Raw genomic sequence first — 56,573 nt, forward strand, 5'->3', positions numbered from 1 at the left:
TTAAAATCTCATTTTTTCCAAATGCTTTATGTACATTTCTAATCTCTAACACCTTATTTGCCTCCTACTTCATTCTCAGGCATTGGCTGTTTTATACGTTATTAAACGTTTTTCATACCACTTAAATCCGTATTCCACAAGACTACATATAATTAAATATACTAGAAAGATATCGATATAAGCCTCAACATAGTTGTACCCTACATTGGCCGCCACTTTGGCTTTTAACGTAATTTCTTGCAATGACATTGCATAACCCAACGATGTGGCTTTAATTAGATTGGTCGTTGCTGTACAAATATTCGGTAATGCTACAACTAACGCCTGTGGAATAATAATTCTTCTAAACGCCTGCACATTTGTTAATCCAACAGACAGCGCAGCTTCCAGTTGTCCCTTACTTACTGTGCTTAATGCGGATCGAAACACTTCTATCAGAGTTGCTGTCGTATATAAGGAAAAGACAATGAACGCGTACCAAATCGGGTTTACTTTGTAAATATCAGCTTCGATATTAAACTTGGCAAATAGCGTAGACATCAATAAAGGGACACTGCTGTATACAATAAAAATTTGAACAATAACCGGCGTTCCTCTTACAAAAGAAACATAGATCTGTGCAACATGATTTAAAACCGGAATTTGATTTATTCTTGTTAATGCACCCAAAAAACCTAACGGTACCGCAATTAGTAAAGCTACAAATGTAATAACCAACGCTATAGGAGCCCCTGACAATGCTACAAAAAATGCATCCACTAAAAACTCATAATTTAGACCTTCCGACACTCTGTAGCCTCCTTATGCGGTTTTTAAAACTTGTTTTCCTTTACTAAATACTTTTTCTAATAGTAGAAAGAGCCGTTCAATAGCAATCGATATGACCCAGTAAATCATAGATAATGCAAGATAAGTTTCTAATGCATGGGCATTATAGTTACTTGCGATAATTAGACTCGCTTTTCCTATGACATCTATCAACCCGATTGTATATGCTAAAGATCCTTCTTTAATCAACGCAAGCAAGCTGTTACCGAAGTTGGGTAATGCCACTACAAAAGCCTGTGGTAAAATGATTCTCCTGTAAGCTTGTATAGGACTTAATCCTACACTTACCGCAGCCTCATATTGTCCTCTGTCTATAGATTCATACGCTGTTCGGATCACCTCAGACATAGCCGCTGCGAATTGAAGCGAAAAGGTAATCACAACAAATACAATTTTATCAACGTCGTTCAGATCTATGCCGAAACTATTCGAAATTGCCGGAATACCATAATAAGTTAAGAATAGCAGAACAATAGAGGGCGTACATCTTAATGTTGTTGTATAGCCATAGGCGATTTTCTTGGCCATCTCGTTTTTTCCCATTTTCGCCACTGCTATGATGAACCCCAGGAGCGTTCCGAACAGTACAGATAAACCGGCTACCATAAATGTCACTTTTAAAAATGGAAGTAGCATGGGGATGGATTCCAGTATGTATTTCGCTTCGAAATATTGGCTCATATTTCGCCTCCATTCTCGTTCACTGCTTTAAAAAAAGCTAATAACCCTATAATTTCAGGGTCTTTAATCGCAAAAAACTTGCCACTCTTTACATATTAAGGTTTATTGAGGTTACCCCATTCCCTTAATAAAGTGACAAGCTGCGACCTCAAACATTTAGTTCGATTAACCATTGCTGTTATCTCTTAACGCCATCTAATACCTCGAACAAATCTTTGCCATAGAATTTTACGCTAAGTTCATTTGTTTTCTTTTCTTTTTGCAGCTTTTTAATGGCTTCATCATAAGCATCTGCAAATTCCTGTTCTTTTTTGTTGAACAACGGCCAGGTTTTGATGACTGCGAACTCATTGTAAACCACATCATTTGCTAATTTATGATAGGGACCATCGGGTTCAACTACCTGCTTATTAAAAGGACCCTCAATCATGACTCCTCCGTCTACACGACCTTCGTTTACCCATTGAACGACGTCTACTGTGAATGAATCTCCAGCTTGCAGTTTTACTTTATTGTTTGGATTAGCCTTGTTGTATTCATCAATAATTGTATATTGCGCATTGTTAGCAGCAATAGGTGCTAAAGTCAAACCAGCTGAAGCAAATGCTGACAAAGTTTTAATATTTTCATTTGTTTTCTTTAACACAAGTCCTGTACTGCTCAATCCTAAGAATTCTTTAGGAAAGATAAATTTCTTGGTTCTTTCCTCTGTCCAGAAAGCATTTTTTACACCTACCTGGTATTTCCCTTGTTCAACGCCTAACAATAAGTCATCACTTGACGTTCCAATGTAATCGAATTCGTATTCCGGAAGTAATTCATCCACCAATTTCATAACCTCTACATCGTATCCTGTTGGATTTCCCTTTTCATCTAACCAGGAGATCGGTTTTGAAGCCTGATCATAGGCTACTTTTACTTTTCTGACTTTTGAATCTTTATCTGCATGAGCTGAACCGGTTGCTGCGTCTGTTGCTTTACCGGAAGTTGCGCTTGATCCGCATCCTGATAATAGAACTACGAACGCTAAACCTAATGCTGCGACATTTAAAAACTTTTTATTTCTCATCATACAAATCTCCTTTTTATGGTTTATTTCATGATTGTTTTTTCTAAAATCGCCCAAGCCGCTGGACGTCCAGTAGGCGTATCATCCAACGCATCCAAATATTAACATAACAATTCCAATCAGTAAAGACGGAATTAGATAAAAATGGATGTTGCCACCAACGAAGTCACCCGTCTCCAGCAAAAGAATACAATAATTCTTGACAATTTTAATCGCCGGAAATATGATTTAAAACATTAAACATATGGGTATTGTTGGTTATTTCCGGTTTCAATTTTACCCATAAGCGGGGGAATGAACGTGATGAACTTATTTATACGAAATGAAACCCAAAAAGAATGGTTACGAAGACTAAACGAGAAGCAAACCGTATTTAAGAATAAGGCTGATCGAATCGATGAATTGGCCATTTTCCCAACAGAAAACGTTCTCGAGTTAATTGATATGGGGTATACCAGATCCACGCTTTCAAAGACGTACGGTGGTGAAGGTTTAAAAATATATGATATGGTACTCCTCCAAGAAACACTCGCTAGCTTTGATGCTTCGACAGCCCTTTCAATTGGCTGGCACCTATCTGTTGTAGGGGAGATATTCGAGAAAAAGCATTGGACTACTAGCGACCTGGATTTTATAGCTGAGGAAGTTGTTAAGGGAGCTTTAATCAACCGTGCGGCTAGTGAGGCTCAAACAGGCAGCCCGACTAGAGGTGGACGCCCCGAAACAAAGGCTGTAAAAAAAGGGGAGCATTGGATTATTTCAGGACGTAAGATTTTTACAACATTGTCCCCCGTTTTAACTTATTTTCTTGTTTCTGCATGGATTGAAGAACAACAAACGATCGGATATTTTTTATTGCATAAAGACTTGGAAGGACTCCAAATCGAGGAAACATGGGATACCATTTCATTACGAGGAACAGGGAGTCATGATCTTGTCCTGGAACAGGTAGTCGTTAATCATAATAAGCTTGTCGAACTCAATAATCTTCCTTCAGGCAAGGAATTGAATGGCTGGCTACTTCACATTCCGGCTTGTTATCTTGGCATTGCACAAGCTGCACGAGACTATGCCTTACAATTTGCCAATCAATATTCACCTAATAGTATAAGTGGACCGATTAGTCAACTATCTAATGTCCAACATTTAATAGGTGAAATGGATCTTGAATTAATGAAAGCAAGACATTTTTTATATAGCGTTGCAGAGGCCTACGATGATGTAACACGGAGGGATTATCTTTCAACCGAGCTTGGCGCCGCAAAACATGCCGTTACAAACTCCGCTATCACTATTGTCGATAAAGCAATGAGACTCGTTGGAATCAAAAGTCTTCACCGTAATAATCCTCTGCAAAGATACTATCGAGATGTAAGAGCTGGTTTGCATAATCCACCCATGGATAATGTAACTCTACAAAAAATAGCTTTAGCCGCAATCGAACAAGAGAAAGCAAAAGTTGCAACCTAAAAGCCGCGAGGTACATCTCAATTTGCAGCCAAAGGCTGTGCACTCATGGCCCTTCGACTGGAACCCGCACCATCTTCCGCTATAGGCATATATCTATAAGATCAGGTGATGATCATGATTAACCAACAGTGGGAGGCTATATATGATGCAGCACCCTAATGGGCAGAATCCCCGTCAGCAGTCCCCTTATCGACAAGCGTTTTACCAGCTGCAAAATCCCGTTTCAAAAGAAATCCAGCCAATAGGCCAATATCAAATGATCTTCCATTGGAATCGATTGGATTGGAACTTTCCTGACTTAAAGATGAAACAGGATTTTGAAACCAATCAATATTGGAAAAAGGCGATGCCTGCCGGAGTAAAGGTCGACCAGCAAGGCCATTATTACGTTTCGGTGCCCCGCTGGGCTGATGGCATTCCTTCCACCATGAATCGAATCATAATCAAAGACGGGAAACCACTCTTGGAGGCTTTCCCGAGTTGGGAATGGAATCAAGCGGGCAATGTCCATGTTCTCCAATCCGTTCTAGGTTATGAAATTGATGAATATAACCGGATGTGGCTGCTGGATCAAGGAAAGATCGCCTACGCCCCTTCTCCGGAAGGGTCGCAGAAGCTGATCGTCTGGGATTTGAATACCAACCGGATGATCGACTCCATTATCATCCCGAATGAGATTGCGCCGTACCGGACTTCTTTTTTAAATGATGTGATCGTGGACAATAAGAATGGTTTTGTCTATATTACCGATTCCGGTTGCGGTTGGCCGGATCACCCGCTTGACGGCGGAATTATTGTGTATAACATGAGAACGAGAACGCTCAGACGGGTGCTCGATCGGCATTACAGTACACAGGATTTTCCCGATTTTCATTTTCAAATTGACTATAAGCCGGTATTCAAGGATAAACCTCTTCGAATCGGAGCTGACGGCATCGCCTTATCCGCGGATCGTTCCACGTTGTATTACTGCCAGGTCACAGGGCGCAATCTATATGCACTTGATACTTCGCTGTTAAGAAACTTTACTACGCCGTTAGAAGAAATCCGCAAGGCCGTGCGGGCCATTGGCAGCAAGCGCACGACCACCGATGGGATGCACGCGGATAATAAGGGAAATGTGTTCTACACCATGCTGGAAGGAAAGGGAGTAGGCATCTATACACCTTCCAGCCATACATTCCATGATTTTGTGTCTGACGACCGAATGCTATGGGTGGACGGGGTCGCTTTTGATCAAAAGGGCTCCATTATCTTCAACAGCAACCGCCTGCACGAGATGTTTGGGGGCTATGAGATGGATTGGACCTATCCCTATAACCTTATCATTTGGAAAGCATTTGTCGGCCATGGCGTCAAGTCGTACTTGTATGCCGATTGATAACCGATGAGCCTGGCTTCTACCGTGCAATGACATCCGTGGAGGGAAAACATGCCGTTATTTATGATAACGGTTCGCCTTAACCCCTCTAACGGCGAAACAAAAAAGGCACCTGGCAGGTGCCTTTTTTTGTGACAGAAGTTCAATACGCTGAACCATGGTTGTGCAAAATACAATTCGCCGCCGCGTGTTTATTGCCAATAGACGAGTACCTGTTCCCCCTCAACAACGACGATTAGACTGGCGGCGTTCAAGGGAAGGTTACATATATTCAATCATACCTTTCTCTTTCAGCATATCGACGATTTCTTTGACAGACTGCGCTTTATCTCTGGGACAAATTAATAGGGCATCTTCGGTGTCGGCAATGATTAAACCGTCTATGCCTATTGTCGTAATCAGTCTGCCGTTCCCATATATGATCGAATTCCGGGTATCAATGCCCATGTAGTTCGCTTTCACAATGTTCCCAAATTCATCCGGCGGGAATATGGCGCCGAGCGCATCCCAACTGCCGATATCATTCCAACCAAAATTGCCGGATAGAACCACTACTTCATCACAGCGTTCGAGGATGCCGTAATCAATTGATATATTTTGAAGCGTCGGATAAATCCTGTTAATTATTTCATCTTCTTGTTCCGTACCCAAATACTCGCAAGCATTGTCTTATAAAGTCTGGGCAAATAACGTTTAAAATTTTCGATAATAACGGATGTTTTCCAAATGAAGATACCGCTGTTCCATAAATAATGTCCGGAGGAGAGGTAATCCTGCGCCCTTTGGAAATTCGGTTTTTCCACAAATTCGGCTACCTCATATACCGCAACGGGATTCATAGCGATAGGTACGTTATCGTAAGAAATATAGCCATACCCTGTAGAAGGAAATGTTGGCTTGATGCCAATGGTCACGATTTTATCCGTTTCAATGGCTACCGTACAAGCTTCGTCTAACGTCGATCGAAATTGATTTTCATCAGTAATGTAATGATCGGAAGGCAATACGACCATTAGTGACTCACCGTGAAATTTTTCTATGGACAGCGCCGCAAAAAGAATGCTGGCCGCTGTGTTTCGGGCGACGGGTTCGATCAAAATATTGCCCCTCAATACACTGCTGTGCATAATGCTCTCCAGCAATACTGCCTGGGAACGATTCGTGACGATTACCGTATTTTCCTGGGGGATGATTCCTTTAAACCGTTCAATCGTATCGTTCAACATAATATCATTACCGCTTATATTAAGCAGCTGCTTCGGTGTTTCCTGTCGGGAAAGCGGCCAGAAGCGGGTACCGCCTCCGCCTGCAAGTATCGTGGCGAATTTATTCATGATGCATCACCAGATGGGCAATCGAGTAGGAAATAATACTTTCCGATCCTTGATTAAGGTTCAGTCCGGTTGAATGTATGCCGTCGTAGCAGCCGCCGGTTTGTGGATCAATGAGCGGCACGTTCAATGAATTGCGGCCTTTGTACCAATCGTAGCATAAGGTTGCCCGTTTTAAGTAAGCAGAATCATCAAATGCGATCGCCGCTTCTTTACAAGCCAGCAGCATCTCGGAGGCTTCTATGGGCTGCTCATCATAGGGGGCGGCAGCTTCGCCGCGAAGCTGCCAGCCGTGGCTGCCGACGGGCTTGAAATAGCCTTCGGGCGAGAAGGTTTTGGACACCAAGAAATCCAGGCTCTCCCTGGCAGTTTCCTTAAGGTCGGTTCTGCCTGTGATACGGGCAGCGTTTAGCAATGCCCAGGGCAGCGTCGAATTGCCATAGGTCAAACTATCCTCAAACCAATGCCAGCCATTGCCCTTGTTCCGAATATATTGATGGTGTAGTCTGACCGCCATATTCTCGATCAGGTCGGTGATGAAAACTCTTGGCAAAAATTCCTCCGTTTTCTTACTGACTTCCGTATGCGGAAACGGAAACGAATAACTCAATGCATGAGGTGTCTCAAGCAGGCAACTTAGTCCGATTATGGCATAAGCTTGGGCGCGGGGAGATTCCAAAGCTTGTAGATGCGGTAATGCCTGATTGATCATGAAACGGCAGGTGTTCTTTATATTTTCCGGTACGGAAGAGGATTGGGAGAGTGTAAATCCCAGCGCCCACAGGGTCCGTCCTTGGCAGTCCTCGGAGCCTCTGTCCTCAAGGAATGTACGGTTATAATCCATAAAGTTTCTAAAGTTTCCATCCTCATTCTGGGCGTAATGAATGAAAGAGGCGTAAGTATGGATTAGGTCCAGCGCGCTCGCTTCTCTTCTGCTGTCATATAATAAAACGGCGGCGATTAACGCCCGCGCATTATCATCTGTCGTATACCCTTTGGAGCGGTCGGGAACCCCGAATTTAGTATGCTGAAAGATCCCGGTATCGTCCGTGAGCCTTCGAATATAATCAGTCTTCAATGGCGAGACGGTTTGTAAATTCATTAAATCACACTCCTTTTGAATAAATCGGGGGCCGCTATACTTTCTTGAATGATGGCTGCGTAGGACTTGGCTATTTCGCCCCAAATCATTGTCCGGCCGAGTGCCAGCGTATGAGCTTCCATTTCTTTCACCAAAGCCGGGTCGCCCAGGAGCTTTAGGATGCAGGCTTCCAACGAGGAGGAGTCGCGAAAATCCGCCAGCAAGCCTCTTCCTTCCGCTAGCATTTCCTCGGCATAGCGGTAAGGTGTAGAAACGATGACCCGTCCATACCCGACGCCGTAAGCCAGTGTGCCACTGACCGCTTGATCCTTGCCTAAGTAAGGGGTCATATAAACGTCTGACATGACTAGAGATTGAATCACTTCCTCTTGCGTCAACAGCTTGTCGACGAAAAGCACGTTATATGTCAATTCAAACTTTTTTACAAGATCCATGAGCTTCTGTCTATACGCCTCGCCTTTTTCTTGCTTGACTACTGGATGCGTCTTGCCCCATATGATATAGAGGGAATCAGGGTGCTGGGTAACGACTCCCCGCATAGCCTCTATGCCGTATTCGATCCCTTTGCCAGGGCTCAAGAAGCCGAAGGTAGAAATGATTTTACGATCTGCAAAACCATATTGTTCTTTCAGTTTTGATCTTGATTCGGTTTCTACATCAGGCACGCCATGGTGTATGAAAGCTATTTTGTCGGCATCGATATCATAAATCGTGATCAGATCCCTCACAGTAGATTGAGCCATCGTCACGACTTTCACGCTTAATTCCGCCAAACGGTTCATAATAAGCCGCTGTTTGGTAGTGGGCTTTGTCAGTACGGTATGGAATATCACCATGTATGGAATGCGCAGTCTTTCAACGAAAGGGATCAGATATTCCCCGCTCTCTCCGCCATAAATGCCGAATTCATGCTGAATGACAAGAAGATCAACATCCGTGAGATTAAGATGATCGACCGCTTCGTTATAATCCGACAATTCGTGTTGATCGATTTGCATCATGACTTGTTCTTTATAGCTGTAAGACTCGTTATTGTTGACTGCTATAATACGAGGTTTATCAAAACCTTTAATCTGTGTAAATTCGTCCAATAAATCCTGCGTAAATGTAGCAATGCCGCATTCTCTCGGCAGGCTGGTACCTAGAAAAACGATATTCCGATTGCTGTTGGTATCGACCATAAATGTGAGAGCCTCCTTTAAAATGCAAAGTTTTTGGGAAAAAAAACTACAGCGGAATAACCAACACACTGTGTTTATTTTCTTGTAGGTAAGCCAGTGGATTTTTTCTGAACCTTCGGCGAAGGACGCTTTCTTTTAGTCGGTTATTCCAATGCTGTTTTTGTTGTTTGTAATTCTCATAAGAAACAAGACTTAGTCTGTCAGACAAGTCTTTCTGTCGCAGTGCATCGTCGACAAGCACAACATATTCGCCATTTCGAAGTATGTATTCATTCCAGCTACGACGACCTGTCATCCGACGATGACGCGTCTTCGTCTGCCGGAAAAAACGTTCATGGTCATTGTTTGTTCGTGGTAAATGCGAATGATCGTAGCAAGAGAATAAGCCTTTCCAAAAGCCTTTTGTGTAGCTCTCTACGTTCTTCAACATGGGCAAGTCGGTATCCCGATCATAAATGCTTCGCATCCAGATAAGGATTTGAGTCATTTCCTCACGGACGGTGTGACTAGTTTTGTGTTCAGACGGTTCTAGTGCTTTAACGATGCGGCGAATAGGTTCCATCCACCGGCATGTATCGTAGTAATGAGATTCAAATGAATCTAATTTGCTAAATATTCTGACGATGGATTGAAGAATCGAAGGCCCCTTTTTTACTCAGGCATTGTTCAAGTGACGCCTGAATCGCTTTCGCATTTTGGTAAATTCGCATGCCGGGCAGATCCAGTGGCGGATTGCCGTCTTCTAATAGCAGGGATCTCGCAGCTGCGATGTAACCCCGAGCTACTTCGCTCTCTTCTGAAGATTGGGCTTCTACCCTACGCTCGATCTCCCGAATGCCGCGGAGACTTTTCTTGATCTCAGTTTTGAGTTTTCGATCCAGGTCCACAACCGGCTTGGCGATGTCTTTCAAATAGTGATACTGGCAGTATTGGTAAGGTACATTCGGCAATAACTTTTCAAAGGCTAGACGAATCGACTGTTGGCCATCGCTGACGATTCCAATGATAGGATAGCCAAGCTGAGTGATGGGGCGAATGAGATTTTGAAGCTCTTCTGATGATCCGCTGTTCAAGTTTTTCGCGACAAGTACCGTGCCGCTGAACACTTCACGAATGACATACAGTGTTTCGTTTCCTTTCTCTGGTTGAACGCCGTCCATGGAAAGCATCAGACCGCCGTTTTGCTCAGCTACGACTTTCAGAACTTCGCTGACATGCTGATCAATACTTGCGCCAAGAAGAGCGAGGTACCGCTCGTAAAGCATTTGAGCGTTGCGGTCGGTTGTCTTTACGCCGCGGCCATTCAGTTCATCAGCAATCTCTTGACGAGTCATGTGATGCTTAAAGCGCAGCTCACCTACAAGACAGAGCACGTCGAATCCGTAGGTCGTAAATTTCATACAGAGTTTTTCTGCTTCAGCAGACCTGTAAAGCGCACCGGGATGAGGGCACTTCTGCTAGGACAGCGGTACGCCATACTCCATGCGAAAATAACTCCTTGTAACGTCGAAATTTTCTTTTTCCATACAGCATGTGCTCGCACAAGTTTTGATTCACAGTGCGGGCAGTTCGACATTTCGGGACGAAAGTATATGGTTTTTTCAGGAACGATTCAATTTTTAGGACGCATAAAGAGCCTCCTGTTCATTGAGAAATGATACCCCATTACTTCGACAAACAGAGGTCGAAAAACTCTGTTGTATGGTTATTCCACTGTAGAAAAAAAAAGAAAATAAAGATATCTTTATTTCCAAATATAACGGCGGATATTCAAATTTATTGACTTTTTCCATTTACTGTTTTTATTGCCAAAGCATAACATGACCATTTTTTCTTGTCAAATTTATTGATTTTCCTTTATGGTCGATATATATTGGTGTAGGAGGTGCGTGTATGCCGGTCATACGCAGTAATTTAAAGGAAGTTATGAAACAATATGATCCCAAACTATCGATTCGCAAGCTCGCCAAAGATGTTGATTATCACTTTGATTCCATTCGCAGAATGTACAAGGATGAGATGGTTCAATATCCTCGAGACTTACTGCTGAAGCTTTGCATATACTTTAATATCCAGCCAGCTCAGCTCATTGTAATGGAAGATGACGGATATAGGGATTGCGCGATAGATGAATCGGATGGCTACCAGGGGGAAAGTAATGAGAGAAAAACAACCCGTAATTGAAACATGCAAGCAACTGCTGGATAAATTTCACGCAGCTCCCCGGGAAACGAAGGTGGAGAAGTTAGTATTCTCGGGAGTCGGGAACCGGGATGTATACAATATAACGGCCCCGTTTCGCTATGACGGGGAGGAAGTTATCGTAGGAAGAGTTGAGGAACGAAACAGCGAGTTCTCTCAAGTCTTCTTTTTTACTTGCACAAACCAGGTTTGGAAGCCAAGGGTGCATACGCACACCTATAATTTACAGGATCCCTGCATTACCTTCATCAAGGGGGAATTGATTTTCGGCGGCGTAGAAATCATTACCAGTGCCGATAATCCGGATAAAATCGTTTCTTGGGTTACCCAGTTTTACCGTGGATTGCATATCGATTCGTTATGCCATTTTTCGTCCGGACCTGGTACGATGAAGGATATTCGTTTGATAGAGCTTCAAAGTGGTCAGATCGGTATATTCACAAGGCCGCAAGGGGACAGGGGCGGAAGAGGACAGATCGGTTTTACGATTATTCCTTCACTTGAGGAGCTTAATGAACAAACCTTCCTTGATGCGGAAATTCTTCAAGATCAATTCGTTCCTGAAGAATGGGGAGGCGCGAGCGAGGCGCATTTGCTCAAGAATGGCCATGTTGGCGTTCTGGGTCATATCGCTTGTTTCGATAGTGAGCGAAACAAGCATTACTATTCCATGGTTTTTTCAATAAATCCCGAAACCTGCGAGAAAACGCCGATGAAAATTATAGCGGTAAGAGACGATTTTCCAAGGGGGCCCGGGAAACGTCCTGATCTTGAGGACGTTATATTCAGCGGCGGGCTCATACGATTAGGCAATGGCCGGGCGATACTTTCCGTCGGCGTCAGCGACGCTGAAGCCTATCGAATTGAAATTCCAGATCCTTTTATTGAATATGAATAAGAAATGATGAATGTTTGACAAGATTGTCCGGTCATGATATGCTTTTTTTGACAAGAATTTATGGTCAAAAGAGAGCGGGAACAAAACTATGAGCAAATCCATTCAGTTAAGCGAACGTACGAGTGTATTCAAGTCCCAAATGAAGCAAAGCAGAAAGCAGGGACTCATTCCGGCTGTACTATATGGGATGGGCAAAGATACTATATCGGTAGAAGTGAATGAAAAAGAAGTGTTGGATGTGCTCAGGAAAAATCCGCGCGCTATTCTGCAAGCTGTAACATCCGAAGCGGGTGTCGTGCCGGTCCTTATCCAAAGCATTCAACGGGATACGTTGACGGGCAAGCTGATTCATATCGACTTTCATCATGTGAACATGAGTGAAAGCATGGACAGCAAGGTGACGATTCACTTTGCCGGAGAGGCCGTCGGCGTGAAAGCCGGAGGGGTTCTGCAGGTCGAAATGTACGAAGTTGAGGTGCGCTGTATGCCCGATCAATTGCCGAGTGCCATGGAAGTCGATATAAGCGGCCTTGCAATCGGCGACCAGCTTCTCGTATCCGATCTTATTTTCCGGGACGGAGTCAAGGTGTTATCCGATCCGCATGCCGTTATGATCCAGATCAAAACCTTACAAGAAGAAGAGGCTTAAGAAGCGGTAGAAACGCCTTTATCCAAGCCTATAACAAGCAGTTCCCTTAGCTAGAACATCCCCTTATGGCAGACAGTGCAAAGAAGCGTTCATGATTGCATGGACTTCCGACACTTGTTGACCTTAGGGGGTTTTTTTGTCGTCGCATAAGGACAAACGTTTACGATTACTCGGCTGAATGAAGGAGAATGATATTAATCGTGATCAACGTGAATGGTGAATCCAATTCGCACGAAGAGAAGAAAGTGATCCGCAAAACTGCCATAGTTACCGGGGCGAGCAGCGGCATCGGCCATGGGATCGCTTTGGTTCTGGCTAAAAACGGATATGACATCTCTACCGTGTATTGTTCCAATACGGAGGGGATCCGAAATTTGGCCGACGAAATCGAAGGCGTGTATGGTCGGAAGCTTCATAGCATTCGGGGCGATCTCTCCGAACCAAACTTCGTCAAAGATTACGCGAAGGAAGCGATCAGCGTTTTGGGAGAGGTTGATTTGCTCGTAAACAACGCGGGAGCCGGTTTTGGCGGCAGGCTAACGGAAATAAAAACCGACGAAATGATTAAGTTTATTCATATAGATTTTATAGCCCCTGTGCTTTTGATGAAAGCCATCGGCCTTCATATGCTCGATAAGGGTATTCGAGGAAGCATGATTAATATTACATCTACCCGTGCGGAACGGGCTTATCCACATGATTCCATTTACGGCGGCATGAAAGCCGCACTTACGAGAGCCAGCGAATCTGCAGCGCTAGAGATGGCCATCCACGGCATTCGGATAAATAACATTGCGCCAGGAGCAACCGAAATCGAGAAAGAGAACCGTGAATTTTACGATAAACTGGGGAAAAAGATTCCACTTCGCCGTACGGGTAAACCTGAGGATATCGGGGAAGCAGTGCTGTGGCTTGCATCCGACGCGGCTTCTTACATAACAGGGGTAAGCTTGCGTGTTGATGGAGGACTTATCCTCCCCGGCATGCCCGAAAGAGATGATGAAACGACGAGATACTATGGATGGGAACCGATGAATGAGTAAGAGCTGAGATATAATCATAATTGGAATTAGAGGGAATTATCGACAAGATTGGAACGTATGCAAGGGGTTAATTAAGCATTGGGCTTCCTTTCCCCAACATTCCCGATAGCAACTTATTAAATTTGAGAAGCCATAAATAAATGAGTAAACTATAGGTAATAAAGGAGGCGAATCAACATGGCCGATTCGGCGATCAACATGGAAATAGGAATCAGTACATTTTTGGAGACTACACCTGACCCGGTGACAGGAGAGGTCATCAGCCATGCCGAGCGGCTACGCAATGCGGTTGAGGAGATCGTACTGGCCGATCAGGTCGGACTGGATGTCTATGGAATTGGGGAGCATCATCGACCCGATTACGCAGGTGCCGCGCCCGCTGTTGTATTGGCGGCAGCGGCTGCCATGACCAAGCGGATAAAGCTTACGAGCGCTGTTACCGTGCTGTCCTCGGACGACCCGGTACGCGTGTATCAAGCTTTCTCCACCCTTGACGGCATTTCCAACGGCCGGGCCGAAATTATGGCGGGCCGGGGTTCGTTCATTGAATCCTTTCCGCTGTTCGGATACAGCCTGGATGATTATGACGAATTGTTCGAAGAAAAGCTGGAGCTGCTGCTAGCGATCCGCTCCTCGGAGAAGGTGTCTTGGCGCGGCGGTCATCGTCCCGCTATCCATAACTTTGGTGTCTATCCCCGGTCCGTGCAGAACCCGCTGCCCGTTTGGATCGCAAGCGGCGGGAATCCACAGTCTGCTGTTCGGGCAGGAATGCTGGGTCTTCCGATCGCATTCGCCATCATCGGGGGAATGCCCGAGAGTTTCGCGCCGTTAGTCGACCTCTATAAGAAGGCTGCCGCGAAGTCCGGGCACGATCCTGCCAAACTGCCGATTGCGACTCATTCCCACGGATTTGTCGGGGAAACAACCGAGCAGGCTGCCGATTTATTCTTCCCTCCCACACAAGCCCAAATGAACGTTATCGGGCGTGAGCGGGGTTGGGGCCAGCATTACAGCCGGGCAACTTATGATGCCGCACGCAGCCTTCGGGGCGCCCTCTACGTGGGTGATCCCGAATATGTGGCGGAAAAGATTATTCTACTGCGCAAAAACCTGGGGGTTACCCGTTTCTTTCTACATGTGAATGTCGGTACGATGCCGCACCGTGAAGTCCTGCGTGCCATCGAACTGCTCGGCACCAGGGTCGCACCAATCGTACGTAAGGAGCTTGCCCGAAGCGAGGCAAAGGAATAAGCAAATGGCGGGAATCCCCTCGCCTCCTAAACGAAAGGACGCTGACCGCGTGAGGTCAGCGTCTTTTTGCGTTTGCAGGCGGTATCAGGAGAAGAACCCCTTTTTGGGGGACGGCCGACACCAAAGGAAGTTAAACGTAAACGTGGTATTTTCATTGATCACGCTTTTGGCGTAAATTTTGCCATTGTGTTGATCAATGATGGCTTTGGCAATAGCTAACTCCATACTTACGTACCCTGGATTGATCCATACGATAGAACCGATCAAAGATCTTTTCCAGATGCTCTGATGAGATGCCTTCACCGGTATTGGCAACCGAAAAAAGAATATCGATAAGCTGCTTCTTGAGAGTAATGTTTATTGAACCCTTAGGATTCGTGTATTTAATAGCATTCTCCAAGAGGATCATGACCACTTGTTTGATTTGCTCGCTGTTGCCGCGTGCAGTCAAATCAGGTTCAATTTCATAGCCAAGTGAAATATGTTTCTCAAAGATAACGGCTTCCATCGTTAAAATGACATTTTCAACAGCTTCGCTTACATTAATTTCTGTATAGATCATGCTTGCTCTAGAATCATCCATTTCGGTCAAGTACATGAGGTCAAAAAACTATCTTACATCAGTTAATTTCCAAGATAATAATTAACCAATCAGACAAAATTCAACAAAGAAGACTTTGTGCTTACTTATGATACGGTTCACCATATCATCTATAGAACGAAATCAAAAAGCACCCAAATGGGTGCCTTTTACGTCGTTGCTAAGCAGGCAACAGCATATGCAAATGGGGAGCTACCCCTTCTAGAGAACACACCTACTGCTGAGAATCTGTACTATCTATCACTTTGGTATATTTTATTTGAAGGCAACGAACGTTAAGTTCTTTCCTTTTAAGTATTTTATAATATCTGGAAGTGCCTCCACCGTGTTCTTGTCTTCATGCAGCACATATACGCCCCCAGCAGCTTCGACCTGATGGAAGTATCGAATGATGTCCTCTGGCTTCTTCGCATTCCAGTCCTCCGGATCTCGATTCCACAGGAGGATCTTCATATTCTGCTTCTTGGCCGCGGAGACAAGTTCATCGTTAACCGCACCGTATGGGGGGCGGAACAAAGTAACGGCAGTATGCGTTAGGGATTCGACAACGCTGCTTGTCTTCGACAAATTTTCACTCTGATCCTGAGGGGCGGCTTTCGTAAGTACACTGTGATCCCAGGAATGATTCCCGATCGACATTCCATGCTCGCTCGTATAGGTAACGGCATCCGGATTGCGTTCCGCATTCTTCCCTACGAATAGAAATGTCGCCGCCACCTTGTGCTCCGTCAGAATGTCCACGATATTCTTCGTGAACGGGGAGGGCCCATCATCGAAGGTTAAGGCGACGTATTTCTCCGGCAACCCGAAGAACTTCTTCTCTTCATCGATGTCGATGACTTCAAAGTCTATCTGCGCCTGATTGACGTTGGGCTGAATCGAGGCTTGTGTTAGGGCTGTTTGGTCTGCCACGACAGCCGCATGTGAGATATCGCCCTTGTGCATATCACTAATGGATGCGGGAACAATCGGTGCATTCGAATCATCCGTTGTTACCACTGCCTTCGCTACGCCGATTTGCTCGCTAAGTATACGTACGGAATCGTCCTTGCCCCCGGAAGCGATAGATAGAAAAGCCAGCAAGCCGAGCATAACCGGGAGTAGATTCGCTATCCTCGGCACGCGTGCAGAGAATCGGCGTAGGAATTGGGATCGGCGCTGAGCGAATTTCTCTACCCCGCCATCCTGCCCTCCCTCGTCCATCGGAACGGGCGGAAGGTCTGTTTGCCTGATCCGCTTTATCTGACTTATGTATTCTTCGCTGCATGGAAAATACAGCGTATCCCGGGAGACGCCTGTGGTTCTGATTATGGCACTATAAAAGGTATTTCGGTAAGGATCCCACTTGGAGTAGGGAGAGAGTCGAATCCTGTCTCCATTCAATGGCCTCAACGCTTCAAGCCCAAGAAACGTAAACTCGTCTATATCGATCACGTATGTAGCTTGCCTGTCCTCTTGGGTAACGACGACCTTGATTTGGTTTACACCATCGGAGGTCTTCCCAAGCGACAGCAGCTCCATCACCTGTGTACTGTATGTCTCCATACCCATCTTCGTCCTTCTCTTTCAATCCCGACATGACCTTAATCGGTTGAAGCTCCATCAATCGGGCCTGCATTCGGTGCAAATGGAGACGTTAGCCGGTTAGTAAAGTCATTTACAATATTAAGGAGATGCGTCTTCTCCTGACGAAGGGCATCGAATTTCTGTTTCATTTGGGAGAGCTCGGCTTCAAGCCTCCCGTTCTTCTCTTCAAGCTCGCTGATTCTCTTGTTCTTATCGGCAGTCGTCTCGTTGTGCTTCTGAAGCAAGCCCGCATAGTTCTGGCGTTCGAGCTCAATCACGCTTTTAAGCTCCTCGATCTCACCAGACAAGGTGGAATGGAGCTCTCGGTAGTCTTCCATCATCTGGTCGACCTTCAGATTCTTATCGGTCAGTCTCTGCTCCAGCTCCTGGATGCTCTTCTCACGCTCCTCGATGACCTTGCCCAGGTTCTTCAAGTCCCTGTTCAATCGATCAATTTGTCCGTTCGAATGGCTTAGCCGATCCTGCAAATCGTTGTGGCTCATTTCGACATGCTGCTTGGCCTTAATCATCTGCTCTACGGCGAATACCAGATCGAGCGACCTTTTGTCCATATGGGCCTTATTTATCATAATAGAGCCTGAAGGCTCTTCACTCGCCTCGGATTTAGCTGAATTTACCGACACTTCCTCCTGTGGTTCTTCCAAGTCCCTCCTTATGCCGCGATCCCCTCGCGATTGTTGCTCCTCAAGGCCATTCTTCTTCTTTTGGAAAGGAGAAAACATAGACAACTCACCTTTTCTGAGAAAATATCGATTAATATCGAAAAAAGTTTCCTTAATTATAGATGAGTTTTCCAAATTTATATGCGGGTCTAAAGTACCGATTTATGCCTATTTCTAGGCTAAAAGGAGCGGTAGTATAGGAGGATATCAACGCTATCTCGCTAGATCCATAAAAATTAGGGAGTTGGAAATAAGAATGGAGACGGAAGGCTTACTCCGCCCGTCTCCATTTTGCTTTAGAGTATCTAAAGTGGGCTAATCGCACTAGCCAAAGAAATCCAAAGTTTCGCCTCATTTATGGTACGGTTCACCGCGCTGTCTTTAACGGCAAGTTTTAGGGCCATCCTACAATGGATGGTTCACCTGAACGCCTTAAACGTCGTTAATTACTCCTTAGTAGCAGCAGCTAAAATCAAAATGCAAAATGGGGCTGTCCTTAGGGGATGGCCACTTGTCAGCTATGAAGGACTGTCTGGATGTTGAACCTAGAGCTGATCAGCCTGTGAATGTTTTTTCGCAGGCGCAAACCAACCGAGAAGGGCGATCGCAACCAACACACCATAGAAGATAAGGGTCCAGCCTGTGCTATGCGGGAAATGATGACCTAACACACCAATATCTTCATGGGCCAGGGTAATCACAGCGAGCTTCACACCGACCCATGCCACGATCGCGTAAGCCGTGGTCTCCAGTGCTGGCCGCTGAGCAAGCAGCTTTACAAACCAATTAGCCGCGAATTTGATTAGGACGAGCCCAGCGATTCCACCAAGCACAACAACGATGAATTGTCCTCCGTCCATACCGCCGAAGTCACGAAGCGGTGAGTCCGGGAGACCGAGTGCTAGAGCTACTGCAGCAAGAATGGAATCAATCGCAAAGGCGAGATCCGCAAGAGCAATTTTTCCTACGGTTGGCCAGAAGCCTTTTCCTGTAGCATCTTTTTTTATGTCCTCGCGGATGTTCTCGTTTTCCTTGCCGAAACGCGCTTTGATTATGTGCTTTAACCCAAGGTATAGAAGATAAGCTGCTCCAATCGCCTGTATTTGCCAGACGTTCGCAATAAACGATATCGCAAACAGAGCGGCGAAGCGAAAAACAAAAGCCATAATGATCCCATAATTGATGGCTTTCTTCTTCTGGTCCTCCGGTAAATGCTTCGCGATAACCGCCAGAACAAGGGCATTATCCGCCGATAGCAAACCTTCCAATCCAATAAGAATCAGTAATGCCCATGCATATTCCAACCAAAGTGAATCCAACAGCACTTCTCCTCTCTATGTAAGAATGGTGATGACAAAGTTGTCGCTTACAACCTAAGTTCAATAGAGCCTAGGATTTCCCCGTGTTCACGGCTTTGATTGTACCGTTACTCCTTTTCAATCTCCTCAAGACCTTGAAGTATATGCCATTTTATTATTAGCTTGTCCGACTATAATATACCACTTTGAAGCTGTCAAGTAATGTCTCATTTCATTTTATTAATCGTATAAAGAACATTCTAATCAGATCGATGATTCCTACCGTCATTCAATTGAGAGATATCCTGACCTGAAGCTAAAGAAAAGCAGGAAAAAACTTGCCGTTACTTATGATACGGTTCACCGCTCTATCTTTAACGGCAAGTTTTTGGGTACTGTTTCTAAAATCTTTATAGTCAATAAAAGGGCACCCATTGAAGGCCATTGAAGGTGCCCTTTTATTATTGTCTTTGCAAGAAACCAGCAAATTGCGCATGTCTTCTCAATGTAACTTTTATTGCGTCCTTTATTGAAGACGGCATGGTTGCTTCTGTTGAAAAAGCCTTTATTTCAATTATTACCTTCGGCTTTTGAGAACCTGGGCGCTTTATGAAAATATCAGCCCGTACTGAACTATACCCAGAAGTTAAGGTTTCTTCATAAGTAGCCTCAAGTCCGCTTGTTCTAAACACTCTTGCTATCCTTCTCCCAAGCTGGGTTGGCTTAGTTGTAACACTTTCATACCAAACCCTTGCTTCTTCAGCCCGTTTGGACTCTCTCTCCTTTAGAGGAGTATACTCATATTCATCCCACTTATCAGCTACAACTTGGTAAAAATGAGTTCTCATAAACCTTCCAACATAAGAGTCACCATAAGTACCCTCTGGATTATCTAAGTCATTACAGAGCCTACGAAGGTCTGCAGCCCGGATAGGTATTATCCTTACGTCAAAATAAAGACGCGTGCGATTCAATTCCTTCAATGGTAGTTGGGCCCGATCTCTAAAGCCCCATATTTACCTTTGAGTCTTTTCTCCTTATCCACTACAATATGAATTAACAAAAGTGGAGGGATCAAAGATGCAGCGCAAGAGTTACAGCATTGAATTTAAACAACAGCTCATCCAAGAAGCCTTAGAAGCAGGCAATGCAAGTCAAGTTGCAAGACGACATGGAATAGACGGGAAAATGCTCGCTCGTTGGATTCGTCAATCGAAGCAGACAGGCTGGAAAAACGCATCACCAGAATCCAAAAAAGTTGCAGCCTACACTCCATCATCCAAAGAGTTTCAAGCGTTAGAGCAGGAAAACGACAAATTGAAAAAGCTGTTGGGCGAGAAGGATTTGGAGATTGCGATTCTTCGTGATCTCGTAAAAAAGGTGAACCCCGCCTATCGGACAAAATAGAGATCGCCGACAAATGGATTGCGCGGGGTTATAAAGCTGCAGTGGTGCTGCGAATCGTCGGCGTCAGTGAAGCGACGTACTATTACCGGAAGAAACACTTCAAGCAAGAGCGAGTGTATAACGGCGGACGGCCGATTCCCGGCTTTTCCTTGGATCATAAGCGGCGTCCCGTCAGCGATGAGCAGATCAAGGAATGGCTGATGGAGCTTATTGCCGGGGAAGAAGCGACTTACGGTTACCGTAAATTAACCGTATGCCTGAAACGACAGTATGGGCTGATCATTAACAAGAAAAAAGTATACCGGCTGTGTCAGGAACTGGGCATCCTGCAGCCACAACGCCGGAAGCGAATCCAATATCCCCGAAAGCTGGCGAACAACCGTGAGATTTGCGCTTCGAATCAGCTTTGGGAGATGGACGTGAAATACGGCTATATTGCAGCAGAGCAGCGTTTCTTTTTCTTGCTCAGCCTGATTGACGTCTACGACCGATCGATTATCGACTACCACATGGGCCTCTCTTGTGAAGGGAAGCATGCTGCGCAAATCCTGCAGAGAGCGTTATGGAAACGGCGGCTCTTTGAGAAAGATCAGCTGCCCGTGGTTCGTACCGATAACGGCCCGCAATTTATCAGCCATGCTTTTGAAGAAGCATGCCTGGAGTATTGTGTAGAACATGAACGTATTCCTCCGAAAACGCCGAATAAAAATGCGCATATCGAAGCATTTCATGCCATTTTAGAACAAGAGTGTCTCTCCAGGCATGAATTTGAGAGTTATCAGGATGCATACCGTATCGTATCTGACTATCTCTTGTTTTATAATCAGCGGCGGATCCATGGAAGTTTGTATGATCTATCCCCGCAGGAATTTCATCAAGCTATGCATCAGCAAGCCGTAAAACCGCTTGTGATTAAGGTATGATGGATAAAGCCCTTTACATGGAGGGGCGGGCATGATAGGCTTGTTAGCCTCGCGATGCATGTGTTATCCGCATCGCCCTATCGCGAAAAATCATGCCCGCTGGAGGCTCCATGTCAAGGGCGACAACGAGCGACAACGACGTAAATCAATGAGAAATTACGCAATCGTGTGAATAAGGGTGTAAGACTCTAAAGTTACGGGTTTAAACCGCGATCCTCGGCATTTAGCTCTCTATGCCAGGCTTCCCAATTAAGTTTGTAACCTTCACGGGCTTTAGAGAATTGCAAAACGCGCTGGGTTCGTAGAGCATCCGAAACTGGCCACATTAGTATTACTTGGTATTCCGATAGATTGTGAATATCAATTAGATTATCAGCGAGACGCACCCCCACTGCCTCCATAGCACTCCCAATGGTATGGTAATCTATGCTAATTCCCTTTACATCTTCTTCAATAATCTCAAAATCAGCCAGCGACTTGTCACTATTATGGAAACTAAATGTTTCATCTATAATTTTTGGCCATTCATGCTTATCAGGACCAGTAATAATAAAGCTATCATGTAGTAAAATTCTTCTATTACGCGAAGTTGCATCAACCAGCATTTTCTGAAAATCTAAGCTGGTTGTTAACCAGATGAAGATAATTGGTATTTGACTTAATTCACCTCGGTCAAAAAGGCTCAAATATTCAACAAACTGCGTTGGGATCTTTCCTTGCCTACGACGTTTTCTTCGTATTGATCAATAATAGCAATCAACAATTTCCCGACGTTATGATCTCTTTCTACTGCTGGGTTAAACCTTTACCTTGTATAAAATCAATATAGCAACTTAGTAAATCTATTGCCGCTAAATGGTCGTTCTCATCGTACATTAATGCTTCTTCTGTTATTTCTCTCATAGTCTAATCCCCTTATTTTTCGATTTTGTAGTGTGGGTGGGGGTTTTCCCTATATATTTAATCAAATAGGCGTCTGCCACATCCTCGTAAGTCTCTGGCTACTTTAACGATAGCCGCTCCCAGCGCTTACGCTCGTACTCCTTCTGCTTATCTTTATTGCCAGGACGCTGCCGCCACTTCCTTGCGTATTCACGGTTGTATTGTCTACGGGCTTCGAGAGCCGCTTGGTTTAGTTCATTGTTCAACCTTATTCCCCTCCTTCGAGAATTAGCAACTCTTTCTCCTGTATATCAATCATGCACTGTGTATCTAGTACAGTCTGTTCTGCATCTTCAACCATTTTAGCCGCCCGTAACTTAGCAACCTGAACCTCTTGGCGTTTCGTTACTAAAATGGTTTTATTGTGCTGTAAAAGGTACCGTAATCTGACAGCATTTTCTTTCAATATGCCAAGTTTATAAAGTTGGTTATGTCGTTCAGTTACTGATACTTGTTCAGCTAAAGATTCGTAATACTGTACCTGCCTTTGAAGATCGGCGATTTTAACAGGATTATCAGGGTGCGGTTCCCCCTGTTGTAAGGTATAAATCATATTGCGTAGTTCTCTAACCTTATCCCAATACGATTCTATTAGTTGTTCAATCTCTTGCAGTTTCCTTTCTTCTTGTTTAATCCGTCCTTCAATTTGTTGCGCTACACTTTTAGCCATTTTGCTTTGCTTCGCTTCCTCTCATTTTGAAAATAAAAAAAGCCCATTCCGCAAGGGAAAAAGGCTTGGAAGTTTGAAAGGTTTGGAAGTTTATACTTATAGTTTACAGTCCAATGATGATGATGTAAACCGAAGATTTTAATTACTACGAATAGAAGGATGCTCCCAATATGAGTTCGCTACGCTTTCGAAATTTTTCTTATCAAAGCTATCCCAGTTTATTTTAGTTGCTGTTGCCCTGTTCAATTTTATTTTCATTACGGGACTGGATGAAGTATTTCCGTATTTATCTGTCATAGGAAACTCCCACGTAATCGCCACTTCTTCAACATCAGCTACTTTGAAAAGTTCTTTGAATACCTTTATTGATTCTAATTGCATTCCGCCCTTAATCATATTATTGCTAAGATTGTCGTTTGCTTGTAGCCTTGTAATTACAATCTTATCCCCATCTTTTTGCGTACCGGCATGATCGTTAACCTGTAAATCAATTATCCTTGCAACCCCTGTATTAGTCTTTGCACCTATTGCCGTTGTAATGGCAGACCGTACCTGCCCGTCTACTCCTGTTGTTTGAGTGGCTTTGTTTGTTTGGGAAGGTGCGTTTACCGTTTGATTGCTTAGCCCCGACTCGTCATCACCTATCAATGCAAATACAAAGAAAGCGACAATCGCTAATACAACCAGAATCCCAAAACAACCTAAGCAGCCTTGCAAGAATTTGTTCCCCTGTGGCTTGGTTGTATTTGAACGACTACTTTTTGTTCCCGATGTGCTTGCTTCTTTACCTGCTGTTGGTTTAGCTGCCGCTTGTACTGGTGGCTTCTGCTGCGGAACACTACTCCTAACGGGTGATGTAGTTCTTTGTCCCTGACTTGTACGATTTCCTTGCATATGTGGCTCTCCTTTTTCGACAAATTGTGGCTATCCAAAATTATACACGATTGTGATACTAATAGTATTAAAGATTTTGATACTATACTACTTCTTACTGCAATGCCTGCTGTTGTCTACACTCAATCATAGAGGTGTATGCCAATGCAGGATATTCTGAAACTTGTAGGTTCAAGGATTAGAGATTACCGCAAGTCGAAAGGATTGTCGCAAGACCAACTTGGGGAAATGTGTGGCTTTCATTTTTCATATATAGGTGGTGTCGAGCGAGGGGAACGTAATCTATCATTAGAGAACATCGGCAAAATTGCTGTTGCATTAGATGTTGAGCCCAAATTGCTTTTTGAGTTTGATGAACCTTTTATACTACCTGTTGCCGAGGAAAAGGAAGCCGCTTTACATGAAGTGCTGGCTATTTTGAAAGGCAAGGAAGTAAGGGGTCTGTCAATAATTTTGTGTAAACTCATGTATAAAGGAATCTCCCCTAGGGGAGATTGGCCCCTTACGGCAAGTGCTGCCCGATTCGATCCGAAAAGAAAACGGATAGCTGCAGCAGCATCTGTCCCCAATTTTGGACGCGCCCCGTCCATTTACGGGTGACATCCATGGTTACAAGATAAAGCATCTTCAGAAGAGCCTCGTCGCTGGGGAAAATGCTCTTTCCCTTCGTTACCTTGCGAAGCTGACGATGATAGCTCTCAATCATATTGGTGGTGTAGATGAGCTTGCGCAGTTCGGGAGGGTACTTGAAGAAGGTAGCGAGCTCGTCCCAGTTGCTGCGCCACGAACGGATGATGAGCGGATATTTAGCGCCCCATGTTTCCTCGAAACGATCCAGCTCCACAAGCGCCATCTCCTCCGTCGCCGCTTTGTAGATCGGCTTCAGATCAGCTGTTACCTTCTTCAGATCCTTATAGGACACATAGCGAGTCGAGTTGCGGATTTGGTGAATGATACACTTTTGAATCTCCGTCTTCGGATAGCAGGCGGCAATGGCCTGAGAGAAACCGGTAAGATTATCGACACAGGTGATGAGAATATCCTGTACGCCGCGATTCTTTAGGTCGTTTAGGACGCTGAGCCAGAACTTGGCCGATTCGTTCTCGCCGATCCACATGCCCAGCACATCCTTGTTACCATCCAGATCGATGCCGATGACCATGTAGGCGGCCTTGTTCACAATAGCGCCGTCTTGCTTGACCTTAAAGTGAATGGCGTCAAGGAAGACGACGGCATACACGCTTTGCAGCGGACGGTTCTGCCATTCCTTGATGAGCGGAACGATTTTGTTCGTGACGTTCGAGATCATCGTCGGCGAAACGTCGATACCGTACAGATTCTGCAGGTGATCTTGGATTTCCCGCGTGCTCACGCCTTTGGCGTATAAGGCGATAATCTGATCTTCGATGCCGGTGACGTTGGATTGATGCTTCTTTACCACGAGCGGCTCGAACTCGCCCAGACGATCCCTGGGCACGGCAATCTCCTGATCGCCGTATTCGCTGGTGATCTTCTTCTTGCTCTTTCCGTTGCGGCTGTTGGTCGTCTGTTTGTTCTTCACGTCATGCTTCTCATAGCCCAGATGCGTTTCCATCTCGGCCTCCAGCATCTCTTGCAGCGTCTCGGCAAATAAGTCTTTCAAAGCATTCTGCGCGTCCTGTGCGGTCACCAGCTTGTTCTCCTTAATGAAGGCCCTAAGCTGCTCTTTTGTCCATAATCCCATGTGTGCTCCCCAACCTTTCTATTACTTTCATTTTATCAGGTTTGAGAGTTTACACATTTTATTTTACAGACTCGAAGTAAGCCAAATACGCATGAGCAGAAATATACTTGCTGAAATTTTCAATACACTTCCGTATAAATAAGAAACAGGCTCAATGAGTGAGCCTGTTTCTTATTTATGCCTATTATTTCAAATTTACAACCATCCAAATAGCTTAGCTATTGCAAGTCCAGAAGATGAGGTTCTTACCACATCTCCAAACATTCCCCATGTCTTCTTAGCTCTGTCAAAATTTTTATTTTTAATTGCTTCTTGCAATTGAGTAACATCATTCTGTGCATCCTTTTTCTCTTGAGCCTCAGGAAGACCATCAATAAACTTAACTAAATCAGCCATCAAAGCTTGTGATTTCACGAGCGTTTCTTCAGTTACGCCGCTTGTTACATTAGATGTTTGAACTACATCTCGACCACCTTGTCCAATATTTCCATTAATATCTCCATTAAAAGTATTACCACTCATATTGTTTGAACTGTTATACACGGTGGCACAACTTCCTTCCTTCAAAATAAATATTTGCTGTTGTATACCTAAGCCAACCTTGTTCAAGTCATATAATGATGTTGAACCAGAATAACTGCTATTATCAATGGGTCTCACGTGCTCGGGAGTACTGTTAACTTCTTTTTTTTACGAATTGTAAGTACTCAGATGTAAAATTAAAACCTACCCATATTCTTTCAGGATTCGGAATATAGTCAATTCCACATATATGACATCTCCGTTCTATAATCGGCAATTTTTCTGGAGTGTCTACTGAAAAATCACTATCGCCCTCGGGACATTCGACCTCATAATAAACATAAATTTTTTTTCTCTTTGTCTTTGCGGCCTCTGTAAATAAATACTCAGAGACAGCCTTTAAATCAGCTATTCCCGTGTATGTGCAAACAAAGTGAGGAGAGAAAAACTTTTTGTCTTGAACAGCCATTTCCTCTAAAGATTTTTCAAGGATGCCCTCCAATTCAAATTCGTCCATGCTCTCCACCACCTTTCCCTTATTTACTTATAATCATTCTATGCTCCTTCAACGAATTCTTGATCTTCTTCGGATTCGTCCTTAGGAAATTTTATCTGCAAAATGTGTTCAAAAACATGTCTTATAGCTTCCTCGCCCACATTTGAGCGAAACCATAGTCCTTCACCTGTGATGACGTATGATATGCTTTCTTCTTCATAACCAAAAGAGTATGGAAACTTGAACACGAATGTTTTCTTTTTCATCGGTTGATTAGAAAACTCTAACTGATACTGTTCCTGACTTTCCAAATCCTCAACCTGAGTGTTCGCTGTAACTTCTTTTGTGGCATAAACCCCTTCGGTCATTTTATGCTTGGCAGCACGTAACCGAGCGCCTAATGCCAGTGCTAATTGCCTTGCTTGTTCGTCGTTCAATTTTGTAAGCTTGTCCCATACTACTTCTTCTTTAATATCCATGATCTCTAGGACAGCTGTTTTAAAAAGATCATTTTGTGATTGATTTGCACGTACTTCTAAAGCAAAGGGCGAGAAATGTATGACCACGTAGTCCAACACTTGAGGACTTCTAAATACAATTTCATAGTTTTCCAAATATCGTCGTGGAGTGCCTAAGTATGAGAAAGCAAGCACCATTCGATCTGCAAGTTCATGTGCTCTAATCAACTTTGGTTCATGAGTTAATTCAGGCCGTAATCCACCAGCAAAAATGGCACCAGTATATTTTTTTACAAGATGGTCTTTAAAATACTCCTTGTTGTGCCAGTCGGCCGAAATTCCGTTAATCATCATGTGAACGTTTACGGCGGTCGCGCCTGCAAACTTAAACTCAGAAGCTAACCTTCTACCAACCTCTGGAATTTTACTGGCAATAATCTCAGCCATTTCCTCATTGGAGCTTAATTTTACTTCGCTTTCAAGCCCCTCATTTTTTACTATCTGCTTTAACGCTCCGCTCGGCACTTGCATTACTAGTTCATCTTGCAGCCGCATTAACAATGTCCCCCTAATCAATACATTTTATACCAATGTATCATGAGGCTCGTTCCCATGCAACGAAATGATTAGTGCTATACACTTTTAATTGTAACATATGGATGAACTATCGTCTTTATCATTTTAAAATCACTCACACTTAACGATTTAAGTCCCTTATGTGTACATCTGTTTCTTTGCCGACAGTCATTTTATACGGTATCGTCAATTCAAACCGTTCCTTTACCATCACTTGTGGTACGGTTCACCGCGCGCGATCTTAAACGCGCGATACACTTGCTCCACCAGCACGAGCCGCATCAGCTGGTGGGGCAAGGTCATGCGCCCGAACGACAGCTTCAGGTCGGCGCGCGCCAACACCTCGGGGGCTAAGCCCAGCGAGCCCCCGATCACGAACGCCACGTGGCTGCGCCCGTACGTGGCCAGATCCTGCAGCTGCCGCGAGAGCTCCTCGCTCGACAGCGCACGTCCGTCGATGGCTAGCGCCACGACGAACGCATCGCTGCGCAATTGCGCGAGCAATCGCTCGCCTTCGCGATGCTTGACCTGCGCCTCTTCGGCGGCGCTCATCGATTCCGGTGCCTTCTCGTCGGGCACCTCCACCAGGTGCATCTTCGCGTAAGGCCCGAGCCGCTTCACATATTCCGCAATGCCCTGCACCAAGTACGCTTCCTTTAACTTGCCTACGGCCACAATCTGGATGTTCATCCGCCTAATCCACCGCTTTCACGTTTACTATACTTCTAGCTTCCTCGGGTTTTCTAATCTTGTTATCACTGATTTCCTAGGTTGCCCAGTTTACCTGGTATACCTGGTTAGCCTGGTTTTTCCTGGCCCCCTAGTCCCCTGGTCCCCTGGTCCCCCGGTCTCCTACTTTCCCTCGTTTTCCCGCTTTTCTCCCTTTCCCGCTCCCGCCTCACCAACTTCCAGTTCCCTCACTATAACTGCTGCCCCAGCTTCCCTACTCATCCTAATCTCCTCTGCTCTTCCCGGACCCTCCTGCTCTTCCCACGCTCTTCTTCCTACCCATCACCGCATGCACCTTCATTCCCGCTTCCCGTCTTCCCATGCACCCTGCATCCCAACAGCCCCCAAAAAGTTCCACGTGCAACAAAAAAGAAGGTCGACCTTCCGACCCTCTCCCCGTAACTTCCCTATACGACTAAGAACCGCCCCGGACCGGAGCATCGTTCGCAGTGCTCCGGCGCCTGCCATTCGCTGAACTTCACTTGTTCCAAGTCCACGATATCCGGCGCATCCTCATACTCATCCACGAACATATCGATCGCAAGCTCTAAGTGTTCCTTACAAACCACATGCATCCACGAAACCCCTTTTTCTCTTCCCTAATCATACGAGCGCCGCCACAATCATCCCCGCACCCGTATTGAAACTGTATTACTAGTTTACCCCAATCGGGCCCAACTCACAACAGACGAACGCCGGACTCCGGCGAAAATGTCACCCCGCTCCCTGCTTCCCTCTACGTCCCGCACGAAGGAGGAACCCTCCCAAGGCAGAGGGATCAGCTGCCCAAGTCGTCCTTAGCGCTCCTTCAGCTCCTCCAACGTCACCGATACCGTGTACTTCTTGCCGCTGCGGTAATACGTGATCGACAGCTTCTCGCCGACCTTCTTCGCGCTATAAATGTATTTGCGCAGCGACAGCGTGCTGTCAACCGGCTTGCCGTCGAGCTCGACGATAACATCGCTGCTCTTCAGCCCCGCACTCTTCGCCGGTCCGGTCACATCGATGACGAGTACGCCCTGCTTCACGTCCTTGGGCAGCTTCAGCTCTTCCGTCCCCTTGAATGCCTGCAAATCCTGCGTCACGACGCCAATATATGGCCGCTTGATCCGATGCTCCTTAATGAGCGTTTCGATAATCGACTTGGCTTCATTAATCGGGATGGCGAAGCCGAGCCCTTCCACGCCCATGTCCGCTACCTTCAACGTGTTGATGCCGACCACCTTGCCGTCGAGATTGACGAGCGCGCCCCCGCTGTTTCCGTGGTTAATGGCCGCATCCGTTTGAATCACGTCCATCTCCCAGTCGAACTCGCCTTCCCGACCTAGCGAAACCGGGATCGTACGCTTCGGCCAGCTGATAATGCCCTTTGTCACGGTCGGCGCGTAGCCAAGCCCAAGCGGGTTACCGACGGCAATCGCCGTCTCCCCCGGCTGCAGGGCGTCCGAATCGCCGAACTCCGCGATTTCCTTAATCCCGTTGCCTTCCATTTCGAGCACAGCGAGATCGGTAATTTGGTCGCGGCCGACCAAGGTCGCCTTGCGCTTCTCACCCGTCAACGTAATGACATCGAGCTGCGTAAACCCGTCGACAACATGATTGTTCGTAACAACCCGCACCTTATCGCCCGCCCGAGCGAAAATGACGCCCGAACCGAGCCCCATCGGCCCCCGGCCCGGAACTGCAGCGTCCGCTCCCTGCTCGCCTTCCGCAGCGGAGCCCAGAATGCTTACGACGGCCGGCCACACTTTCGCCGCAGCGCCGACCACCATATCGCTCGCCTGACGCTCGCCGGCCATATCCGGCCTCACCGCCCCGCCGGGTGGCGTCACGGCCATAGCGGCGACTGCTTCAGCCTGCGGCTGCGCTTCTCCGGCGTAGAACGCCAGGACGATAGCCAGCGTCACAAAGGCGCCGCCGGCAGCCGGGAGCATCCACACCGGAAGTCCGAACGGACCGCTTCTTGGCAAACGCCACGCTTCCCTGCGGGACATTTTCGTGGAATAAAAATCGTCATCAAATAAACTCACCGTCGCTGCCCCCTTGGTCCGCCAGTGACCTGCTGTGCGGCCCTTCCTGATGGTTACTTCTAAAGTGTACCCGATAATCTAGCACTCTGAAAAACGGAAATACTAGGAATAGTTTCGCCCGAACGAGACTAGAATAGAATCATAACCATTCCTGCTCAGGAAGGATGATTCCAATGACAACGAACCGTATTCATTCCCATCTCGACGAAATCGCGTGGATCGGCAAGCTGGCCGACCTTCAAGACCATCAATACCGCAGCACGCTGCTGCTAAGCGCCCTAATGGAGCTGCTTCAAGAGAAGGGACTCTTAACCTTGCAGGAACTGACCGACAAGGCCCATGCCCTCGAGAAGCAGGATGCGGCCGGCCTTCCCGGCGCCGAATAGCCTCCCCCCCCCTCACCTGACCGCAAGGTCCGCCATAACCGCTGGCGTCCAGAAGCATCTATTCCTCGCCCAGCCGATCCCACGCCGTCGCACGGTCGTGGTACGTATCCATCAGCTTGGGACGGTGGTCATCCGGCGCCAGTCGGTCCTCTACTATGTTATTCACAGTCAGCCTGGCCAAATCCATCAGATTGTGATCACGGCTTAAATGGGCCAAGTAGACCCGTTTCGTCCGCTCTGTCATCACATCCAGCAGCGCATGGCCAGCCGCTTCGTTCGACAAGTGCCCGACGTCGCTGAGGATGCGCCGCTTAATATTCCACGGATATCGGCCCATCCGCAGCATCTCGATGTCGTGATTCGATTCCAGCACGAGCACGTCGCTGTCTTGAATTTTCTCCTTCACCTTCGAGCTCATGTAGCCAAGGTCGGTGGCCACGCTCAATTTCTCTTCCTCGTGATAAAAGCAATACCCGACCGGCTCGGCCGCATCATGCGAGATGCCGTACGATTCCACCTGCAGCGAGCCGAATTCGCGCACCTCGCCGGTTTGCATCACGCACCGGTTCGCCTCCGCGATTTCGCCGATATGGCGGTCAAGCTCAGACCACGTCTTCTCATTTGCATATACAGGCAAATTATATTTCCGCGCCACAGCGCCCAAACCCTTAATATGATCCGCATGCTCATGCGTGACCAGAATAGCGTCGATCTCCGACAGCGACATGTCCCGCTCCTTCATGAGCTGATCGATCTTCTTGGCGCTCAAGCCGGCATCGATCAGCACCTTGCCTTCTTCCGTCGCGACAACCGTCGCATTGCCCGTCGAACCGCTCCCCAGAACCGTAAACCGTATTCCCATTTCCCTGCTCCTAACCCATGTTTGCCAACGTTTCAAGCTTATGATTTTTTATTCTGCGGCGGCTCCACCGCACCGTTAATCGCATGAATGAAATACAAATCGCCATTGCTCAGCGACACCCGCCACGTCGGCACCATATACAAGGTCTGCGAGTTATACACTTGGCCGTGGTACCCGAGCCGTACGCCCGTAATGACCGCCCCCGGCTGCAGATGATTCTCAATGAGGCTCCGCAGCGCAATATACGGCGAGATGACATTCTGCTCCTTCTGACTTCCCTCCGCCTGCACTTCCACGAACCCTTGGCGGTACGCGTTGACAATGCCGTTCTTCTCATACAGCTCGAGCTGCACCTCGAACATCGGCAGCGTACCGTACAGCTGATGGAAGACGTATGTACCGCCTCGGCTCATAGCCGGGTCGAACTGGTACGACTCCGTGTACGCGATGCCGGTTTTGGCCAGCATATCCTTGAACGTGCCCTTGTTGATCAGCGGGTCGAACTTGAACGGCGACGCCAGCGGAATCGGCTGATCCGGCGTATAATGCTCGTCGAACCGCGCCACAATCTCCCGCAGCTTCGGCACTTCCTTCGGAATGTCTGCGGGCACTTGAATATTGTTCAGCTTCAACAGCCGCTGCAGCTCCTCTGCCGCCTGCGCTTCCGGATTTCCCCCAAGTTCCAGCAGATCGGATCGGCTCGTGCCAAGCTGAACCGCCAGAATCACATTCAGCAGCAAAAAGGATAAAATCAGTATCGTCTTGGCCCGGCCCCAATCCATCCGCCTTCCCTCCTCTTCTTAGCGTCAACGTCCGCTACTCCAGAAACTCATACGTGCCGTCGTACAGCTCCATCGCCCACACCGGCATCAATTCGAGCGACTTGTCCGTAATTACAGGCCGATAAGCCGGGAACAAGGCGACGATCTGCGACTTCTTCGTATATTGATCCAGCTTGGCATCGAGCGCCTCGCCGCCAACCAGCTCCAGCTCCCGCCGGGTCACGCTGCGCGTCTCCGGCGTAAGGGTCGAACGCTCGTAGCCGGAGACAATATCCTTTTGCAGCGTAATCTTGATAAACCCGAAATTTTCGTTCCGCGGATTAATCAACGGGTACGCCCCGTAATATTGACGGAACAGGTACGATTGACTGCCCGGCAGCAAACGCTCCGGCACCTTCTGTACGCCATACGTACCATTCCATCCGCCGTGCTGGTTAATGAACTGGACGGCGGCCAGCAGGTTGCCGAGGAAGTCGATTTTGTTGTCCGTAGACGGCGCCACCGGGTCGGAGTAGGTCATCCAGTGCTGTTCGCTCTTTAACTGCAGCCCCCGCTTGGAATCGGTATAAATTTCCGAGCCGTCCCGCTCCATCAAGTTTCGCGTTACCGCCGGGTCGACGAAGAACGTCCGTTTTAACTGATCGACCGTAAGCTGCGTGTAGGGCATCGTATAAGCCGTCATCGGGATCGGCTTTTGCGGCAAATAAAGGCTGCCGTTGAACGGCTTGTACGGAATGGCGGTACCGACCGCACCCAGGAAACGCTCCTCAATATCTTTCGTCGTAAAATCGGCCTTGGTCGCCTCGTATATCAAATTCGTCGTATCCGTAAACAGTATCGTACGTACTTCGTTCTCATTCTGGGCGAAAATCCAAATCCGCGTGATCACATCGTTATCCGGCGGCAAATCGCCCTTGATTTGCATGATGCGCTGCAGCACATTCAGCGGCAGTCCGTCGCGAAACCGGATCTCCACACCGGGCCGCTTGGCCGCAACATCGTCCCAATTCATGCCGAGCGCGCTGAGGTTGTTTTTGCGGAAGCCCTCTAAATTGCGCTGCTTGACCGTATCGAAAATTTCGGTATACGGCTCGGTTTGCGGATAAAATACCGTATGCTGCTGGTTGCCGAGATGAACGACGATATGATCGGGGAACAGCATCTCATCGAGCGACACCTGCGTGCCAAGCATCTCTGTCTTCACATATTCTTCCTGAATGACCGGCTGTTCCGGCTGCGGGTAACTGTAGGCGAGCAGATAGCTTTGCAGCAAGCTTAGCATGACGAGCAGCGTCAGAGCCGCTGTCTTCAATTTCTCCATCATCCGGCTGCCTCCTCTTGCAGGTAAGGGAGTGTGAAGGTCACTTTGGTCCCTTGACCGAGCTCAGAATCAAGCTGAATCGCGCCGCCGTGCGCTTTTACTATTTCCCGGGCAATCGATAGACCGAGTCCCGTCCCGCCCATCGCACGCGAACGGGCCTTGTCCACCCGATAAAACCGTTCGAAAATCCGGTTCAAATCCTTACGCGGAATGCCGATGCCGTCGTCCGACACCGACACCTCGAGACGCTCCCGCTCCGGACAGCCGGCATGAATATGAATGTGTCCGCCCTCCGGGGTATACTTGATCGAATTGGAGATGAGATTGTCGAGCACTTGTTCGATTCTGTCCCGATCGAGCATAATGCTGCGAACGTCCGGCTCCACCTGAATCGTAATCGCAATATTGCGCTGCTCCAGCTGAAACGAGAAGCGATCGGCCACTTCTTCCAGCATGTCCGTCACGTCGGTCAGCTCCTTCGTAATCATGACCTGCCTGGAATCAAGTCTGGACAGCTGCAGCAGATCGTTAACAAGCCGGATCATGCGCTCGGTCTCGTTGTGCGCCACATTGACGAACTTGCCCGCCAGCTGCGGCTCATCAAGCGCCCCGTCCTCGAGCGCTTCCAGGTAGCTTTTAATCGTCGTCAGCGGCGTCCGCAGCTCATGCGAGACGTTGGCTACGAATTCGCGGCGGATTTGCTCCAGCTTCTCCTGCCCCGTCACGTCCTGCAGCACGGCGATCGTACCGGCTGCACCGCGTCCCTTGCTGTGGAGCGTTGTGTAGGTCACGCGTACGAAGAGCGGATCCTCCTCCTCGTGAACGAACTGCAGCGTCGTTGAATGATCCTCGCTCGCCTCCAACTGGCGCACGATGTCCGGCGTAATGCCGAGCAGCTCGGCCAGCGGCATCCCTAGCGTCGTGTCTTCATTGACCTTCAAGATCTGCTTCGCGCGCCGATTAATGACGATCACACGGCCTTGGTCGTCGGAAGCGACCAAACCGTCGTTCATGTTGGATAAGATCGACGCCAGCTTCTCCTTCTCTTCCTCGTTCATCGTAAGAGCTTCCTGCAGCCGCTCCATCATGAAGTTAAACGTCTGTCCGAGCTGTCCGAGCTCGTCCTGCCCCATAATGCGCACCTTCTCGTCGAATCGCCCGTCCGCCACCGCGGTTGCTTGCTTCGTCAGCGCCTTGATCGGATTCGTGATCGTGGCCGACAGGATGACGCCGAGCACCGCCGTCAACCCGAGCGCGATTAACGTCCCGGAGATGAAAAACCGGGTAATCCGGTTCATCGTGTTATAAACCTCTTCCATCGAGGCGATAATGTAAACCGCGCCATAGATTTTGGCGCCCGAACCGATCGGCTTTGCAATGACCAGCTTACGCGCGCCGTCAAGATCCGTAAACATGCGCTGGTTGTCCTTAATGCCCTGCAGCGCCCGCGTCACTTCCGTTTGCGTGTTTTTACTCCCCACGACGGATTGGTTGTCTTCGTGCGACGTCGTCAGCACCACGCCATTCGCATCGATCACTTGAATCTCCGCTTGTCCGCTCGCGAACAAGCTGTTCACCACCTGATTCAAGTCCGCATACGTTCGCTTCGGTTCCCTGTCGCTTGCCTTGCCGGCCTCCTGATTCTGACTCTCCAACAAATACCCTTCGGCATATTGAGCCAGCAGCAGCGCCTGCGCGTTACGGTTATCGATAAAATCCTTCTTCAGCGACCCTTCCAGCGTCTGGATAAAATAAACCCCGATCAGCTGCATCGCAATCAGGATCAACAGCACGTAGATAATAATCAGCTTCGCCTGAATGGATTGAAAAAAACGGATGCTCTTCATCGGCCGCAGCACCGTCCGTCCACGTTTAATACCCGCCTGCGCCGGACTTCGAGTTCCGCATCATATAACCGAGCCCCCGGCGGGTGATGATATATTCCGGCCGGCTCGGGTCATCCTCCAGCTTCTCCCGCAGCCGACGAATCGTAACATCGACCGTTCGTACGTCGCCGAAGTATTCGAACCCCCAGACCGCTTGCAGCAAATGCTCGCGCGTCATCACTTTGCCGCTGTTGCGGGCCAAGTACTGCACGAGCTCGAATTCCCGGTGGGTCAGGTCGAGCGGCACTTCATCTTTATAAACGACATACATGTCGGTATCGATAAACAAGCTTTGGATACGCAGCCCTTGACGGACCGCCTCCTCAGGGGCATTGGCGCTAACCATCGCCGCCTTCTGCTGTCTACGTAGATGCGCCTTCACCCGGGCCAACAGCTCGCGCGTGCCGAACGGCTTCGTCACATAGTCGTCGGCTCCGAGCTCCAGACCGAGCACTTTATCGATTTCGTTGTCTTTGGCTGTCAGCATAATGATCGGCGTGTTCAGCTTCGCCCGCACATCGCGGCATACGTCCATGCCATCCTTCACCGGCAGCATCAAGTCAAGCAGAATCAAGTCCGGTTCCTCCGAATAGGCCAATTCCACCGCGGTGCCTCCGTCATAAGCGAGAATTACCTCATGACCTTCCTTTTCCAGGTTAAACTTCAAAATATCGGCAATCGGCTGCTCGTCGTCAACCACCAGTATTTTCGCCATCGAATCCTTCACCGCCTGTCTCATGCGATCTTGTTGAGCTAGGTATCTATTCTACCTATTTTAGCATAACTCTAAGCAAAAAGAGACATGGAGGCGCAGTATTTCCTGCACCTTCCATGCCCCCGATTTCTGTCTAGTCGCAACTTTCCCCCACTAACGGTTCAAAAACTTCAGCGGATTTTGCGGCGATTCATTCTTCTGAATTTCAAAATGCAAATGGACCCCGGTCGAATCTCCCGTACTGCCCATAATGCCGATTTTTTCGCCCTTCTCGACAATCGCGCCCTTGGTGACTAACAATTTGCTCATATGGCCATACAAGGTACGGTATCCGTTCAAATGATCGATAATAATATAATTGCCGTAATCGCTCTTCGTGCCGGCCGCCACGACTTTGCCGTTATCCGCCGCCAGAATGTTCTTATTTCCCGTAATATCGATTCCTTTGTGGAAAGCGCCCCACCGGGTACCGAATGTGCTCGTGATTGAAGCGGAAACGACCGGCCAGGCAAACTTGCCCGTACCCTCGCCTTTAATGACTTTCGTTCCCCGTCTAACGACCGCTTTGACCGGATTTTGTACAATATCCTCGCTAAGAACCTCTTCCTCTTCCAGCATGCCGTTCACCTTGGTGAGCTGCACGGTTACTTTCTTCATCCCGTTCCTGCCGGCAGCTATCGTCTCGGTTATACCGAGCTTCATACTATCGTCCTGCACATATTCCGTTTCGTACTGAATCTCTTGATTTTCAACGACTTTCTCCACCGTACGCACGGCCAGCGTCGGCTGCAGCACCGTCAGGTCGAGCTGCTGGCCTACCTTGATCATATCGTTCGAAATCGTAGGGTTATTCTGATAAATAACCTGCTTCGGAATATTCAGCTTCTTCGCAATGCAGGAGACGCAGTCGCCTTCCTCCACCGTATATTTCGTCGGCTGCACGTCGCCGGTTTCCAGCTTCTTTCGAAGCTCGTCGGGAGGGGTTAGCTCATCCGGATCGATCTTGATCTCCTTCAGGTCCACCTGCTGCACGAAATCGGCCTTCAGCAGCTCCGTTTGCACCGGAGCCTGTTTCGCATCAGCCGATAGTATGCCGACTTTGCCGGACTCTTTCTTCTGGCTAAGCGCGCTGACGGCGTTCGCTTTCAACTGTTCCAGCAGCTGCTTGGCCGCCGCTTCGTCCTTCAACACCCCCATCGGCTTGCCGTCCACCAACAGCTGTACGCCGACTGGATACGCCGTGAAATAGGGATTCAATCGATCCAGCGCCGCCTGATCGTCGGGCTGTTTGTTGAAAGCCTTTTCACGCTTTAATTCAATCCTAGGCTCGTTGACGACAACTCTGACATCCGATGTCATCTTCGTCAACTGATCTCGCTTCGCTTGCTTGAATTGTTCGACCTTGGCCGGATCGGAGACAGCCCCGACCGAATCCCCGTTCGCATATACTTCATAGTAATCAACCACACTGGCTTGTACGTACTGATGTCCGCTCCAGACCACCGCGATCATGAATCCGAAAGCAGCGGCCGACTTGACGACCAACCATTTATGTAGACGGATGCGTTCTTTTATCGTAACGTGCGTTTGCTTGGCGTCGTGATCCATTGGTTTCGTCCTAGAGTCCTCAGTCAAGCTGCTTGACCGACTCCCGGAGCCCTTTGTCCGAAGCTTGTCCAAAAGGTTCTTGAACCGATCCTTTCCCTTGAAAACTGTCATCTTTTTCTCCTTTTAAGCCGTTTTTTGCCGCATTCGAACCATCGTCGCTTTCTTTGCCCTGAAGAGCCGGAAAGCGCCGTACTCCCTTTAAGAGAACCTATACCCTGGTATCTCTGAACAAATACTGTTCTCGGGACTCTCTAGTTGACAATCGGCGCGTGAACTTCAAACCGCACCGCTTCAACTTAGGTTTGCTTACGACCTGCACATAAAAACACCTAAAATTGGAACAATAACCATATCCATATTAACAACACTAATAAATTTACCACAAGGACTCTACCTTTTTCAACAAAACTGCATACTATGTCAATTTTCAAGAGGGAATCATGGCAGGAGTGTGAAGGTAAGCGATGGAAACTTTAACAGCGGCGTTCCGCAGCCGGAGCGAGATGGAGCAAGCGGCGGACGCGCTTCGCAAGCAAGGCGTCATCCATCTTATGATGTGCCCGAACGGTGCCGGGAGCGATCATGCGTACCCGGAATGGGCCGGAGACTCCTTTCAATCCGGCCTCTCCGGCGGGCAAGACGAGGGGCTCTTGCAGCTCCTTGTCGAATCGTCACGACGAAGACAGGCCGAAGATACCATCAGCCGCTTCGGTGGAATCCTGTAAGAACGGCATAACGAAGAAAAACGCCCTGACGCTTTTCAAGAAGCGGTCAGGGCGTCTGTATGAGGGCCAGCAAATCGCGGTATTCCTCGGGTTTCAAATGCTTTTGCAGCAGCTGTTCCAGCTCCTTGATTTCGGCTGCGGTCAAGCCGTCCTCCATGAGCTGCGAAATCGTCTGCATGTCCTGCTGAGGAATGCGCGAAACAAGCAGCGAGAATACTTTGGCCTTATCCGCCTCCGACAGCTGCTCCTTCTTCTTCGTGAACTCCTCGCTCGACACGACGACTTTCCGGTCTTCCGCAGCGCCAGATTCGTCTCCGGACACGCCCTCCAGCTCCTTGACCGATTGCTGTCCCCAAACCGCAACCGCATCCTCCGGTACCCGGTAAGGATCGGTCCGTTCCGCTTTGCCGGCGCTAGGTAAACCGGATTGGTTCTCCTTCGAGCCCGTTTCCGTCGAATCCGGGTTCACGTTCGCCGATACGGCCGCATCCTTGGGCTCATCCACAGCCATCTCGTTCGTTCCGCCGCCCGCGCCGAACCCCACGGTTGTCGTGAACCGGTTGAAGAACGACCCCCACCCTATCTTCGCCGTCGCCGGACGCTGGATGTGCAGCTGCTCCAGCACCAGATCGACATACGTGTTTACGGCCATAAACGTTAATGCCACACAGCATATGGAGGTCACCGCAGCCGTAACCGCCAATTTCATCAACCACTTTAACCCTTTCAATTCAGCTCACTCCCATTCGCGCCCATAGCAGGTCTCTAAGCTCTAGTATTGACCTTTTTCTGGGAAACCAACCGGATTGCGTACAGAAACTGAGCTGTTGAACCTCTCCTGTTTTTCTAAGAAAGATAACATCCTCTGGTCGTGGGGCGGAAATCGAGGCGACAACCGAATAGATCGAGATAAAAAACAAAGGAACGGGCCGCTATTCGCCCGTTCCTTCTTCGACTTAATAAATCGGGGTAACCAGGTTCGTTTGCTCCCGGTTGCGGCCTACAGAGAAGATCGCGATCGGGATGCCGGTCAGCTCGGAAACACGCTCGATGTAACGGCGCGCATTCGTCGGCAGTTCATCCAAGCTGCGTACGGCGGACAAGTCTTCGTTCCAGCCCGGCAGCTCTTCGTATACCGCTTCGCATTCCGCCAGCATCTTCAGACTGGCCGGGTAATGCTCGATCACCTCGCCGCGGTATTTGTACGCCGTACAAATTTTCACCGTTTCAAGTCCAGCCAGCACATCCAGCGAGTTCAAGGACAAGCCGGTGATGCCGCTCACCCGGCGCGCATGACGCACGACGACGCTGTCGAACCAGCCGACGCGACGCGGACGGCCGGTTACCGTGCCGTATTCATGGCCCTTCTCGCGAATCCAGTCGCCGATCTCGTTGTTCAGCTCTGTCGGGAAAGGACCGTCGCCGACGCGAGTCGTGTACGATTTCGCCACGCCGATAACTTGATGAATCTTGGTCGGACCGACACCGGAACCGATACATACGCCGCCTGCCGACGGATTGGACGAAGTCACGAACGGATATGTGCCTTGGTCGATGTCGAGCATAACGCCTTGGGCGCCCTCGAACAGCACCTTCTTGTCGGCGTCGATCAAATCGTTCAGCACGACGGAGGTGTCCGTGACGTACGGACGCAGCTTCTCGGCGTAGCCGAGATACTCCTGGACGATCGAATCGGCATCGAGGCCTTTGGAGCCGTAAACTTGTTCGATCAATACATTTTTCTCCGCAACGAGAAGGCGAACCTTGCGTTCGAATTCCTCCGCATCGAGCAGATCCGCGATCCGGATGCCGTTCCGCGCCGCTTTATCCATATAACATGGGCCGATCCCTTTACGGGTCGTTCCAATTTTATTATCGCCCTTGCGCTCTTCTTCCAGACCGTCAAGCAGCAGGTGGTAGGGCATAATCACATGCGCACGATCGCTGAGGCGCAAGTTTTTCGTTGAGAACCCATTATCATGAATATATTGAATTTCCTCGAGCAGCGCGCCCGGGTTAATCACCATGCCATTGCCGATTACGCAAACTTTATCTTGATAAAAAATACCCGACGGAATCATCGTCAACTTATATTTCTTATCGTTAATAATAATCGTATGCCCCGCGTTGTTACCGCCTTGGTAACGAGCTACGACCTCTGCAGATTCTGCCAGAAAATCGGTAATTTTTCCTTTTCCTTCGTCTCCCCATTGGGTTCCGACAACCACTACCGTTGACATTCGCACTACCCCCGTGAGGTGGAAACCACCTATGATTTGCCCTGAAGGCGCATGACACCATGACTAGTTTAGCAGTACACTAAACCAAAGTCAATAAAAACGAACGATTTCGTATACTCGGAATACAACGTTCGGAAAATGTTCACCAAGCAGCCAACAGTTCATACTCCTGCCTGCTCCTATTCGGCTTCAGACCGCATCATGCCGGTTTACGGCTTGGGCCTTTGAACCCCAGTGGACGCCGAATAGCGCCGCGGACGGCAAAAAAGCCCCGGCTGTCGCCGAGGCCAATACGCATCGTTCGCCTTTACTCCCGCAAGCATACGACGAAAGGCGCGCATTAATACGCCACCGCCGGTTCTTGATGCGAACGGTCCAGGTTGACGAACTTGTTGAAGTTTTTCAGGAACGCCAGCTCGACCGTCCCGACCGGGCCGTTCCGCTGCTTGGCGATAATGATCTCGATGATGTTCTTCTTCTCCGACTCTTTGTCGTAGTAATCGTCCCGGTACAAGAACGCGACGATATCGGCATCCTGCTCGATCGAACCGGATTCCCGCAAGTCCGACATCATCGGACGCTTGTCCTGCCGCTGTTCCACGCCCCGGCTAAGCTGCGAGAGCGCGATAACCGGCACGTTCAGCTCACGCGCAATTTGCTTCAGCGTACGCGAAATTTCCGAAACTTCCTGCTGCCGGTTGTCGCCCTTGCCTCGGCCATGGATCAGCTGCAAGTAGTCGATCAGGATCATGCCGAGCCCTTTCTCCTTCTTGAGCCGTCTGCATTTGGCCCGAATGTCGGCCACCGTCACCGACGGCGAATCGTCGATGTAGATATTCGCCTCGGATAGTGAGCCGATCGCCATCGTCAGCTTCTCCCAATCTTCCGGCTCCAGGAAGCCTGTCCGCAGCCGGCCGGCGTCCACGTTCGCCTCGGCGCAAATCATCCGCTGTACGAGCTGGGCCGCCCCCATCTCGAGACTGAAGATGGCGACGGTCTCTTTCTCGCGGACGCCGATATTTTGCGCAATATTGAGCGCGAACGCCGTCTTACCTACAGAAGGACGGGCTGCTACGATAATCAAGTCGGAGCGTTGGAAGCCGGACGTCATCTTATCCAGGTCGACGAACCCCGATTTGACCCCGGTCGTACTGCCCTTCTGATTGAACAACGTTTCAACCTTATCGAACACTTCCATCAGCACGTCTTTGATAGCAATGAAACCCGAACCCGAACGGGCCTGGGAAATTTCCATGATACGCGCTTCGGCGTCGCTGAGCAGCATGCCGACTTCATCTTGTCCCGCGTAACCGTTCGAGACAATCTGCGTCGCAGCGCGAATCAAACGGCGAAGCATCGACTTCTCTTCGACGATCTGCGCGTAATAATCTACGTTAGCCGCCGTCGGCACCGCATTGGCGAGCTCCGACAAATAAGTGATTCCGCCCACTTCTTCCAGCTGCTGCTTATCCTGCAGCCGGGCCGTCAGCGTGACCAGGTCAACCGGCTCGTTCGCCTCGGCAATCTCGATCATCGCTTCATAGATGAGCTGGTGCGCGCCGCGATAGAAGTCTTCGTCCCTCACCCGCTCCATGGCCGTTACAAGCGCGTCCCCGTCAAGCAAAATCGCGCCGAGCACCGCCTGCTCGGCTTCCAGATTTTGCGGAGGTATGCGATCCATAAACAGATTCTCGTTCATCCGATGGTGTCCTCCCGTTTCCCATGCTTACCCAGGGGCAAGGAGCGGTGCCCTAGCCAGAGCCAGGGCTGGCGTTCCTCTCCCCTTAACGACAAAGAGCCGGCCCTATTGCACCGGCTCGCATTACGCGCAAATGCCGCCGGGGGCGGCCGTCCGTCGCTTCTCTAACGATCGACCACACTCCCGAACCAGCTAACACCCCATACCGTTTCCCCTACGGTACGACGCTTACTCTTCGGTCACGTGCACCTTCAGCTTCCCGGTTACTTCCGGGTGCAGCTTCACGACTACTTCCGTGACGCCGAGCGTACGGATGGGGTCGTCCATCACGATCTTGCGCTTGTCTACTTTGATGCCGAGCTTCTCAAGACCTTCCGCCACCTGCTTGTTGGACACGGCGCCGAACAAGCGGCCGTCCGTGCCCGATTTCGCTTTCAATTGCACGGTAAGCTCGCCGAGTTTCCGGCCGAGCTCTTGAGCGTCGGCCTTCTCCTGCGCCTTTTTACGTTCTTCCGCTTTCTTCTGCTGATCCAGCACCTTCACAGCTGAATCGCTGGCCGGCGCCGCCAAATTTTGTTTAAATAAAAAATTAGTCGCATAGCCCTCGGAAACTTCTTTGATATCGCCTGTGTGCCTTGGCCCTTAACATCTTTCAGTAAAATGACCTTCATTCGAAAAGCCCCTCCTCCGCGTGCATCTGATTTAAAATTTGCTTCAACCGCTGTGTGGCTTCCGCCACCGTGCCTTCCAATTGCGTAGCCGCGTTGGTCAAATGACCGCCGCCGCCCATCCGTTCCATCACGAGCTGTACATTCATCTGTCCGAGCGAACGGGCGCTGATGCCGATCAAGCCGTCCGGACGCTCGCTGATAACAAATGAAGCCATAATTCCCGTCATAGTTAACAATGTATCAGCAACTTGGGCAATGATCAACTGAGAATATTTACGTCCGGGCTCCGTGACGGCAAGCGCAACATGGTCGAAGATGACCACCGCATTCTTAATAATTTCGGACTTCTTAATATAGTGATCCAAATCTTCCTTCAACAGCCGTTGGATCAACGAGGAATCGGCCCCGTTCCGCCGCAAGTAAGAAGCCGCCTCGAACGTACGTGCGCCCGTCCGCAAGCTGAAGCTCTTCGTATCCACCACGATACCGGCGAGCAGCGCCGTCGCCTCCAACACGCCCATCGTAAGACGCTCATCAAAATAAGGCAGCAGCTCGGTCACAAGCTCGCACGTTGAGGATGCGTAAGGCTCCATATAGACGAGCGTCGCATCCTGGATGAACTCCTCGCTCCGGCGATGGTGATCGATGACCACTTTGCGCTGCGTCAACTGCAGCACCCTCGGCTCCGACGTCATCGTCGCCCGATGCGTATCGACGATAACCGCGAGCGACCGCGAAGTCGTGATCTGAATCGCCTGCTCCGGCGTAATAAACCAGCGGTTCAGCTTCTCGTCCTCATAGATCGCCTCCATCAGCTTCAGGATAGATGGATTGACGCCCTCAATCACGATATACCCTTCCTTATTGCTGACGTGCGCCATCTTCAGCACCCCGATCGCCGCCCCGATCGAGTCCATATCGGGCATCTTATGGCCCATGATGATCACGTTGTCGCTTTCCTTGATCAGATCGCGAAGCGCATGGGAGATCACCCTTGCCCGTACCCGCGTCCGCTTCTCGATCGCATTCGTACGTCCGCCGTAGAACGACAGCCGTTCCCCGACCTTCACCGCCGCCTGATCGCCGCCGCGGCCAAGCGCCATGTCAAGGCTCGTTTGCGTCCATAAACCGAGCTCGATGAGCGACCCCGCTCCCGACGCGATGCCGATGCTAAGCGTCATCGGCAGCTTGTTCTCGATGGTGATGTCCCGTACCTCGTCCAATATTTCAAATCGCGACTGTTCGAGCTTTTTTAACCCTTTATGATCCGCCACCAGGAAGTATCGATCGGAAGCCGTACGGCGGATGTAGATCTGATGCTTTTGCGCCCATTCGGTAATTTCCCCCGTCACTTTGGCCATCATAATGCTGCGCGTCTGGTCGTCCAGGCCCTGTGTCGCTTCGTCGAGATTATCCATCATGACGATGCCCATGGCGATCTGATCCTCTTCGTTGCGCAGCTGAAGCGTACGAAGAATCGTGATGTCCGTGAAATAAAGCAACCGCTCCTCCGGCTTGATCTGAACCTCATAAATATGCTTGTCGAGAGTCAGCTCCAGCTTCAGTTCCTTTTCCTTGCGGTTCTTCAGCCCGGGAAATTGCTCCAGCAGCGGCTCCCCGATCAGCGTATCCTTGCCGAGCATTCTGGCAACGAACGGATTATGCCATTCGATCGTCTTCTCTTCGTTGTACAGCAAGATGCCGACCGGCAGCTCGTGAATGACATCGCTCCCCGCCTTCTTCACCCGATGGGACAGCGTGCTCACGTAATGCGTTAAATCCTGGCGAAACGCTCGTTCCGCCCGAAACGTGTAGTAGGCCAGAACGCCGCATACAACCAGGGCAACCACCCCAAGCTGCCAAACAAAGCAAGATATAGTGAGAATCAGAACAAGCAGCAGGGCAAATAGCCAATATACATGCATACCGTGCCATCGTTTCAACAGGAACTTCGGCATTTCATTCGCTCCAATCATGAATAATCGCACACGGCTGAGTTCTCCGCAGCCGAAGGCGACGCCGATGCACGCATATCGCGGCTCATAGGCGTTTCTACTCTTTGCGGGTTATACGATCACGGATAGGAAACGCTACATCGAACACGCCAATTAGGCTGAACAAAAAGAACAACGGAGGAAACAACAGCAACAGCGCGATTCCGACAATCGGCAGCGTCTTGTTCCAACGATTCATATGCGCAACGAAAAACAGAAAAGAAATCGCTTGAATCGCGAATGCCGTGCTAAGCAAGGGCAGCAAATTCAAGACTACCGTAAACAGCGTCGATTCCATATCTTTCGTGAACAGTTCAAGCACAAGGGCCACGACGTAGATCCAGATGAATGATTTAGGCAGCTTCCAGTCTTTGATCGGACGGAACGCCGGAACCGACTCTCCTAACCGCACCAGGACGCGCCGCGTCACCGCATGCGAGATAACGGCATACAAGAGAGAGAACGTGATCATATACATCGGCAGCATTTGCACCGATAAATGAACGATGGTATCGATATCGACCCCCATAAGGCTTTTCATCTGCGGGGAGTACAGGTTGAATGAATCGATCATGAACCGTTTCATCGCGCCTACCGGATTCAAACCGAACAGGTGCGCGACGACCAAGCTGATCAACAGTTCGATCAGCAGCGTTACGGCTCCTGCGTTCAATACGGAACGAGCGGGAGCACGCTTTTTATACAAATTGCCCATCTGAATAACCGGAGGCAGCAAGAAGAGAGAAACCGATACGAGCATCGCTCCGATCCATCCGATTAGCAGAAATGAGACCAAGACGTAAACGATCGCCAAACTGGCCAAATAGTGAATCAAGAACGACTTCGTCCCTAATCGCACATACAGCACGAGGACCGGCACCAGCAGGAAAAAGAACGTCACCAAGTTGAGCAACGGCGCCATAAGCGATAAAAGCAATACGATATAAACGATGCTCCAACCGAGCATTCGCGGCTTTTGTGTTTCTTCCAACCCTTTCACCTCTTACGCAAATGATCTTCCAAAGCGGAGATATCGCCATACCATTCTTCCAACTGATGTCCTTCCTCACGGTGCTTCTTCATCTTATCGGTCACCGCTTCGTCGAGACTGCGCATCGAGATGCCGAGCCGGCGCCCCAAAATGTAACTACAGGCCACGAGGCTGGCCAATCCGTCGATAATTTTATGATGGCTGCCTTCCCAAATCCCCTTTAACAAATGAGCCATTTGATCGACCAATTCGGTCTTTAGCCATTCGATAATTTTGGCCCGCTTGGCCAAATCGACATCCTTATCCATAAACGACATGCCGCTTCTCCCCTTACACCGGGCGCTTTTGTTAATTATACCACATATTCTATGCCTTTTGTTCCGACTGCCACAGCTTGAAACAATAATCAATGATTTCCCTGCGTCGGATAATTCCGATGAACACCTCATTATCGTCGATGACCGGCACATAGTTCTGATTGGTCGCCAGCGTAATCAAATCCTGCATCTGCTGGTCGATGCGTACCGGTTTGATCGCCATATGCTGCGGCACCTCGGTGAGCTGAACTTTATGCGCGTTGTCAAATCCGATTTCAGGTGAGCGCTTTAGCTTCCAGAGCAGATCGCCTTCCGTGATCGTCCCGGCGTATTTGCCATGCTCATCGACTAGCGGAACGGCCGAATAGCGATGGTATTCCATCCGTTCCAACGCTTGCCGCATCGTAGAATGAGGGGATAAATAAATGACCTGATCCTTGGGTACTAAGAAAAAAGCGATATTCAATCGATCTCCCCAGCCTTTCTCTATCAATCGCGGACGCCGAAACCTCCGCCTGTTCATCATATCACGTTAGGCCCCTCGTTGAAAAATAACGGGAGCCATTCCGGCCCTTCATTTATGCCAATAATTTTCGCTCCCAGAAGCTGCCCGCTCCCTTTCTCTTGCCCTTCTGAAATTGCTTTCTGTGCGCTTCGCTTTGTACAATAAGGATCAGGAGATGATGTCATGTATCTATACACGGATCAAACGTACAACGAGGTGGACTTTAGCCATAAAGATTTGCGGGAAGGCGAACTGCGCGGCTGTACGTTTACGAAGTGCCGGTTTCGCGGAACGCGGATGGAGGAGGTGCTCACGAGCGGCAGCCAATTTATCGATTGCGATTTTTCCGGCGCGGCCTTGAACGCCTCGACGCATGAACGGAGCGCATTTACCAACTGCCGGTTTCAAAGCGCCAACCTGTTCGTCGCCAAATTTCAGGAATGCAAAATGGTCGGCTCCGACTTTACCGAAGCGAATTTGGACGGCATTACCATCCTGCGGGGGGACTGGTCTTATACGAGCTTACGACTCGTTCAATTATCCAAACAGCAGCTTCGCGGCGTTCGATTCGTCGAAGCCGATCTGTACGACGCCAAGCTTGATAAAGCGGACCTGCGTGACGCGGACCTCACCCGGGCCCACTTGGCGAAAGCAAGGCTGCAGGGCGCCGACCTGCGGGGGGCCGTGCTCGACGGCGTTGATTTCAAGAGCTTCGATATCAAGGGCGCTCGGCTGGATACGGCGCAAGCCATTGCTTTCGCCCGCTCCTATGGGGCGAAAGTCGACTAATATGCAGCGACGACAAAAAGACAGTCGGAAAACCGACTGTCTTTCGTTATACCAACGTTATTCCGTTGTGTATGGAAGCAAAGCCACTTGACGGGAGCGTTTGATCGCGATCGTCAAAGCGCGTTGATATTTCGCGGAAGTACCCGTTACACGACGAGGCAAAATTTTGCCGCGCTCGCTAATGAATTTCTTCAGCGTTTCGATATCTTTATAATCAATGTGCTTGATTTTGTTTACGGTGAAGTAACAAACTTTACGGCGCTTGCCGCCTTTTTTGCCACGACCGCTGAACTTTCTTTCGCCGCGCTCGCCGCGATCTTCAGAGCGTTCTCTTTTTTCGAATGCCATGTTGTTATCCTTCCTTTCTACGTTAGATTCATTCCAATCCGTTCCGCATTAGAACGGCAAATCATCATCGGAGATGTCAATCGGTCGACCGTCATCCTGGAACGGATCTTGGTTGTCGCGTGCTCCGCCGAAATTGCCACGGTTCCCGCCGTTGCCACTACCGCCGCCGCCATAATTTCCTCCGCCGCCCGTTGCCGGTCCGCCTTCTTCACGGTTAGCGCTGTTCGCCGATTCCAGGAAACGCACATTATCAGCAATGATTTCCGTCACGTATACGCGCCGTCCTTCATTGTTGTCGTAGTTGCGCACTTGAATGCGGCCTTCCACAGCGGCCAAACGACCTTTGCGAAGATAATTCGCGCAAGTCTCCGCCAGTTGACGCCAAGTGACGACCGGGATAAAATCAGCTTCCCGCTGGCCCCCTTGGTTAGAGAAAGGTCGATCTACCGCAAGCGTAAACTGGGTTACAGCCACACCTGCCGGGGTATAGCGCAGTTCAGGGTCACGTGTCAGTCTTCCGATCAGAATTACACGATTCAACATCCGCATTCCCTCCCGGATTAGCCGTTACACGGCATAAATTAAGCTACGTCTTTAACGATCATGTAACGAATGATTTCGTCGGAAATCTTCATTACGCGGTCAAGCTCGCTCACAACGTCATTGTTTGCGTTGAAATGCACCAACACATAATGACCGTCACGGAACTTGTTGATCTCATACGCAAGACGGCGCTTACCCATCAGGTCATGCTTCGTAATTTCGCCACCGTTGTTGATGATGTTTTGGAACTTCTCCACCGTAGCCTGAACAGCTTCCTGCTCAAGATCAGGACGGATGATGTACATTACTTCATATTTGCGCATGTTGTCACCTCCTTTTGGACTATGGCCCCTGAATCGGCTTGTACCGTCAGAAGCAAGGAGCGAGGAATGAGAAAGCTTAAGTCAAAACTCGCACCTAAATACTATAGCAAAAATGGTTCGGCAAAGCAAGCGGCATTCTTCGCCTAGAACCGACGTCTCTCTCCGACTTGGCAATAATTAAGCCTCATGGTTAGGGATTCGAACGGAAATTCTAATCTTACATCAACCAACAGGAGGTGACCACCTGTCATGGGTGAATGGAGTCAATTCCGTCCCGGCGATAAAGCCCCGAATGACGGCGAATATATGGAAGTCGGAGAAGATGCTTTTCACATGGGCATCAACGATCCGAAAATCATCAAGCTCAAGAAAGGCGAATCCTTTCCCGACACCAAAAATCATAACCGGAAATGGAAAAAAGTGTTCCGTGGTTAATTGCCAGGCCTCACCCCCGTTTGCGCTGCAGGCGGGGTTACCTTCAAACTATTTCGGCAAAGGAGTTTTTCCTATGAAATATAAAATCACGGCGATCTGTACAATCATCGGGGCCGCCTTATGTTTAGTTCATTACATCGGTCATGAATACGACCCGGTTTACCTGCTGTTCTATGCCCTAAGCGTTCCGGCATGGTTCTATCCGATTTTTACATATACGGATGTGAATCCGCTGCTGCTCTACGTCTTAACTACCCTTTCCTGGGCCGCTATCGGGTATGTCATTGATCGTTTTTCCATCTACCGCCAAGTTCGGCACCGTTAATGAGCCATTGCGCTGCGTTGCCGTTTCTCTGTCTAAAGCAAAAAAGGCTGTGCGTCGACGCCAGTCTTTTTCTTGCTGTTTGCTGTTTTCTCCGGCAGCATCCTTTTTGCTTGCGAGCATGTTCCCCACAAGTGATTAGAAATGGATCGAATTTTGCTGAATTTCAAAGAAATCGGGAGCATGATGATACTTTTTCCGCTTACATAGAGATTGGCTAAATCGAGAATTTCTTCTTCTTTATGTATAATTTCATCTTATACACATCGGCCCCGACTTTTCTGAGAGTGGAAAGTCATTATTCTACATGTATAAGGAGGAGTACTAATTTTGAAAGGACAACTGAATACTACCTGGTTTTCCAACACGCGGAGCGACATTTTATCCGGTATCACGGTCGCGTTGGCTTTAATTCCGGAGGCGATTGCGTTCTCCATTATCGCAGGTGTGGACCCGATGGTTGGACTCTACGCTTCGTTCTGTATCGCGGTCATTATTGCTTTCGTTGGCGGAAGACCCGGGATGATATCCGCGGCTACAGGCGCTATGGCCTTGCTGATGGTGAATCTCGTCAAGGATCATGGGATCGAATACTTGTTTGCGGCTACCGTGCTCGCCGGCATCTTGCAAATCCTTATGGGATTGTTTCGGTTAGGGCAGCTCGTCACGTTCGTTCCCCATTCGGTTATGACCGGATTCGTCAATGCGCTCGCCATCCTGATCTTTATGGCACAGCTGACCCATTTCGTCGGACAAAGCTGGATCATGTATGCCTTGGTGGCGCTTACGCTCGTCATCATTTACGTGCTGCCGCGATTCACCAAAGCAGTTCCGTCCGCCTTGGCAGCCATTATTGTCGTATCAGTCCTTACAATCGGACTCGGCCTGGATGTGAATACGGTTGGCGACATGGGGCGCATTTCAAGCTCTTTGCCGGTCTTCCACATTCCGCAAGTTATGTTTTCATTGGATACGCTCCGGATTATTTTACCCTACTCCATTTCGTTAGCTATCGTCGGTATTTTGGAATCGCTGCTTACCGCAACGATCATTGATGAGATGACCGATACAACCAGCGACAAGAATAGAGAAGTGAAAGGACAAGGCATCGCGAATATCGCCACCGGCTTTTTCGGCGGGATGGCCGGCTGTGCCATGATCGGGCAATCTGTAATAAACGTTAAATCCGGGGGCCGCACGAGATTGTCCACGTTAGTGGCCGGACTGTTTCTGCTCTTCCTCATTATCGTGCTGGGTGACGTCGTCAAGCAAATTCCGATGGCCGCGCTTGTCGGCGTTATGTTTATGGTATCGATCGGGACTTTTGACTGGGGCTACTTGCGCGAGATGAAGAAAATCCCGCGCACCGACACGTTCGTCATGATCGTCACGGTGGCGATTGTTGTTGCAACCCACGACTTATCCAAAGGCGTGTTTGCCGGCGTCGTGCTCAGTGCAGTCATATTTGCCTGGAAAATGGCCAAAATTCGCTCCGCCACTACTCTGCTGCCGGATGGCAGCATACTTTACAAGTTATCCGGCCAATTGTTCTTCGGGACGATGAATTCCTTCGTCGGTTTATTTCAATACCAGCAGGACCCGCATACGGTCCGGATCGATTTCTCCCAATCGCATGTATGGGATCACTCCGCCGTCACCGCCATCGGCAAAGTCGTTGCTAAATATGAACAACTGGATAAGAAAGTCGTCATTGTCGGATTAAATGAAGAAAGCCAGCGGCTCATTGACAAAGTCGGTCTAACCGCTTCATCCGGCGGACATTAAATCGAATAGGCGGAGTGTCAACCACCACCCCGCCCTCTCACCTCATACTGGTCATACACGAAACCCGCACGCTCTGCCAACAAGAGTGTGCGGGTTTATGTTTGTGCTCGAGTTCATCCACAGTATCGCCGTGATGGAATATCTCTGTTGTATATCCACATGTGAATAACTTAACTTCTTAGACGAGCCCCTTTCCTATTCGATATTTATCCACATGTGGATATCTTTTTGTTTTGGTTACAGCACAGCCCCCTTCCCCTCGGACGACACAGCTTATATTCCGCTTCCATGAAGTTCGACTCTTCCTTATTCCTCATTGGCTGCAGCATGATTTGTCTGCTCTTAGCTGCCATCACCTTTGTGCTTCTCGGGGGATTGTACCGCTTTATTTCGTTATCGTTCAACCTGGAGTTTCCCTATCCACCTTCAGACGCATCAGAGACGCGTTAGCGGCCCGCTTACGGGTTTATTCGCCCTTCTCAAGCAAATTATCAAACCGTACAAATATATTCCTTAGAAAGCGCTTTATAGGCGTTTACAACCGTCCTCGATTGCCCCGCTCATGTCGTAAAAGGCCATCATCAACATACGAAAAAGCCCTTCTACGTTAATCCGTAGAAGGGCTGTAATTGTTAATGTAAGTGGCGGAAAGAGTGGGATTCGAACCCACGCACGGCTTGCGCCGCCTAGCTGATTTCGAGTCAGCCCCCTTGGGCCTCTTGGGTACCTTTCCGCATTTCCAAAAGGGACAAGTAATATAATAGCACAGCACTTAAGAAAAATGCAAGCCATTTTAATAACTTTTTTTAATCCAATGTTTCTTTAGCTGCATCCCCGTGATCTTCAACGGCCGTTGAACGAAGCACCTTCTTCAGCTTGCTTTCAAATTTCGAGCGCGGTACAAGCACGCTATGTTTGCAGCCCACGCATTTGATTCGAATATCCATCCCCATCCGGATAATCTCCATCTCGTTGGTGCCGCACGGATGCGGCTTCTTCATTTGTACGACATCGCCCAGCTGATATTGTTTTCTCTCCATTTAGGTTCCGGCCGCCTCCTTTCGTTGATACGTTACGACCTTGGGATAAGGGATCTCAATTCCAGCGGCTTGAAATGCTTTCCTGATCGCCGCATTCAGCTCGCGGGATACGGCCACCTGCATGTTGGGCTTACATTCCCCCGTTACCCGCAAGGTCACCTCGGAAGCACCGAGCATATGTACCCCTAGTACCTCCGGCTCTTTCACCATATTTACGTTCGTTTCGTATACTTTATTTACCACTTCTTCCAATATACGCATCGCCTGATCGATGTCGGCTTCATAAGCGACAGATACATCAACAACGGCCAATGAGTTATACAGAGAGAAGTTCGTTACTTGATTGATCGTTCCGTTCGGTATAATATGTACCTCGCCTGTCCAACTCTTTAGACGCGTTACACGCAGTCCGATTTCCTCGACCGTACCTTTAAAAGCCCCGACTTGGATTACGTCCCCTACTGCAAACTGATCCTCGAAAATAATGAAAAAACCGGTAATCACATCTTTCACTAAACTCTGCGCACCGAAACCGATTGCAAGCCCGACAACGCCGGCGCCTGCCAGGACCGGGCCAAGATTGACGTTAAATTGGCTTAATATCATCAAGATCATGATGAAATTGACGACATACGTAACAATATTGCCGACCAGCTTGCCGATCGTCTTCGTACGCCGCGAGTCGAATTTCAACGGACTTTTTTCCCTGGCTGTCAATAAATGCTGAAGTCCTGAATTAGCCAATTTCACAACTAAACGTGCACCTATATAAATAAGAATGATTTTGAGAATGACCATGAATAAACCGATCCAAACTTCGGGATTGGATACATACTCCAGCAATTGGGTTTGCATGTGCATCCAGGTCTGCTTCCAATCCTTCAGAGCTGCTGCATCTGCTTGCAGCGATTGATGGATTTGAAACATAAGTAGCTCCCTCCTTGCTTAACTTATCGTAACATACATTCCATTCTTTTTGAAATAAATGCCTCGGATCTCAACCGACTCCGTTCGGATAATCTCCTGCACTTCGGCCAGCGCTTCAGCGGGAAATTCTAATGATAGCGCGCAGCCCGCCGTGATTTCTTTGGGAGTCGGACACATATCGTTCTCGATATTTGCGTATTCGAGCAGCATCTCCGCTCGCAATGCTTGCTGAGTCGAATCGAACGCCATCAGCATCATAGCAGCCGGCCTCCTTCTTGTTTAACCTTTTACTAGACTCGGTTGCTTCCCCCGTTACGGTCGATTCTTTTCCCAATACTACGTATAAAACGTTCCTACGATCCGTATACTAGTAACACTCTACTGATTCCAGATGTTGCTAGCCTTTCCAATCTTACTCCCCTAAGGAGGAACCTGTGATGAAACTGCCATTTTCCAAAGAGCCATCCCCAGACAAATCGAAAGAGCAAGTCCCAGCTGCTGCCATAAAAGTCATGCATTCCGAATCCAACTGCATAGAGCTCTTATCTGAAGCCTTATTTAAATTCATACAATCGGTTCCCGCCCACCAACCGATCGTCATTGTTTGTGTGGGTACCGATCGTTCGACTGGAGATTCACTGGGCCCTCTCGTCGGCACTCATTTAAAGAAGCTTCAATCGGAAGGTATTCATCTTTACGGTACCCTGGATCATCCCGTACATGCCATGAATCTCAGCGAAACATTAACGACGATCTACCAGCATTTTAATAATCCGTTTATTATTGCAATCGATGCTTGTCTGGGACAATTGACAAGTGTCGGCTGTATTCAGCTCGGCGATGGTCCTGTCAAACCGGGCGCGGGCGTTAATAAAGAGCTGCCTCCGGTAGGCAATATGCATGTAACAGGCATCGTGAACGTAGGCGGCTTCATGGAATACTTCGTCTTGCAGAACACGCGCTTGAGCCTCGTCATGGCGATGTCAGAAACGATTTCCAAAGCGATACACGCGGCACTTCTTATGAGACAGCGCTGGGTCCCTATTCCTTTAGTAAAGATCGATTGATCGCTTCTTTTTCTTCGGGTGATAGCGTATATTTCGATTGTCCTTGCTCAATCGGTTTCGCATAAACATACGTTTGCTCCCGGTTATGTATTCCGCTTAATACGACTCCGTTCTTTTGTTCATCAACAATTGCAACTGAGAAGCTAAGATCGCTGCCGCTCTCTGCAAAAGCATTGTATCGATAAATACCGACATGCGATTTCATACGGTTAAGATGCTCGCGAATTCGCTGAACCGTTTGATCGGCAGCCTCACTGCTTCGTTTCAAATCATTGTATTTCTGCTGCAGATCAATAATAATCTCTTCCATGTTCATACTGCCGGTACCATTAAGCATGGCCATATATTTTGTTCTCAGTTTATTCAGTTTGACCCATAGCGTGATGACGATGATCATAAATACAACCATGATTGCTGCGGCTGCTACGAATACAACCTCTACCGGAATAATCATCTTCGTTCCCCCATATGTATGTTTACGACTGCATATGCGCAGCTATTTCTTTCACGGCATCGATCAATTGGTCGATCTCACCCTCTGTCGTAAAACAACCGACGCTTGCTCTCACAGCCCCTCGCTCCAATGTACCGGCTATTTGATGAGCCAGCGGAGTGCAGTGATAACCGGATCGAACCGCGATTCCGAAGGATTGATCGAGTATGAAAGCAATTTCCGATGAATCGGATTGCGCGACGGTGAACGATACAATTCCTGTCTTATTTTGTCCCAGTTCCGGACCTAAAATTTGAACCCCATCAATTCCCATGAGCCCACTCATTAAACGCTGTGTCAATTGCCACTCGTGCTGATGAATCTTCTCCACCGTTTCCTTCTGAATCCACTTGATACCTTCGACCAATCCGGCGATTCCCACTGTATTCTGCGTGCCAGCTTCATAACGATCGGGACGGACGGTAGGCTGCTCGATTGCTTCTGACTGACTCCCTGTACCCCCATGAAGGAGCGGATCCAAATCAATGTCCGGATGAATATATAAGCCGCCAGTTCCTTGTGGTCCCAGCAGTCCCTTATGGCCGGGAAATGCCAGCATATCAATTCCCATCCGATTTACGTCAATATCGATAGTACCCGCAGTTTGTGCGGCATCTACCAGCAATTTCACTTGATGCTTACGGCAAATTTCAGCCATATCGGCAATTGGCAGGATGCTGCCAAGCAAATTCGAACTATGACTGCATACTACGAGCTTCGTTCTCGACGTTATTAGCGATACAAGATCGTCCGGGTTTAAGTTTCCTTGAGCATCCGTTTTCACATAGCTAACTTGTACACCTTTAGCTGCTTTCAAATATTCCAACGGACGACGAACAGAATTATGCTCGACCGCCGTGCAGATCACATGATCGCCCTCACGAACAAACCCTTTTATCGCCAGATTTAAAGCCATTGTCGTGTTCAATGCATAAGCGATATCGTTGGGATTTTTAATGTGGAACAGACGGGCCAACTGTTTTCTTCCTTCAAACAAAGTACGACTCGCCTTAACCGCTTTCTCGTGACTTCCTCTTCCCGGATTGGCCCCATACTCTTCCATGCACTCGACCATTGCCCGTACTACTTCCGGCGGTTTCGGCCATGACGATGCTGCATGATCCAAATAAATCGTCGACAAGTCCTCTCCTCCTCGATCTCCTGGTTTACCCTAATAACACAAATATAGCATACC

Annotated in this window: 62 protein-coding genes, 1 tRNA gene and 1 pseudogene; 16 read left to right on the plus strand and 48 right to left on the minus strand. The window is 48.6% G+C overall.

Annotated features, from left to right (window positions below; all coding sequences use genetic code 11):
• Window positions 1–75: 75 nt before the first annotated feature.
• The 3 genes from JMF85_RS04235 to JMF85_RS04245 all read right to left on the minus strand — a co-directional run bounded on the left by JMF85_RS04235 (window position 76) and on the right by JMF85_RS04245 (window position 2,581).
• Window positions 76–789: an amino acid ABC transporter permease gene (locus JMF85_RS04235; protein WP_201317816.1), complete on the minus strand. Its 714-nt coding sequence runs from the start codon at window positions 787–789 to the stop codon at window positions 76–78.
• Window positions 790–801: 12 nt separating this feature from the next.
• Window positions 802–1,509, minus strand: a complete 708-nt coding sequence (locus JMF85_RS04240) for an amino acid ABC transporter permease (protein ID WP_127605271.1) — start codon at window positions 1,507–1,509, stop codon at window positions 802–804.
• A gap of 178 nt (window positions 1,510–1,687) precedes the next feature.
• Complete coding sequence (locus JMF85_RS04245; protein ID WP_230876158.1) at window positions 1,688–2,581, minus strand: transporter substrate-binding domain-containing protein; 894 nt, start codon at window positions 2,579–2,581, stop codon at window positions 1,688–1,690.
• 300 nt (window positions 2,582–2,881) lie between these two features.
• Between JMF85_RS04245 and JMF85_RS04250 the strand changes: the two genes are divergently transcribed.
• Both JMF85_RS04250 and JMF85_RS04255 read left to right on the plus strand, forming a co-directional pair.
• Window positions 2,882–4,048 (plus strand): acyl-CoA dehydrogenase family protein, encoded by a 1,167-nt coding sequence (locus tag JMF85_RS04250; RefSeq protein WP_201317831.1) that lies wholly within the window; start codon window positions 2,882–2,884, stop codon window positions 4,046–4,048.
• 256 nt (window positions 4,049–4,304) lie between these two features.
• Window positions 4,305–5,429, plus strand: coding sequence for an L-dopachrome tautomerase-related protein (locus tag JMF85_RS04255; RefSeq protein ID WP_127605396.1), 1,125 nt, complete (start codon window positions 4,305–4,307; stop codon window positions 5,427–5,429).
• 261 nt (window positions 5,430–5,690) lie between these two features.
• Here JMF85_RS04255 and JMF85_RS04260 read toward each other — a convergent pair whose 3' ends face one another.
• Genes JMF85_RS04260 through JMF85_RS04285 form a run of 6 tightly spaced genes read right to left on the minus strand, consistent with a single transcriptional unit; the run spans window position 5,691 to window position 10,443 of the window.
• On the minus strand, window positions 5,691–6,080 hold the full coding sequence (locus JMF85_RS04260; RefSeq protein WP_196426927.1) for a hypothetical protein: 390 nt from the start codon (window positions 6,078–6,080) through the stop codon (window positions 5,691–5,693).
• A complete protein-coding gene (locus JMF85_RS04265) occupies window positions 6,053–6,763 on the minus strand; it encodes a mannose-1-phosphate guanylyltransferase (RefSeq protein ID WP_196426926.1) in 711 nt (236 codons plus the stop codon). Before JMF85_RS04265 ends, JMF85_RS04260 begins: the two co-directional genes overlap by 28 nt.
• Complete coding sequence (locus JMF85_RS04270) at window positions 6,756–7,862, minus strand: glycosyltransferase (protein ID WP_127605273.1); 1,107 nt, start codon at window positions 7,860–7,862, stop codon at window positions 6,756–6,758. Before JMF85_RS04270 ends, JMF85_RS04265 begins: the two co-directional genes overlap by 8 nt.
• Entirely contained in the window at window positions 7,862–9,043 is a 1,182-nt protein-coding gene (locus JMF85_RS04275; protein ID WP_201317817.1) for a glycosyltransferase family 4 protein, read from the minus strand. The genes JMF85_RS04270 and JMF85_RS04275 overlap by 1 nt, the downstream gene beginning before the upstream one ends.
• 46 nt (window positions 9,044–9,089) lie before the next feature.
• Window positions 9,090–9,605, minus strand: coding sequence for a hypothetical protein (locus tag JMF85_RS04280; protein ID WP_201317818.1), 516 nt, complete (start codon window positions 9,603–9,605; stop codon window positions 9,090–9,092).
• Window positions 9,606–9,651: 46 nt separating this feature from the next.
• Window positions 9,652–10,443, minus strand: a complete 792-nt coding sequence (locus tag JMF85_RS04285) for a transposase (protein ID WP_236595733.1) — start codon at window positions 10,441–10,443, stop codon at window positions 9,652–9,654.
• Window positions 10,444–10,936: 493 nt separating this feature from the next.
• Between JMF85_RS04285 and JMF85_RS04290 the strand changes: the two genes are divergently transcribed.
• The 5 genes from JMF85_RS04290 (at window position 10,937) to JMF85_RS04310 (ending at window position 15,086) form a co-directional block, all read left to right on the plus strand.
• Window positions 10,937–11,227: a helix-turn-helix domain-containing protein gene (locus JMF85_RS04290; protein WP_201317819.1), complete on the plus strand. Its 291-nt coding sequence runs from the start codon at window positions 10,937–10,939 to the stop codon at window positions 11,225–11,227.
• Window positions 11,202–12,143 carry a DUF1861 family protein gene (locus JMF85_RS04295; RefSeq protein ID WP_127605281.1) on the plus strand — a complete coding sequence of 314 codons (942 nt, stop codon included), beginning with the start codon at window positions 11,202–11,204 and terminating at the stop codon, window positions 12,141–12,143. Before JMF85_RS04290 ends, JMF85_RS04295 begins: the two co-directional genes overlap by 26 nt.
• Before the next feature lie 88 nt (window positions 12,144–12,231).
• The gene (locus JMF85_RS04300) at window positions 12,232–12,792 is read left to right on the plus strand and encodes a 50S ribosomal protein L25 (RefSeq protein ID WP_127605283.1); all 561 of its coding nucleotides are present in this window, start codon (window positions 12,232–12,234) and stop codon (window positions 12,790–12,792) included.
• A 188-nt stretch (window positions 12,793–12,980) separates the two neighbouring features.
• Window positions 12,981–13,835, plus strand: a complete 855-nt coding sequence (locus JMF85_RS04305; RefSeq protein WP_127605285.1) for an SDR family NAD(P)-dependent oxidoreductase — start codon at window positions 12,981–12,983, stop codon at window positions 13,833–13,835.
• 177 nt (window positions 13,836–14,012) lie between these two features.
• A complete protein-coding gene (locus JMF85_RS04310; protein ID WP_196426925.1) occupies window positions 14,013–15,086 on the plus strand; it encodes an LLM class flavin-dependent oxidoreductase in 1,074 nt (357 codons plus the stop codon).
• Window positions 15,087–15,279: 193 nt separating this feature from the next.
• Here JMF85_RS04310 and JMF85_RS04315 read toward each other — a convergent pair whose 3' ends face one another.
• The 5 genes from JMF85_RS04315 to JMF85_RS04335 form a co-directional block, all read right to left on the minus strand.
• On the minus strand, window positions 15,280–15,648 hold the full coding sequence (locus JMF85_RS04315) for a sensor histidine kinase (protein WP_236595734.1): 369 nt from the start codon (window positions 15,646–15,648) through the stop codon (window positions 15,280–15,282).
• A gap of 294 nt (window positions 15,649–15,942) precedes the next feature.
• Window positions 15,943–17,238, minus strand: a complete 1,296-nt coding sequence (locus tag JMF85_RS04320) for a polysaccharide deacetylase family protein (RefSeq protein ID WP_141334930.1) — start codon at window positions 17,236–17,238, stop codon at window positions 15,943–15,945.
• A gap of 32 nt (window positions 17,239–17,270) precedes the next feature.
• Window positions 17,271–17,918: a hypothetical protein gene (locus JMF85_RS04325; RefSeq protein WP_236595735.1), complete on the minus strand. Its 648-nt coding sequence runs from the start codon at window positions 17,916–17,918 to the stop codon at window positions 17,271–17,273.
• A 563-nt stretch (window positions 17,919–18,481) separates the two neighbouring features.
• Window positions 18,482–19,255: a TerC family protein gene (locus JMF85_RS04330; protein WP_127605291.1), complete on the minus strand. Its 774-nt coding sequence runs from the start codon at window positions 19,253–19,255 to the stop codon at window positions 18,482–18,484.
• A 440-nt stretch (window positions 19,256–19,695) separates the two neighbouring features.
• Window positions 19,696–20,217, minus strand: a complete 522-nt coding sequence (locus JMF85_RS04335) for a hypothetical protein (RefSeq protein WP_201317820.1) — start codon at window positions 20,215–20,217, stop codon at window positions 19,696–19,698.
• 97 nt (window positions 20,218–20,314) lie between these two features.
• Here JMF85_RS04335 and JMF85_RS04340 point away from each other — a divergent pair.
• A protein-coding gene (locus JMF85_RS04340; RefSeq protein WP_201317821.1) for an IS3 family transposase occupies window positions 20,315–21,564 on the plus strand; the annotation gives its coding sequence in 2 pieces (ribosomal slippage) (window positions 20,315–20,624 and window positions 20,624–21,564; 1,251 coding nt in all).
• A gap of 194 nt (window positions 21,565–21,758) precedes the next feature.
• On the opposite strand, the gene JMF85_RS04345 is transcribed toward JMF85_RS04340, so the two are convergent.
• From JMF85_RS04345 to JMF85_RS04360, 4 genes are all read right to left on the minus strand, one after another.
• Window positions 21,759–22,250, minus strand: a complete 492-nt coding sequence (locus tag JMF85_RS04345; protein ID WP_201317822.1) for a hypothetical protein — start codon at window positions 22,248–22,250, stop codon at window positions 21,759–21,761.
• Between the two features lie 315 nt (window positions 22,251–22,565).
• Complete coding sequence (locus JMF85_RS04350) at window positions 22,566–22,712, minus strand: hypothetical protein (protein ID WP_164751728.1); 147 nt, start codon at window positions 22,710–22,712, stop codon at window positions 22,566–22,568.
• A 2-nt stretch (window positions 22,713–22,714) separates the two neighbouring features.
• Entirely contained in the window at window positions 22,715–23,176 is a 462-nt protein-coding gene (locus tag JMF85_RS04355) for a hypothetical protein (RefSeq protein WP_127605296.1), read from the minus strand.
• A 138-nt stretch (window positions 23,177–23,314) separates the two neighbouring features.
• Window positions 23,315–24,070 (minus strand): hypothetical protein, encoded by a 756-nt coding sequence (locus tag JMF85_RS04360; protein ID WP_201317823.1) that lies wholly within the window; start codon window positions 24,068–24,070, stop codon window positions 23,315–23,317.
• A 228-nt stretch (window positions 24,071–24,298) separates the two neighbouring features.
• On the opposite strand from JMF85_RS04360, the gene JMF85_RS04365 reads away from it, so the two are divergent.
• On the plus strand, window positions 24,299–24,670 hold the full coding sequence (locus JMF85_RS04365) for a helix-turn-helix domain-containing protein (protein WP_236595738.1): 372 nt from the start codon (window positions 24,299–24,301) through the stop codon (window positions 24,668–24,670).
• Here the strand turns inward: JMF85_RS04365 and JMF85_RS04370 are convergent.
• The 7 genes from JMF85_RS04370 to JMF85_RS04400 all read right to left on the minus strand — a co-directional run bounded on the left by JMF85_RS04370 (window position 24,573) and on the right by JMF85_RS04400 (window position 30,604).
• Window positions 24,573–25,793, minus strand: coding sequence for an IS256 family transposase (locus tag JMF85_RS04370; RefSeq protein ID WP_127610792.1), 1,221 nt, complete (start codon window positions 25,791–25,793; stop codon window positions 24,573–24,575). The genes JMF85_RS04365 and JMF85_RS04370 overlap by 98 nt on opposite strands.
• Window positions 25,794–25,988: 195 nt before the next feature.
• Window positions 25,989–26,453, minus strand: a complete 465-nt coding sequence (locus JMF85_RS04375) for a hypothetical protein (RefSeq protein WP_127605302.1) — start codon at window positions 26,451–26,453, stop codon at window positions 25,989–25,991.
• A 16-nt stretch (window positions 26,454–26,469) separates the two neighbouring features.
• Complete coding sequence (locus tag JMF85_RS04380; protein WP_201317825.1) at window positions 26,470–26,832, minus strand: hypothetical protein; 363 nt, start codon at window positions 26,830–26,832, stop codon at window positions 26,470–26,472.
• Window positions 26,833–26,870: 38 nt separating this feature from the next.
• On the minus strand, window positions 26,871–27,824 hold the full coding sequence (locus JMF85_RS04385) for a hypothetical protein (protein WP_127605306.1): 954 nt from the start codon (window positions 27,822–27,824) through the stop codon (window positions 26,871–26,873).
• Window positions 27,825–28,055: 231 nt separating this feature from the next.
• On the minus strand, window positions 28,056–28,535 hold the full coding sequence (rlmH, locus tag JMF85_RS04390; protein WP_054796120.1) for a 23S rRNA (pseudouridine(1915)-N(3))-methyltransferase RlmH: 480 nt from the start codon (window positions 28,533–28,535) through the stop codon (window positions 28,056–28,058).
• Between the two features lie 446 nt (window positions 28,536–28,981).
• Complete coding sequence (locus JMF85_RS04395; RefSeq protein ID WP_127605308.1) at window positions 28,982–29,149, minus strand: CxxH/CxxC protein; 168 nt, start codon at window positions 29,147–29,149, stop codon at window positions 28,982–28,984.
• 222 nt (window positions 29,150–29,371) lie between these two features.
• Complete coding sequence (locus JMF85_RS04400; RefSeq protein WP_236595736.1) at window positions 29,372–30,604, minus strand: S1C family serine protease; 1,233 nt, start codon at window positions 30,602–30,604, stop codon at window positions 29,372–29,374.
• 173 nt (window positions 30,605–30,777) lie between these two features.
• Here JMF85_RS04400 and JMF85_RS04405 point away from each other — a divergent pair, with 173 nt between their 5' ends.
• Complete coding sequence (locus JMF85_RS04405; RefSeq protein ID WP_127605310.1) at window positions 30,778–30,990, plus strand: hypothetical protein; 213 nt, start codon at window positions 30,778–30,780, stop codon at window positions 30,988–30,990.
• Between the two features lie 58 nt (window positions 30,991–31,048).
• Here the strand turns inward: JMF85_RS04405 and JMF85_RS04410 are convergent, their stop codons facing one another.
• From JMF85_RS04410 to JMF85_RS04435, 6 genes are all read right to left on the minus strand, one after another.
• Entirely contained in the window at window positions 31,049–31,852 is an 804-nt protein-coding gene (locus JMF85_RS04410; protein ID WP_127605312.1) for an MBL fold metallo-hydrolase, read from the minus strand.
• Between the two features lie 38 nt (window positions 31,853–31,890).
• Entirely contained in the window at window positions 31,891–32,634 is a 744-nt protein-coding gene (gene yycI / locus JMF85_RS04415; RefSeq protein WP_127605314.1) for a two-component system regulatory protein YycI, read from the minus strand.
• A gap of 34 nt (window positions 32,635–32,668) precedes the next feature.
• Complete coding sequence (locus tag JMF85_RS04420; RefSeq protein WP_127605316.1) at window positions 32,669–33,958, minus strand: YycH family regulatory protein; 1,290 nt, start codon at window positions 33,956–33,958, stop codon at window positions 32,669–32,671.
• The gene (gene walK, locus JMF85_RS04425; RefSeq protein ID WP_127605318.1) at window positions 33,955–35,802 is read right to left on the minus strand and encodes a cell wall metabolism sensor histidine kinase WalK; all 1,848 of its coding nucleotides are present in this window, start codon (window positions 35,800–35,802) and stop codon (window positions 33,955–33,957) included. The genes JMF85_RS04420 and walK overlap by 4 nt, the downstream gene beginning before the upstream one ends.
• 25 nt (window positions 35,803–35,827) lie before the next feature.
• Window positions 35,828–36,556, minus strand: a complete 729-nt coding sequence (gene yycF / locus JMF85_RS04430; RefSeq protein WP_054796117.1) for a response regulator YycF — start codon at window positions 36,554–36,556, stop codon at window positions 35,828–35,830.
• Window positions 36,557–36,709: 153 nt separating this feature from the next.
• Window positions 36,710–38,164, minus strand: a complete 1,455-nt coding sequence (locus JMF85_RS04435) for a peptidoglycan DD-metalloendopeptidase family protein (RefSeq protein ID WP_236595737.1) — start codon at window positions 38,162–38,164, stop codon at window positions 36,710–36,712.
• 464 nt (window positions 38,165–38,628) lie between these two features.
• On the opposite strand from JMF85_RS04435, the gene JMF85_RS04440 reads away from it, so the two are divergent.
• Window positions 38,629–38,889 carry a hypothetical protein gene (locus JMF85_RS04440; RefSeq protein WP_054796116.1) on the plus strand — a complete coding sequence of 87 codons (261 nt, stop codon included), beginning with the start codon at window positions 38,629–38,631 and terminating at the stop codon, window positions 38,887–38,889.
• Window positions 38,890–38,935: 46 nt separating this feature from the next.
• Here the strand turns inward: JMF85_RS04440 and JMF85_RS04445 are convergent, their stop codons facing one another.
• The 8 genes and pseudogenes from JMF85_RS04445 to JMF85_RS04480 form a co-directional block, all read right to left on the minus strand.
• Window positions 38,936–39,619 (minus strand): hypothetical protein, encoded by a 684-nt coding sequence (locus JMF85_RS04445; RefSeq protein ID WP_141336452.1) that lies wholly within the window; start codon window positions 39,617–39,619, stop codon window positions 38,936–38,938.
• Window positions 39,620–39,845: 226 nt separating this feature from the next.
• Entirely contained in the window at window positions 39,846–41,129 is a 1,284-nt protein-coding gene (locus JMF85_RS04450) for an adenylosuccinate synthase (protein ID WP_127605324.1), read from the minus strand.
• Between the two features lie 340 nt (window positions 41,130–41,469).
• Window positions 41,470–42,828 (minus strand): replicative DNA helicase, encoded by a 1,359-nt coding sequence (gene dnaB, locus JMF85_RS04455; protein WP_054796114.1) that lies wholly within the window; start codon window positions 42,826–42,828, stop codon window positions 41,470–41,472.
• A gap of 228 nt (window positions 42,829–43,056) precedes the next feature.
• Window positions 43,057–43,499 (minus strand): annotated as a pseudogene (gene rplI / locus JMF85_RS04460) (50S ribosomal protein L9).
• Window positions 43,496–45,457, minus strand: coding sequence for a DHH family phosphoesterase (locus JMF85_RS04465; RefSeq protein ID WP_155615367.1), 1,962 nt, complete (start codon window positions 45,455–45,457; stop codon window positions 43,496–43,498). The pseudogene rplI and the gene JMF85_RS04465 overlap by 4 nt, the downstream one beginning before the upstream one ends.
• A 94-nt stretch (window positions 45,458–45,551) precedes the next feature.
• Window positions 45,552–46,484, minus strand: a complete 933-nt coding sequence (locus JMF85_RS04470) for a DUF2232 domain-containing protein (RefSeq protein WP_155615368.1) — start codon at window positions 46,482–46,484, stop codon at window positions 45,552–45,554.
• A gap of 5 nt (window positions 46,485–46,489) precedes the next feature.
• On the minus strand, window positions 46,490–46,792 hold the full coding sequence (locus JMF85_RS04475) for a MazG-like family protein (RefSeq protein WP_127605404.1): 303 nt from the start codon (window positions 46,790–46,792) through the stop codon (window positions 46,490–46,492).
• Between the two features lie 58 nt (window positions 46,793–46,850).
• On the minus strand, window positions 46,851–47,267 hold the full coding sequence (locus JMF85_RS04480; RefSeq protein ID WP_127605406.1) for a CBS domain-containing protein: 417 nt from the start codon (window positions 47,265–47,267) through the stop codon (window positions 46,851–46,853).
• A 222-nt stretch (window positions 47,268–47,489) separates the two neighbouring features.
• Between JMF85_RS04480 and JMF85_RS04485 the strand changes: the two genes are divergently transcribed.
• Window positions 47,490–48,095: a pentapeptide repeat-containing protein gene (locus JMF85_RS04485; RefSeq protein ID WP_127605330.1), complete on the plus strand. Its 606-nt coding sequence runs from the start codon at window positions 47,490–47,492 to the stop codon at window positions 48,093–48,095.
• A 57-nt stretch (window positions 48,096–48,152) separates the two neighbouring features.
• Here the strand turns inward: JMF85_RS04485 and rpsR are convergent, their stop codons facing one another.
• From rpsR to rpsF, 3 genes are read right to left on the minus strand one after another with little or no spacing between them, the layout of a single operon-like run.
• Window positions 48,153–48,443, minus strand: a complete 291-nt coding sequence (gene rpsR, locus JMF85_RS04490) for a 30S ribosomal protein S18 (protein WP_127605332.1) — start codon at window positions 48,441–48,443, stop codon at window positions 48,153–48,155.
• A 48-nt stretch (window positions 48,444–48,491) separates the two neighbouring features.
• On the minus strand, window positions 48,492–48,986 hold the full coding sequence (gene ssb / locus JMF85_RS04495; RefSeq protein ID WP_054796111.1) for a single-stranded DNA-binding protein: 495 nt from the start codon (window positions 48,984–48,986) through the stop codon (window positions 48,492–48,494).
• A gap of 38 nt (window positions 48,987–49,024) precedes the next feature.
• Window positions 49,025–49,309: a 30S ribosomal protein S6 gene (gene rpsF, locus JMF85_RS04500; RefSeq protein ID WP_054796110.1), complete on the minus strand. Its 285-nt coding sequence runs from the start codon at window positions 49,307–49,309 to the stop codon at window positions 49,025–49,027.
• 249 nt (window positions 49,310–49,558) lie between these two features.
• Between rpsF and JMF85_RS04505 the strand changes: the two genes are divergently transcribed.
• The 3 genes from JMF85_RS04505 to JMF85_RS04515 all read left to right on the plus strand — a co-directional run bounded on the left by JMF85_RS04505 (window position 49,559) and on the right by JMF85_RS04515 (window position 51,851).
• Window positions 49,559–49,744, plus strand: coding sequence for a YjzC family protein (locus JMF85_RS04505; RefSeq protein WP_127605334.1), 186 nt, complete (start codon window positions 49,559–49,561; stop codon window positions 49,742–49,744).
• A 73-nt stretch (window positions 49,745–49,817) separates the two neighbouring features.
• On the plus strand, window positions 49,818–50,069 hold the full coding sequence (locus tag JMF85_RS04510) for a hypothetical protein (RefSeq protein WP_054796138.1): 252 nt from the start codon (window positions 49,818–49,820) through the stop codon (window positions 50,067–50,069).
• A 327-nt stretch (window positions 50,070–50,396) separates the two neighbouring features.
• Window positions 50,397–51,851 carry a SulP family inorganic anion transporter gene (locus tag JMF85_RS04515; RefSeq protein WP_141336311.1) on the plus strand — a complete coding sequence of 485 codons (1,455 nt, stop codon included), beginning with the start codon at window positions 50,397–50,399 and terminating at the stop codon, window positions 51,849–51,851.
• 642 nt (window positions 51,852–52,493) lie between these two features.
• Here the strand turns inward: JMF85_RS04515 and JMF85_RS04520 are convergent.
• The 4 genes from JMF85_RS04520 to JMF85_RS04535 form a co-directional block, all read right to left on the minus strand.
• Window positions 52,494–52,584: transfer RNA gene (locus JMF85_RS04520), tRNA-Ser, on the minus strand.
• Between the two features lie 73 nt (window positions 52,585–52,657).
• Complete coding sequence (locus JMF85_RS04525; RefSeq protein WP_201317826.1) at window positions 52,658–52,891, minus strand: DUF951 domain-containing protein; 234 nt, start codon at window positions 52,889–52,891, stop codon at window positions 52,658–52,660.
• On the minus strand, window positions 52,892–53,818 hold the full coding sequence (locus JMF85_RS04530; RefSeq protein ID WP_127605338.1) for a mechanosensitive ion channel family protein: 927 nt from the start codon (window positions 53,816–53,818) through the stop codon (window positions 52,892–52,894).
• Window positions 53,819–53,836: 18 nt separating this feature from the next.
• Entirely contained in the window at window positions 53,837–54,076 is a 240-nt protein-coding gene (locus JMF85_RS04535) for a putative Se/S carrier protein (RefSeq protein ID WP_054796106.1), read from the minus strand.
• Between the two features lie 179 nt (window positions 54,077–54,255).
• Between JMF85_RS04535 and yyaC the strand changes: the two genes are divergently transcribed.
• On the plus strand, window positions 54,256–54,885 hold the full coding sequence (yyaC, locus tag JMF85_RS04540; RefSeq protein ID WP_201317827.1) for a spore protease YyaC: 630 nt from the start codon (window positions 54,256–54,258) through the stop codon (window positions 54,883–54,885).
• Here yyaC and JMF85_RS04545 read toward each other — a convergent pair.
• On the minus strand, window positions 54,860–55,339 hold the full coding sequence (locus JMF85_RS04545; RefSeq protein ID WP_127605344.1) for a DUF4446 family protein: 480 nt from the start codon (window positions 55,337–55,339) through the stop codon (window positions 54,860–54,862). The two genes, yyaC and JMF85_RS04545, sit on opposite strands and share 26 nt — an antisense overlap.
• 22 nt (window positions 55,340–55,361) lie before the next feature.
• A complete protein-coding gene (locus JMF85_RS04550) occupies window positions 55,362–56,519 on the minus strand; it encodes an aminotransferase class V-fold PLP-dependent enzyme (protein ID WP_201317828.1) in 1,158 nt (385 codons plus the stop codon).
• Window positions 56,520–56,573: the final 54 nt, after the last annotated feature.

This window comes from Paenibacillus sp. EPM92 (assembly GCF_016586185.1).
GTDB lineage: Bacteria > Bacillota > Bacilli > Paenibacillales > NBRC-103111 > Paenibacillus_G > Paenibacillus_G validus.

Bases quoted from the DNA above. Each gene is read 5' to 3' on its own strand.
- JMF85_RS04440 (WP_054796116.1), top strand. From the start codon at position 38,629: ATGGAAACTTTAACAGCGGCGTTCCGCAGCCGGAGCGAGATGGAGCAA.
- JMF85_RS04320 (WP_141334930.1), bottom strand. From the start codon at position 17,238: ATGGGTATGGAGACATACAGTACACAGGTGATGGAGCTGCTGTCGCTT.
- JMF85_RS04315 (WP_236595734.1), bottom strand. From the start codon at position 15,648: ATGATCTATACAGAAATTAATGTAAGCGAAGCTGTTGAAAATGTCATT.
- JMF85_RS04290 (WP_201317819.1), top strand. From the start codon at position 10,937: ATGCCGGTCATACGCAGTAATTTAAAGGAAGTTATGAAACAATATGAT.
- walK (WP_127605318.1), bottom strand. From the start codon at position 35,802: ATGAAGAGCATCCGTTTTTTTCAATCCATTCAGGCGAAGCTGATTATT.
- JMF85_RS04420 (WP_127605316.1), bottom strand. From the start codon at position 33,958: ATGATGGAGAAATTGAAGACAGCGGCTCTGACGCTGCTCGTCATGCTA.
- rpsF (WP_054796110.1), bottom strand. From the start codon at position 49,309: ATGCGCAAATATGAAGTAATGTACATCATCCGTCCTGATCTTGAGCAG.
- JMF85_RS04525 (WP_201317826.1), bottom strand. From the start codon at position 52,891: ATGGAGAGAAAACAATATCAGCTGGGCGATGTCGTACAAATGAAGAAG.
- JMF85_RS04435 (WP_236595737.1), bottom strand. From the start codon at position 38,164: ATGGATCACGACGCCAAGCAAACGCACGTTACGATAAAAGAACGCATC.
- JMF85_RS04360 (WP_201317823.1), bottom strand. From the start codon at position 24,070: ATGCAAGGAAATCGTACAAGTCAGGGACAAAGAACTACATCACCCGTT.
- JMF85_RS04355 (WP_127605296.1), bottom strand. From the start codon at position 23,176: ATGGCTAAAAGTGTAGCGCAACAAATTGAAGGACGGATTAAACAAGAA.
- JMF85_RS04310 (WP_196426925.1), top strand. From the start codon at position 14,013: ATGGCCGATTCGGCGATCAACATGGAAATAGGAATCAGTACATTTTTG.
- JMF85_RS04530 (WP_127605338.1), bottom strand. From the start codon at position 53,818: ATGTTTCAAATCCATCAATCGCTGCAAGCAGATGCAGCAGCTCTGAAG.
- JMF85_RS04485 (WP_127605330.1), top strand. From the start codon at position 47,490: ATGTATCTATACACGGATCAAACGTACAACGAGGTGGACTTTAGCCAT.
- JMF85_RS04300 (WP_127605283.1), top strand. From the start codon at position 12,232: ATGAGCAAATCCATTCAGTTAAGCGAACGTACGAGTGTATTCAAGTCC.
- JMF85_RS04365 (WP_236595738.1), top strand. From the start codon at position 24,299: ATGTGTGGCTTTCATTTTTCATATATAGGTGGTGTCGAGCGAGGGGAA.
- JMF85_RS04285 (WP_236595733.1), bottom strand. From the start codon at position 10,443: ATGAAATTTACGACCTACGGATTCGACGTGCTCTGTCTTGTAGGTGAG.
- JMF85_RS04465 (WP_155615367.1), bottom strand. From the start codon at position 45,457: ATGCCGAAGTTCCTGTTGAAACGATGGCACGGTATGCATGTATATTGG.
- JMF85_RS04535 (WP_054796106.1), bottom strand. From the start codon at position 54,076: ATGATGCTGATGGCGTTCGATTCGACTCAGCAAGCATTGCGAGCGGAG.
- yycF (WP_054796117.1), bottom strand. From the start codon at position 36,556: ATGGCGAAAATACTGGTGGTTGACGACGAGCAGCCGATTGCCGATATT.
- JMF85_RS04395 (WP_127605308.1), bottom strand. From the start codon at position 29,149: ATGCATGTGGTTTGTAAGGAACACTTAGAGCTTGCGATCGATATGTTC.
- JMF85_RS04450 (WP_127605324.1), bottom strand. From the start codon at position 41,129: ATGTCAACGGTAGTGGTTGTCGGAACCCAATGGGGAGACGAAGGAAAA.
- JMF85_RS04510 (WP_054796138.1), top strand. From the start codon at position 49,818: ATGAAATATAAAATCACGGCGATCTGTACAATCATCGGGGCCGCCTTA.
- JMF85_RS04405 (WP_127605310.1), top strand. From the start codon at position 30,778: ATGACAACGAACCGTATTCATTCCCATCTCGACGAAATCGCGTGGATC.
- JMF85_RS04280 (WP_201317818.1), bottom strand. From the start codon at position 9,605: ATGGAACCTATTCGCCGCATCGTTAAAGCACTAGAACCGTCTGAACAC.
- JMF85_RS04475 (WP_127605404.1), bottom strand. From the start codon at position 46,792: ATGGATAAGGATGTCGATTTGGCCAAGCGGGCCAAAATTATCGAATGG.
- rlmH (WP_054796120.1), bottom strand. From the start codon at position 28,535: ATGAACATCCAGATTGTGGCCGTAGGCAAGTTAAAGGAAGCGTACTTG.
- JMF85_RS04265 (WP_196426926.1), bottom strand. From the start codon at position 6,763: ATGAATAAATTCGCCACGATACTTGCAGGCGGAGGCGGTACCCGCTTC.
- JMF85_RS04255 (WP_127605396.1), top strand. From the start codon at position 4,305: ATGATCTTCCATTGGAATCGATTGGATTGGAACTTTCCTGACTTAAAG.
- rpsR (WP_127605332.1), bottom strand. From the start codon at position 48,443: ATGGCATTCGAAAAAAGAGAACGCTCTGAAGATCGCGGCGAGCGCGGC.
- JMF85_RS04250 (WP_201317831.1), top strand. From the start codon at position 2,882: ATGAACTTATTTATACGAAATGAAACCCAAAAAGAATGGTTACGAAGA.
- JMF85_RS04505 (WP_127605334.1), top strand. From the start codon at position 49,559: ATGGGTGAATGGAGTCAATTCCGTCCCGGCGATAAAGCCCCGAATGAC.
- JMF85_RS04245 (WP_230876158.1), bottom strand. From the start codon at position 2,581: ATGATGAGAAATAAAAAGTTTTTAAATGTCGCAGCATTAGGTTTAGCG.
- dnaB (WP_054796114.1), bottom strand. From the start codon at position 42,828: ATGAACGAGAATCTGTTTATGGATCGCATACCTCCGCAAAATCTGGAA.
- JMF85_RS04270 (WP_127605273.1), bottom strand. From the start codon at position 7,862: ATGAATTTACAAACCGTCTCGCCATTGAAGACTGATTATATTCGAAGG.
- JMF85_RS04380 (WP_201317825.1), bottom strand. From the start codon at position 26,832: ATGGACGAATTTGAATTGGAGGGCATCCTTGAAAAATCTTTAGAGGAA.
- JMF85_RS04370 (WP_127610792.1), bottom strand. From the start codon at position 25,793: ATGGGATTATGGACAAAAGAGCAGCTTAGGGCCTTCATTAAGGAGAAC.
- yycI (WP_127605314.1), bottom strand. From the start codon at position 32,634: ATGGATTGGGGCCGGGCCAAGACGATACTGATTTTATCCTTTTTGCTG.
- JMF85_RS04385 (WP_127605306.1), bottom strand. From the start codon at position 27,824: ATGCGGCTGCAAGATGAACTAGTAATGCAAGTGCCGAGCGGAGCGTTA.
- JMF85_RS04410 (WP_127605312.1), bottom strand. From the start codon at position 31,852: ATGGGAATACGGTTTACGGTTCTGGGGAGCGGTTCGACGGGCAATGCG.
- JMF85_RS04240 (WP_127605271.1), bottom strand. From the start codon at position 1,509: ATGAGCCAATATTTCGAAGCGAAATACATACTGGAATCCATCCCCATG.
- JMF85_RS04295 (WP_127605281.1), top strand. From the start codon at position 11,202: ATGAGAGAAAAACAACCCGTAATTGAAACATGCAAGCAACTGCTGGAT.
- ssb (WP_054796111.1), bottom strand. From the start codon at position 48,986: ATGTTGAATCGTGTAATTCTGATCGGAAGACTGACACGTGACCCTGAA.
- JMF85_RS04545 (WP_127605344.1), bottom strand. From the start codon at position 55,339: ATGATTATTCCGGTAGAGGTTGTATTCGTAGCAGCCGCAGCAATCATG.
- yyaC (WP_201317827.1), top strand. From the start codon at position 54,256: ATGAAACTGCCATTTTCCAAAGAGCCATCCCCAGACAAATCGAAAGAG.
- JMF85_RS04275 (WP_201317817.1), bottom strand. From the start codon at position 9,043: ATGGTCGATACCAACAGCAATCGGAATATCGTTTTTCTAGGTACCAGC.
- JMF85_RS04305 (WP_127605285.1), top strand. From the start codon at position 12,981: ATGATATTAATCGTGATCAACGTGAATGGTGAATCCAATTCGCACGAA.